Genomic DNA, 57671 nt, shown 5'->3' with positions numbered 1-57671 from the left:
CCTGATCAATTAGCTCAATTTAAACAAGATTTTAAAGCGCATTTAGATGCTGAAAATATCAAGTTTTATGGTTACTTGGAACAAGGCTTAAAAGAACAAAGCCAGGCATTTTTATCTTTACGTCAGTTTAGAAAGGAAATGCGTGTCATTGAGCGGACTGTGATTAAGTTTATAGATCACTGGATGGATTTTGGGGTAAACCGTGCATCTGCTGCTGAATTTAAAGAAGAATATGAAGCGATTGGTTCTGCATTGGTGCAACGTATTGAGCGTGAAGAAAAAGAGCTCTGTACCATGTATAGCCGTGTTTAAGTAAATATAAAAAAGGCTATCCTAGGGTAGTCTTTTTATATCTTTTCTTTTTTCATTTCCCAAGTAGAAAATAAAAAAACTGCCATTGTTCCCGCTAAATTTACTGCAAACTCAGCATGTCTAGGAGAAGGCTTCACATTATTTTTGCCTTGACCATGAGCATCACTGATTTTATTTCTTAATGAGCCTAAACCTTCAACTATCGCACTACAGCCACCTAAGATTTGCTTAAATACCTGCTCTGTATGCTGTGATGGAGACAAGTTTAAATTACTACTGACTAATCTATACAACTGGTTTATATCTGGAGCATTACCGTATTCTACACTTAGCTCATCTAGGATATGTTTGCATGTTGACTCTAAAAGAGTTCTAGACAGAGTAATTGCACCATCTGGATCAGTCGTTCTTCTTTCTAAGGCTTTGTTCCAGATTGTATGGATATAATCTGAATCTATATTTTGAACGACATTCTTTATAATTTGATCAGAAGGGACTTCACTACTAAATTCTAGTTTTTCTAATATGGGTTGAAAGGACTTCCAAATGAAATCCCGTCTTTCAGCATATGTTGCATATTCAAATTTAATAAATTGCCAAAATTGCTGTAGATTCCTACACGTTAGAATGTATTTTGGTAATAAATTTTTAATATCAGCTTCTTTTAATAAATAGAATCTTAAAGTTTCATATTCGCTAGTATTTTCATTACTACCTGTAGCATGAGCTATAAGTAAATTCTGAATAGTTTCTATTTTTATTAATTTTTCCTGATTATCCATCTTATATTTTTCACCCATTTTCAACAAATATATAATTTTAAAAATGAAAAAGCCACCTCTCGGTGGCTTTTTTAAATCTGTTGATCAAGAACCCTGTAGCAAATAACTACCTACCAAGAACAGTACCTGTAGGCCAACAACAAAACCAAATAACCACCAACCTTTCTGACGTAATTCTGTTCTATCCATTATTCTGAGCGTCTTAGCCATGTCATCACCTCATCTTTGAGAATTGATACTGAACCGATCTATTCCATCTTTCTTTTATAGTGCAATAAAGTTGTGCATAAAACATACCATAGCACTTTATATACAATATGAAAGCAAAATCTAAACCAAGTCCGTAGGGAGAAAGAAAATTAAAAAAATTAAAAAACAAAAAGCCACCTAAAGGTGGCAATTGATGAAGCTAGTTTAAACAAAAGCTGAAAGATTTTCCAGTTTTGCCGCTATTCCGGTAATTTTTGCAATAAAAAAGGGCTGCTTGCGCAACCCTTTTTCAAGCTAAAGTGAATTAACCAATAAATTTACGTGCATTACGGAACATACGTAACCAAGCACCGTCTTGATCCCAGTCTTCTGGTTTCCATGAATGCTGGATCGCGCGGAAGTTACGTTCAGGGTGTGGCATCATAATCGTTGCACGGCCATCCTGAGACGTTACACCGGTAATACCTTCTGGTGAACCGTTCGGGTTCAATGGATATTGTTCAGTTGCATTGCCATGGCTATCTACATAACGTAGAACAACCTGATTCGATGCATTCAATGCAGCAAAGTTTTCCGCCGTTGCAACTGCACGACCTTCACCATGCGCCACAGCGATTGGCAGAATCGAACCTTGCATGTCTTGTAACAATACTGAATTCGATTTTTCTACACGAACGTTCACTGCGCGCGCTTCAAATACTTCAGACGTATTGCGATGGAAACGTGGCCAAGCATCCGCACCCGGAATTAATGGGGCCAATTGAGACAACATTTGACAGCCGTTACAGATACCCAGCGAGAAGGTTTCTTGACGGTTAAAGAATTTCTCAAACTGGTCACGTAATTTAGCATTGAACAATACGGATTTCGCCCAGCCGCCGCCAGCGCCCATCACGTCACCATACGAGAAACCACCACACGTCACCAGGCCTTCAAAATCATCTAGGCTGATACGACCTGCCAGCAAGTCACTCATGTGGACGTCAACGGTATTGAAGCCCACTTTATCGAAAGCTGCCGCCATTTCGATATGACCATTCACACCCTGCTCACGCAGAATTGCCATATTTGGACGACGCAAGTTAATGAAAGGTGCTTCAATCACTTCATTCAAGTCGAATGTTGGTTGGGCGATAATACCTTTGTGTGCTTTATCGGTAATTAAGGCAAATTCCTGATCTGCAGTTTGTACGTTGTCACGTAGGCGCTGGATTTGATGAGAAACTTCAGTCCATGCCACTTGCAGATCAGCACGTTCAAGTACCAAACCATTTACAGATAACTGATCAGAATTATTTACAGTACCCACCACTGCAATTGCATCTTTAAGCGTAGATGCTGCAACTTCAGCTTGTAGTGCTTCCCAATCTGCTTTCGAGATTTGCAGCACTGCACCAATTTCTTCAGCGAATAAGCTTGCAGTTGATTGATCTTCTAAAGCCACACCTAGACGTGATGCGAACATCATTTCTGCAACAGTCGCCAATAAACCACCATCACCGATGTCATGATACGCTTTGATTAAGCCACGGTTGTTCCAGTCTTGAACCAATGCGAAAAATGCTTTGAAGTCATCGAAACTGTCGACATCAGGCGTCACTGAACCGATTGCTTTATACACCTGCGCCAGAATCGAACCACCTAGACGGAACTGACCTTTAGACAGATCAATACGAACCAATATAGATTCAATATCTTTCAGTTCAGGAGTCAATGTTTGACGCACATCAGTCACTGGCGCAAATGCAGTGATCACGCCCGACATTGGAGAAGTCACAGACTTGTCTTCACCTTCATCATTCCAGGTGGTACGCATAGACAATGAGTCTTTACCGACAGGAATGGCAATGCCTAAAGCAGGACACATTTCCATACCGATGGCTTTTACGCCTTCGAATAATGCCTGGTCTTCGCCCGGTTGACCGGCAGCCGCCATCCAGTTTGCAGACAATTTGATGTCGCTGATTTTTTCAATCTTCGCAGACATGATGTTCGAGATCGATTCAGCCACAGATAAACGTGCAGAAGCAGCAGGATTCAACAAGGCTACTGGAGGACGTTCACCCATTGCCATTGCTTCACCAGTGTAACCAACAAGGCTTGTTGTAGTCACAGCAGCATCCGCGACAGGAACCTGCCAGCGACCTACCATCTGGTCACGCGCGACCATACCGGTAATCGAACGGTCACCAATACTGATCAGGAATGATTTAGAAGCAACAGTCGGATTTTTAAGAACGCGATAAATCGCATCTTTTAAATCAGTGACTTTAGCTGCATCAAAGTCATCGCCTTTGCGTTCAATCGTTTCGTAGGTACGGCTCATACGTGGTGTACCACCAAGCATCACTTGCATTGGCATATCCACTGGCTTGTTGCCGAACAATGGATCTTCAACGGTTAAATGACGTGCTTCAGTCGCCTCACCCAGTACTGCAAACGGACAACGTTCACGCGCACAGATTGACTCAAATAATTCTAAAGAAGATGGACGAATCGCCAATACATAACGCTCTTGCGCTTCGTTTGACCAGATCTCCATCGGCGACATGCCAGGTTCTAAAGATGGAATCTTACGAAGATCTAGCACTGCACCTAACTCATGATCATTCACCAGTTCAGGCATAGCATTTGATACACCACCCGCGCCTACATCATGCACCGACACAATTGGGTTATGGTCTTCCATGCGCCAGCAAGTATCGATCACTTCTTGACAACGGCGTTCCATTTCCGGGTTTTCACGTTGTACCGAAGCAAAATCTAGGTTTTCGCCCAATTTACCGCTATCTACAGAAGATGCAGCACCACCGCCAAGACCGATCAGCATGGCTGGACCACCGAGTACGATTAACAAATCACCCGGTAAAATCGGATCTTTTTCAACGTGATCTGGACGGATATTTCCGTAACCACCCGCGATCATGATTGGCTTATGGAAACCTTTAACATCGCCATTGACGTTTTGTTCAAAAGTACGGAAGTAACCGTTTAAAGCTGGACGACCAAATTCGTTATTGAATGCAGCACCACCCAATGGGCCTTCAATCATGATTTGTAACGGCGATGCCATACGTGATGGTTTGCCGTAGTTTTCTTCCCAAGGCTGTTCAAAGCCTGGAATATTCAGGTTAGATACCGTAAAGCCGGTTAAACCTGCTTTCGGTTTACCACCACGACCGGTCGCGCCTTCATCACGGATTTCACCGCCTGAACCTGTCGCTGCACCGGCAAATGGCGCAATCGCAGTTGGATGGTTGTGGGTTTCCACTTTCATCAGGATGTGAGCAGCTTGGCTCTTGTATTTATAAACCTGATGGCCGTTGTCTTCTTGAGTTGGATAAAAACGCTGGGTATCTGAACCAACAATCACCGAAGCGTTATCCTTATAAGCCGACAATACATCTGTTGGTGATTCTTTATAGGTGTTCTTGATCATCTGGAACAATGATAATGGCTGAACTTCACCATCAATCGTCCATTCCGAACCGAAAATTTTATGACGGCAATGCTCAGAGTTGGCTTGCGCAAACATCATCAGTTCGATGTCATTCGGATTACGACCCAGCGTGATGAAAGCTTCAGTCAGGTAATCAATTTCATCCATTGATAATGCAAAACCAAACTCGTTGTTGGCTTTTACAAGTGCTTCTTTACCTTCACCCAGAATATCAATCGAGTTCAGTGGTTTTGGCGCAGTTTCCACAAATAATACCGCAGCATCTTCAATCGCATTGAATACGCTTTCGGTCATACGGTCGTGAAGTACTTGCAATGCTTCTTTAGAAAGCTCTTTTACGCCCTTCAAAGTAAATAAAACGCCGCGTTCAAGTCGATGAACCGGCGTATTACAGTTTTTGAAAATGTCTGTCGCTTTAGAGGACCAAGGAGAGATGGTTCCGACGCGCGGTGTGACTAAAATCTGGATTTCATCACTTGCAGCCTGGTGCAATTCAAAAGATTGACCATCGTTGAGAAGCTGTAAAGCTGATTGCTGTTGTTGCTCGCTGAGCGCTTGGTCAAAGAGGTAGACCCATTGACTTTCAATTGATTGAACAGAACTAATTGACGTCAAACGCGATAATAGTTGAGTTTTCTTAAAAGAAGAATGTGCGGGTGCACCGGCAACGATAAACATGCTGATTTTGGCTCCACGGGATGGTCTGAACAACCATGCCACAATGTGACTTGAGAGAGCGCATATTCTACTGTGAAATAAGGAAATCGGCTAGATGCCAAATCAGAAAACTACGTCTGAAATATCCTGGACTTTTAAAATATTTCGTTTATTTTCAGTCAGGAAAATTGAATGTAGTCGCACAGGTTATCACATTTTTTTAAAGAAAAATCAAAACCGCTTCAGAATAATTTTATATGTAAAAATTGTATTATTTTTCAACAACAATCAGTGCAAACTCAAATTCAGGTTTTATTGTCATGACCTGCCAAAACTCCGATTTAGGCCAAAATGAAATACTTGATTACAAGATTTCATGAAGTCGTATTTTTTGAGACTGTTTTTAATTCTTTTGAGTGACTCCTAACTTTGACTTCTAAGATTAGAAAACTGGTTAAAAGTCTTCTGCCGTTCTGCAATACAAGGAACAGTTCTCCGCTCATCTCCTCCATTACAGCACCAGAGGCAAATTACTCTGCCATATAAATGAGTAATTAATAATGAGTGGCATTTTAATTTGACATAATCTTCAGAATAAAAACCGGACATCTATTCTCATCTTCCAAAAGAATAAAAATAAAATTCCTTATTTTGATCCTTTTATTTTTTCATATTTGATGTTTATCTTCTCAGATCATAATTAAGCGGAATTTACTCATCTAAAAGACCAAAAATCATATCCATAAAATTACTCCACCATATCTAATATTTTGAAATTTCATCACTTATTCATTAGTTCTATTATGCGTAAAAAGCACAATATAAATAGCAAAACACCACTCGTATTTATAAGAAAATTCACCAGGAATTATGAGGCTCATATAAAAAAATAATGAAGAAATGATTAATAATAAAATCTTGTTACTTTTTTATTTAATCCTTATTACCATGTTTTATTTAACTTGAAAATTTAAAATAAATATTTGTAATTAATAGAAAAATATCAAAAATTTTCTTTTTTATTCAACTAACAGAGCTACAGACTCACATGTCTATATCAGCTAAGAATCTTACCAAATAGACACTTCATCAGTAAATTTGATGATTTTATGTTAAGCTCTAGCCGAATTGCTGAGGAAATGTCCAAATTCTGGGCCTGGCAATGGTTTTTCCTTTCCGCTGTAGAGATGAATATAAATTCTATATTCGGACACTAACTTTTTGATGTTCTATAGCTTCACTGCTCTGTCTATTTTAGAGCCTTAATCTGTCACCAATGATTTAATTTTCAAAAACAAAAGGTGACCCGCTTAAGGAGTATGTATGTTTCAATTCACTAGTACAGCAACTGTACTATTGATGGTGCTTTTCTATGGCATCACCTTTCTACTATCGTTACGTATTAAACAGAAAAATGAAAATGTCGATGGCTATATGGTCTCGAATGGCTCCATCGGATTTGGAATGTCTGCGGCCAGTATGACCGCCACCTGGATCTGGGCCGCCTCATTTTATGCAGCAGCTTCATCCGGATATACATACGGCGTTTCCGGTGCCCTACACTATGGTTTGTGGGGTGCGCTGATGATTTTATTTATCTATCCCTTTGGCAAGCGCTTTCGTGAACTGGCACCTAATGCACATACTTTGGCAGAAATCATGCATGCTCGGCACGGTAACCAAAGCCAGATGATTCTGGCGGGTTCCAATATTGTGGGTAGCGTGATCAGCCTGATGGTGAACTTTACTGCCGCCGGGGCACTGGTTGAGATTTTATCTCCTTTAAGCTTTATCCATGGCGTGCTGATTACCGGCATCGGTGTGCTGTCCTATACCCTCTGGTCGGGGTTCCGTTCTTCGGTGTTTACCGATTTTGGTCAACTGGTGGCGATGATTGTCGCGGCTGTGATCATTATTCCAACCTTGTTCTTTACCTTAGGCGGACCTTCCCTGTTTCAAAGCGGGATTCATAACCTGCAACCGGAACAGCTGGATTTTTTCTCTAAAACAGCCTTTCTGGAACAAGGCGCGCCGTTTTTTGTTGCCGTATTGGCTTACGCGATTGGTAATCAGACCATTGCCCAGCGCCTGTTTGCAGTCCGTGAAGACCTGATCAAACCGAGTCTTATCACTGCAACCATTGGTTATGCTGCAATTGTCATTGGTCTAGGCATGCTTGGATTACTGGCGCTATTTGCAGGTATTCAGCCCATTGATGGCAACCTGAATAACTTGATTCCACAAATGGCAGCGACTTATCTTTCGCCATTTATGGTCGCGCTGTTATTCATCATGGTGATTGGAGCCCTGTCTTCTACCGCTGACTCGGATCTGTCAGCCCTGTCTGCGATTGTCATGACGGACATTTATGGCAAACAGATTGCGAAAAACCGTCCTGATCCAAAGAAAATGCTATTTATTGGCCGTATGACCATGATCGTTGCCACCATGCTGGGGATTGTGATTGCCACCTTGAAGTTTGACATTTTGTCGATGCTGATTTTTGTGGGTGCGCTTTGGGGTTCTATTGTATTCCCGGTGATTGTCAGCCTGTATTGGGACAAGGTGAATGCCCGGGCCTTTAACTGGTCAGTAGGCCTCGCATTTTTAAGCTTTCTGATAGTACGTTTTGAATGGCTTCCGATCCAGGGATTAATCGCACTTGGCTTTGAACTCGTTGCGACCCTGGGGATTGGTGTGGTGCTGGGACTGATGACCTTTGGTTTCTTCGGCAAGAAAGTGGGTTTGGTCGTTGGCATATTGGCCAGTATTGGCTTCATGCCATGGACCATCGGTTTCCTGCGTGAATACGGCACCTTGTTAAGCTCACTAACAGCGTATGGCAGTAGTGCGCTGGTATGTACTGTGTTGACGCTGGTCTACAGTAAAGAACGATTTGATTTTAAACAAATCAACAAGATGGTGATTGAATTTCACCAGCTATCTGAGAAAAGTAAATAAGGAGATTTCAGATGACAAGTCAATTATTGACTCTATATGTACTTTTTTGGCCTTTGGTGGCAAGCCTAGTCTTGTTCACGATTTGTCTGAATGTCTATAAAGACACACAACAGGCTAAAAAAAATGGCGAAGAGCTAATTTGATTCTTCATCCTAAACAAAAAGCAGACCATTGAGTCTGCTTTTTTATTGTTCATTTGATGATTTCGATTTTTAATCTCAGTCTTTTCCAGCTGACTGAAATAACCATATGCAGCATGACAATTCATGTCGCACTGCCCTAGTGCAGGAGCTAGTTTTTTGGCATGATGCAAATAGTGGATCACTGAATAATGATAAATGACTCAAATGCGTTGGTTAGAACTGCTTTCGACAGTTCGGATTGGTAGTAAAAAGCAGAGCACTGAACTGGCACGAAGCCCGTTTCATAAAGATTATGATCGTATTATTTTTTCGCAAAGCTTCCGGCAGTTAAACCGCAAAACCCAGGTCCATCCACTGACCCAGCATGATGGCATTCATACCCGCTTAACCCATTCGCTGGAAGTTTCCTGTATTGGCCGTTCACTCGGTATGTTGGCTGCCGAGAAAATCAAAGATAATTTACCTGCCTGGATTTCTCCGGCTGATGTCGGTGCCATCATTCAGGCCGCCTGTCTGGCACATGATATCGGTAATCCACCTTTTGGGCATGCCGGTGAATACGCCATTCGGGAATGGTTTGACGATGCATCTCATACCGACTTTTTAAAAGATTTGAGTCCTGAACAGGAAGCCGATGTACGCCAGTTTGAAGGCAATGCCCAAGGCCTGCGCCTGCTGACCAAGATCGATTACCATCCTTATGATGGCGGCATGCGCCTGACCTATGCCACGCTCGGTGCCTATCTTAAATATCCGTGGCTCTCTGAGGCGATTGACCCGACTGGCAACACCCCTGCCAGCCGACGTCCTAAATTTGGTTGTTACCAGTCTGAAAAAGAGATTTTGCAGGAAATTGCTGAACAGCTAGGATTAATCCAGCTTGGTGAATATCATTATTGTCGTCATCCGCTGACCTATCTTCTAGAAGCTGCGGATGATATCTGCTATGCCCTGATTGATCTGGAAGATGGTATTAGCCTGAATATGCTCAGTTACACCGAAGTCGAGCCAGTTTTCCTGAACTTGCTGGGAGAATATGGCACACCTGAAGAAATCAATCTGCCTAATACCACCTGGCAACAAAAAATTGCCGCCTTACGTGGTCGGGTCATGAAACGTCTGGTAGATGAAGTCACCACAGCCTTTGCCCGACATCAGCAGGAAATTCTGATGGGCCAATTGCAAGGCTCATTGTTGGGTTATTGTAGTGCCGACATTGAGATTGGCATTAACCGGGCCAAAGAACTGGCGCGAGACAAGATCTTCGAACATCCGCAAAAAGCCGGTCTGGAAATTATCGCGCATCAAAGTCTGCAAACGATTCTGGATGCCTTTATTCCACTGACCACGCCGCACAAAACTTTAAGCTTTAAAGAGCAGCGTTTAATGGCTATTTTAAAACGCTCGGGTGCGCAGTTTAGCACTGATCATTATGACAACATTATGCAGGTGCTAGATATTGTCTCCAAGTTCTCGGATCATCAGGCTTATAATCTGGCGCAGGAACTGCATGGCAATAAAGCCGGGTTACTCTAACACGAACGAGCGCCTGATGATAATCTCAGCAAAATCACTGCTTTTGAATGATAGAGTTTTGCCTTTATCGAAAATGCTGACTACTATGCCTGTATTAAATTTGAGTATGTATAAAAAATGATTGGATGCCTGATTGGGGAAGTGCTGGCGCTGGAAGCACCGACTGTTTTATTAAATGTGAACGGCGTAGGTTATGAGATTGACACCCCTTTAACCACTTTCTGCCAGTTGCAAAAAGGCCAGAAAATTACCCTGTGGACCCATCTGGCTGTTCGCGAAGATGCCCAGTTACTTTATGGCTTTATCAATGCGCAGGAAAAAACCATTTTCCGTACCTTATTAAAGGTGAACGGCGTTGGCCCGAAAATGGCGCTTGGTATTCTTTCCACTTTAAGTGTGGAAATGCTGATCCATACCGTTGAACATGAAGATATCAACACTCTGGTCAAAGTTCCGGGAGTGGGTAAAAAGACTGCTGAACGCCTGATGATTGAATTGCGTGACCGCTTTAAAGCCATGGTTTCAGGTGCTGTGCCAAGTAATTCAACTGCACCACAGATTCAGTTTATGGGCAATTCAGCCGTGGCTGAAGCGGAAGCTGCATTACAGTCCTTGGGCTATAAGCCTGCTGAAGCACAAAAACTGGTGAATGCCGCCAAAGGCGAATTTACAGAAGCCAGCGATATTATCCGCGCGGCATTAAAGTCGATGAATCGCTAATGATTAACGTCAACCACATATGTTAAGCACTTAGTTTTGCTACACGTTGGACGACATGGATGTCGTCCGTTAGATTGGGATATAGGGACATATCCTCAATCTGACAAAGGGTTTTGTTACTTTTGCCCTGTCAAAAGTAAAATACCGCCTACGCAATGGCCGTTAAAAACAAATCATTATTTGAGGCTGTCCCAACAGCATCAAACAGCTTCAATAAAGAGATGAATTAAATCGATATGCAAGACCGTCTTATCAGTGGTTCTGAAAAACCCGAAGATCATTTTGATCGTGCTATCCGCCCCACCTCACTCGACGACTATATTGGTCAACCAGTAGTCCGTGAACAGATGGAAATCTTTATTGGCGCAGCGCGTGGCCGTGAAGAAGCACTAGATCATACATTGATTTTCGGCCCGCCCGGCTTAGGTAAAACGACGCTGGCGAATATTATTGCCCGCGAAATGGGCGGCAACCTGAAGTCGACCTCAGGTCCGGTACTGGAACGCGCCGGTGATTTGGCTGCCATGCTGACCAACCTTGAAGAAGGTGACGTTTTATTTATTGATGAGATCCATCGTCTGTCACCGGTCATTGAAGAAATTCTTTATCCAGCGATGGAAGACTATCAGCTCGATATCATGATTGGTGAAGGCCCGGCTGCCCGTTCGATTAAACTGGATTTACCGCCATTTACCTTGGTAGCTGCAACTACACGAGCTGGTCTACTCACCTCTCCGCTGCGTGACCGTTTCGGAATCGTACAGCGTTTAGAGTTTTATTCGGTTGAAGATTTAACCCACATTGTCAAACGTTCAGCCAATTTGATGGATGTACCTATGACTGGAGATGGTGCAAAAGAAATTGCCCGTCGCTCACGAGGTACACCGCGTATTGCTAACCGTTTATTGCGTCGAGTTCGTGATTACGCTCAGGTCAAAGGTACCGGTGAGATCAATCAGGATATGGCCCAACGTGCTTTGGACATGCTCAAAGTCGATAAAGATGGTTTAGATACACTCGACCGCCGTTATTTATCAATGTTGCTTGAGCGTTTTGATGGTGGTCCTGCTGGCGTAGAAGCCTTGGCAGCAGCCATGGCAGAAGATTCTGGTACGTTGGAGGATGTCATTGAGCCTTACCTGATTCAGCAAGGTTATGTAATGCGAACTGCACGTGGTCGTATTGCCACCAATATGGCGTATTTGCAGTTTGGGATGGCACCGCCTGAACCGAAAGATAAGTGATTTAAAAAAGCAGCTTAGGCTGCTTTTTACTTAATTAAAGGATTCATCGGAATGTATAATTTCGGTCATAAAAATAAGCAAATCATTTATTTTCTTTGCTAGATCTTCTGTTTTTTCTTTGGTTTCCGCTTTACTTTCAAGAGTGGATAAAATAGAAAGCACTAGACGATTAATAAGCTCTATTTTTTCACTAAATTGATAGTGATTTTTGCTCTTATTATTTAAAATCAAAAACAAATGTAACGAAATCGCGCCAAGCTTATTAAAATCTTCATCCAATTGCTCATTGAAAGTGTCAAAGAATTTATCATAACTATTTTCTACTAAATATGCCCACGATTCATCTTCAATATTAGACAACTTTATAAGTAGAAATTTTAAAGTCAGTTTCACTGTACTAATATATTCAAAGGAAAGCTTCCTAAATTCAGCTCTGTCTGCCTCTTTTCTTTGAAATGATAATTCAAATTTTTTTTGGCTCTCTTGGCTTTTTATCAACTCTTGATTAGTAGTCAAAGTAATTTTCTCGGAACTTTTAATTTGTTCAATTAAAGAATCAAAGGATTGTTTAGTTAAATCAAAACTTTTCCGTCCATACCAATAAGCTAGCCAAGTCGCTAAACTTCCTAAAATTAAAGCGATAATTACGGATAAAGCGAAAGATGATATTGCTGTTGTATCTGTCGAATGAGTGAGATTAAGTTCCATTTTCTTATTTGGATTTTCGACCATACTTGTAGTTTGTACTAAAGGTTGTTGTGGCACTGTCCACGGAAGCTGAATCATCACTTCATTATTATTCTGCTCTGCCACACCCACCCCTTTTAACTTAAATGAATTTTTATTATCAACATTCTAAACATTTTCAAAGTATCACAAAAGAAAAAGCCAACTGACCATGCCTGAATCAGTTGGCAAAAGCACAAAATAAAAAACTAAATAAAAAAAATTACTTCTCTTCTTTCTTAAACTCCTTAAAATCCGCTTTACGAATCATGGCATGAATACCTTTGGTTCGATCGACCACTTGTGACACTTCAAAGTCAGTCGCAGCACTTAAGTAGGCATAGGCAATTTCTTCAGAAATGCCATATTCATTGACCAGAAAACGGATCGCTTCACGGGTGGATTTACGCATGGCTTCATCTAAGTCTTCATCCAGACCCGGCGTAATCCAGAATTCAGCATTTTCAGCCAGCGGCTGTTTAATCTCTGCACCTGGAATTTTATCCTTGCCAGATTTAAGTAAAGTGAATTTTAAAGTTGCCCGTGCCGAACCTTCTAACGCAGTTAAAGCCACCTCGCCATCGCCTTGTACAAAGTGACTATCACCTGTATAGAACAAAGCACCTGGCACCTGTACAGGATAATAAGCCGTTGCGCCTGCACCTAATTCATTGATGTCGATATTCCCGCCATAAAATGATGGTGGCACAGAATGCACAGGCTCGCTGGTATTTGGTGCAACGCCCATCGTGCCCATAAACGGATTCAACGGGAAACGAATTGCTTTACCAGATTCAGTTTTTAAAACGCCTTCCCATACATCATCAGCATTTTTCTCAATTGGGGTAAAAATGGACACGTTGCCATAAGCATCAGGATTGGCTGGAGATGCATGCTCATGTTTCTGACGTTTCGGGAATTCGGGTAAGGTGCCTTTGCCATGACGGTTTGAAATCACGCCATAAGGCACACGCGGTTCAACTTTTAAAATCTCCACCTTTAGAATATCGCCCGGCATTGCCCCTTCTACATAGACAGGCCCGGTAATAATGTGTGGTCCATCTTTATGGAAATCATGTTTCAATTTGGAATTCGTGATCAGCTTGGCTTCATCCAATACATGCTCAGGCTTGACGCCTTTTGATGTGAAATATTTCTCTGCATTGCGGCCCTGATCTTCTAGCAGCCCTTCATGTGAAACCGTATCGAAAGTAACTGTGCTACCTGAAGGGACAGTTAAAACAGGTTTTGCATCTTTATTTGGCAGATAACCCCACGTAATGGTATTCAAGGTACTCGGCACATAATAATGACCTTTATATTCACCACTTTTGAGTAATGTCGGTTTATTTTCCAGCTGTTTCAGTATTTTAAAGTCTTCAGCCCATATGCTTGTCGAAATAAAACTTAAGCTTGAAGCCACTGCCAGAGATAAAGCCAAAGGTTTTAACATGCGTTCAATTTCCGTCATAAAAATATTACGGAAGAATGAATGCAATCTAAGTGCCAAAATAAGTTTAAGAGGTTTAAAAAATCTTCACTTCATCCGAGTTGTTGATATAGATGTGATCGTTTTTATCCCTTTTCAGCCTGAAATTTTTATGATTTTCATACCTTATAAATATAAACAATCAATTTAGATACATATTTTTACAATGTAAAAGAACAAATAAAGCTCTTTGAGAACAGATATTAACACCCAGAATACCTTTAAGGTATCAAAAAATACTTAGAGAGTTTTGGTCAAAATTAGATCAGTATGCCATCCTAAAGAATCTCTTTAACCATTTCAAATTCTTAAGGTTCTCCCGAAGTATGAACATGTATAAGCAGATATCCCTTTGTCTCTCTCTTCTTTTATGTAGCCAGCTCAGCCTGGCCGACTGGATTGATGATTCTGTACAAGCTGCTGAAGCACACACTATCAAATTACGCCAGCATATCCACCAACATCCTGAACTGGGCAACATGGAATTCAAAACCTCGGAGCTGGTCCAAAAAGAATTAAAATCCTATGGCATTGAAGTACGTAAAGGCTATGCCAAAACTGGTGTAATCGGTGTATTAAAAGGTGCAAAACCCGGCCCTGTGATGGCCTTACGCGCAGATATGGATGCATTGCCAATTAAAGAAACTGCGCCCGTGCCTTTCGCCAGCAAGCAAAAAGCCCTTTATCAAGGCAAAGAATCTTATGTGATGCATGCCTGTGGACATGACGCACATACCGCCATGTTATTGGGTGCAGCCAAAGTTCTGGCCGCCAATAAAGATAAAATTGCGGGGACAGTGGTATTCGTATTCCAGCCGGCTGAAGAAGGCGGTGCAGATATCGATAACTTCACTCATGGCGATCAGATTGGCTCACGCAAAATGATTGCCGACGGTGCCTTGAACAATCCAAAACCTGAAGTGATTTTCGGGATGCATGTCATGGCAGGCATGCCAAGTGGCAATATCTTCTACAAAGATGGTGCGATTTTGAATAGTGCCGATCATTTACGTATTCAGGTGAATGGCAGTCAGGTACATGGCTCCATGCCTTGGGCAGGTAAAGACCCGATTTATGCCTCTGCCCAGATGGTGACCAATTTACAAAGCCTGATCAGCCGTAAAGCCGACCTGACCAAAGGGATGGGTGTGGTCAGTATTGGCAGTATTCAGGGCGGCACTACCGGTAACGTCATTCCAGATCAGGTCAATATGGTCGGGACTATTCGTTCCAATAGTGAAGATGTACGTCAGGGCATTTTAAAAGACTTGCCGAAAATGCTGGAACACAATGCCGCAGCCAATGACGTTAAGGTGAAAGTCGAAATTGCACCTTATGCACCAGTGACCACCAATGATAAAACCTTGACTGAATTGATGCGCCCAACCTTGGCGAGCGTGCATGATGAAGATAAATTGCATGTTTTAGACAACAATGCCAGCGCCAGTGAAGATTTTGCTTATTATGGCCAGCTCATGCCATCGCTCTTCGTTTTTGTTGGTGCCACACCAGCAGATCAGGATCCGGCAAAAGCCGCACCGAATCACAACCCGAATTTCATTGTCGATGATGCGACCTTGAAAACCGGTGTCGAAAGCCATGTCCGTTTTATTCTGGACTATCCAAAAGTAGCTGAGCAGGTTCAGGCCAACTGGAAACAGAAAAATAAAGGCTAATCTTCTATTACTAAAAATGCGCGGCTCCAAGGACTCGCGCATTTTAGTATCTGCTGCTGTTTTATAAATGAGCTGTTAAGCGCTTAGTACTTCATCTTAGTGACTTCTCTCCAGATTTGACACCTTGTGCCATTGGTCTCAAGACTCACAATGCTAAACTTTGAACCGCTAAATTGCTTGACTGTTGGCAGGAATCCGGCAAACTCTAATCCCTTTCCTGCATCTAAAAACAAGCAAAAATTTCGAAAATCTGCATGGAACAAAACTATGGCGAATCACTTTGAATTCAATATCCGCGTTTATATTGAAGATACTGATGCGGGTGGCATTGTCTATCACGCCAATCATATTCGCTATATGGAACGTACCCGTACCGAATGGTTACGTGCCGCTGGAGTGAGCCATTACTGGCATCAGACAGACTACAATTTTGTGGTGCATAAAATTAATGTCAAATACATGCGTCCGATCCTGATGGATGATTTAATTACTGTTACGGCACGTGTCATTTCATGTAAAGCTTCATCATTTGTATTGCAACAAAATATTTATCGTGGTGAAATCATGCTTGCATCAGGTGAGGTTGAGTTGGCATGTATCAGTGCAGAGATGCGACCACGTCGACTCCCGGATGAAATCCGCGAACTAATTCAAAAAGAATTGGAACAAGACTAAAAAAATTTATTGGCACACGTAACAACTATGGCGACTCAGTTAGAATCATCTCTTCAAGTTTCAGATCTTATTTTACAAGCAAGCCCTGTCGTACAACTGGTGATGCTTTCTCTCCTGTTAGCCTCAATATATAGCTGGTATCTGATTGCCAGGCTCTATATGAGTTATAAAAAAGCCCAGGCCGATGATGAACATTTCCAGAAAATCTTCTGGTCTGGTGCTGAGCTGAATACCCTGTATAACAATGCACAACTCAATTCCAAACGCACTGGCCTTGAAGATATTTTCTATCAGGGTCTGGGCGAGTTCCTGAAACTGAAAAAACGCCATGCGCCAACTGCCCAGTCGATTGAAGGAACAGAGCGTATTCTGCGTGTCGGTTTAAGCCGTGACCAAGGTCATCTGGAACAAGGTCTGGGTGCATTAGCAAGTATTGGCTCGGTTGCGCCTTATGTCGGTCTGTTCGGTACAGTCTGGGGCATCATGAACGCCTTTATTGGCCTGGCAGATGTTGATCAGGTGACACTGGCGACGGTCGCACCCGGTATTGCAGAAGCACTAATTGCAACAGCGATCGGTCTGTTTGCAGCTATTCCAGCAGTATTGGCCTTTAACCACTTCACGGCCAAAGGTGAAACGGTCTACTCTGACCGTGCACTGTTTGCTGAAGAAATGGTGGCGCTATTGCAACGTCAGTCTGTGGGCGTAACTCAGGACAAAGACTAATGGCGATTCAAGGTTCAGGACGCTTTCAGCGTATTAAAAAGCCACTGAAAAGTGACATGAATGTCGTACCATATATCGATGTCATGCTGGTACTTCTGGTGATCTTTATGGTCACCGCTCCGATGATTACCAGTGGCATCAAGGTTGACTTGCCTCAGGCCAACGGATTACCGATCGAATCCAAGGATGCCCCGACCATTGTCACACTGAAAGAAGATGGTTCATATTATCTAGAATATAAAAATCAGGCGACTGGTCCGGTCACACTGGAAGAATTGACGCGTACTCTGGTTGATGCCCAAACCCAGGCACAAAATGAAAACAAGGTGCTCAATGTCGTGATCAATGGCCATAATACCCGTCCATATGGCGATGTCATGGCCTTGATGTCCAGCCTGCAGGATGCTGGCCTTTCTCAAGTCGGTTTACTGACCAAACCCCTAGAATAAAGTATGAAAAATTATCAGAAACCGCCCTTTCAAAAAAAAGCAATTGCGATTGGATTTACGCTCGGCATCCATGCAGTGGCTTTGGTGGGCTTACTTTATCTGGGCATGAGTAAACCCCCTGAACCGCCAAAACAGATCAAAACCGTTCTGATCAAGCCAGAAGACCTTAAACCGGTGACTCGCGAAGAAACCGAATTTGAGGAAACTGCACATGAAAACGTCGCAGAAGAAATTACCCAAACTGCTGAACCCAGTATAGAACCGGCTCCTGTCATTCCAACTGCTGCCCCTGCTGTACCTGTGACTCCACCTCCGCCAAAAGTCGATACACAAAAAGCGCAGCAGGAGCTAAAAGCGGCAGAGGCAGCACAAGCCAAGGCTGCGCAGCAAGCAGCGGAAGCAGCAAAACGTGCCCAAGCCGCTGAACAGGCCAAACAGGCAGCAGCCAAAGCTAAAGCCGATGCAGCGCAAAAATCCAAGGCGGAAGCCGAAGCTGCACGCCAAGCTGAACTGAATGCACAACGCAAAGCCGATGCTGCTCAAAAAGCCAAACTGGAAGCACAGAAAAAAGCTGACTTAGCTGCCAAGCAAAAAGCGGATGCTGCAACAAAAGCCAAAGCAGAGGCTGATGCCAAACTTAAGGCTGAAGCTGCTGCTAAAGCAAAGGCAGATGCGGCAGCAAAAGCCAATAATGATGCAGCGGCGAAACGTAAAGCAGATGCGGATGCGAAAGCTAAAGCCGATGCAGCGGCTAAAGCCAAAGCAGACGCGGCAGCTAAGGCTAAAAATGATGCAGCGGCAAAACGCAAAGCGGACACTGATGCGAAAGCCAAAGCGGATGCGGCTGCTAAAGCAAAAGCCGACGCTGATGCCAAACGCAAGGCAGATGCCGACGCTAAGGTAAAAGCGGATGCAGACGCCAAGCGCAAAGCAGATGCCGAAGCAAAAGCCAGAGCTGATGCAGAGGCCAAAGCTTCAGCCGCTAAACAGGCTGCTGAAGAAGCTGCACAGAAAAAAGTGGAATCAAAACGGATTGCATCCACTGCGAAGCGCGATTTTGAAAATAAGATCAAACGCGCCTGGGATATACCAGTCGGATCATCAGGCCAGCGTGCCACTGCACGTGTAACCCTGAATGATAATGGCGGTGTGGTCTCGGTCATTGTGAATTCAAGTGATTCAGACATGAAAGCCAGTGTAGAAGCTGCAGTCCGTGCTGCCGCACCTTATCCAATGCCATCCGATCCAGATGCACGCAGAGAAGCACGAAGCTTTACTTCAACCTTTACTGCGCAATAAAAAACGGAGCCATCACATAAATAATGTTGTGATGGCTTTTATTTTTTAAGCTAAACTTCACTTTAAATTGATTAAATAATATTCACTTTTCACAGTGTCATAACAGTTTGGTCATAAATTCATGGTTTTATTCTATTAAATCCATGCGATGATGTAGCCCAAGCACCTATACAATAAATCCGTTGATTTGAGTAAATAACGAATGATGGAAAAGACTCGCAAACATCTACTCTGCCTCGCAATCATTAGCGCTTTAAGCCCTGTATTGGCAACCCAGTCCTATGCCCAATTGCATCTGGAAATTACCAAGGCACCTGAGGCAGCACCTAAAATTGCCGTTGTACCTTTCAGTCAGGATCAGAGCATTTATCCTATTGTGGAAAATGACCTGAATCGTTCTGGCCGCTTTACCAGTGCTTCAAAAAACCTGCCTGCAACAGCGACATTGAATAATCCGAATGCAGAAGCTTGGGCATCAGCTGGTGTTCCCTATGTAGTCACCGGCTCATCCAAGACCACAGCCGATGGTTCTTTTGAAATCCAGTATCAGCTCTATGATGTCGAAAAAAAACAATATCTATTAAATGAATTGCTGACTGTTCCAGCCTCACGCACCCGTCAGGCAGCGCATATGATCAGTGATGCCATCTATCAGGCATTGACCGGTATTCCGGGTGACTTTAGCGGACGTATTGCCTATGTGCTGCGTAATCCTGCTACGCCGGAACAACGTTATACCTTGCAAATTGCCGATACCGATGGCGAACAGCCAAAGACCATTTTGACCTCGCGTGATCCAATCCTTTCTCCGGCATGGACACCAGATGCCAAAAAAATCGCTTATGTGTCCTTTGAAACCAAACGCCCGGCGATTTATGTACAGGATCTGGCAACAGGTCAACGTGAAAAACTAGCCAGCTTCCGCGGTTTGAATGGCGCGCCGAGCTTCTCTCCAGATGGCAAGAGCATGCTGTTTACTGCTTCTATGCACGGCAATCCGGAAATCTACCAGATGAATCTGGAAACGCGTCAGCTACAACGTATGACCAATGACAGTGCCATTGATACTGAAGCACGTTATTCACCAGATGGAAAATCTTTTATTTTCACTTCTGACCGTGGGGGTTCTCCACAAATTTACCGCCATGATCTTGAATCAAGTAGCAATAAACGCCTGACCTTCCGTGGTGCATTCAACGCACGCGGCACGCTGAGCACAGATGGTAAAAAACTTGCATTAGTTCATCGCCCAAGCGGCAGTAACTATCGAGTTGCGGTTCAGGACATGACCTCTGGTGTGAACAACATTTTGACACCAACAACGCTGGACGAATCGCCAAGCTTCTCGCCAAATGGCCAGATGGTGGTCTATGCCACCCGTGAAGGTGCACGCGGACTCTTGTCGATCATGTCGCTGGATGGCCGCTTCCGTATGAATTTGCCAAGTGAAACGGGCGAAGTCCGTGAACCGGCTTGGGCACCAAAATAAGATTTTTATATTGATAAACCCTTTACCCCATAATCAAACTTCATGGAGATGAAGATGAACAAAGTAAAATTATTTGCCTTGCCACTTTTAGCAGCAGCTGTTGTCATGACAGGTTGTGCGAGCCGTAAGCCTGCCGCTGAAGTTCAAACGGGCGGTTTAGATACGACCGGTACAACAACTGTGAATACTCAAGGCCTGAGTGAAGATGCAGCACTGAATGCACAAAACATGGCAGGCGCTTCTGCAAAAGGCGTTACTGCAGAAAATAAAGCATTTTTGGCAAAACGCGTAGTGCATTTTGACTATGACAGTACTGAACTCAGCAATGAAGATTTAAATACGCTGCAAGCCCATGCGCAGTTCCTGATGGCCAATGCCAATTCACGTGTAGCCTTAACTGGTCATACAGATGAACGCGGTACACGCGAATACAACATGGCACTTGGCGAACGTCGTGCTAAAGCAGTTGAAAGTTTCCTGACCACATCAGGGGTCAATGCAGGTCAGCTGGAAGCTGTCAGCTATGGTAAAGAAATGCCGATTAACCCGGGCCATGATGAAAACGCGTGGAAAGAAAACCGCCGTGTAGAAATTAATTATGAAGCGGTACCACCATTGTTGAAATAATTTTCATTCATGATGGTTTCATCAAATAAAAAGCACTCAATCATGAGTGCTTTTTATTGGCTTCAATGAAAGAATCGGTCTACTTGGGAAGCTTATCTTGTTCAGCCGGATGCATCGATTCGATCAGGTCATGTTTATTGAATTGTTTGTACTCTGGTTTTGCTTCATAATCCCGCCAGGCTTCTTTCATCTTGTCTTCAGAGATATCATCTAAAGTAATGCCTTCGCTTGGCGTTGGAGTCGCATCAAACTTCAATGTTGTCATATCTGTGCTCCTATTCTCAATTTTCCTTTGTCTTCAACATAGCACTTTCCGCAGGAGTTGCAAGGGCAAAATCGATACAAATAATCCAGTTTAATTTTTCTTTTAGTACGTTCTCATCTAAAATATAGCCGCATATCGTTTTGATCATTTTTTCCCGATTTAAGTTTTGGAGTTTCCCCTATGTCATACCGCACTTTATCCCAGTTTTTACAACAACAAAGCGGGAATCTCACACCTGAACTTGCACAAGTTATTGAAACGATTGCAAACACTTGCAAAGACATTGATCAATTACTGCAAAAAGGTGCTTTAGCGGGTGTATTGGGAAGTGCACAGCATGAAAACGTTCAAGGCGAAGAGCAAAAGAAGCTGGATGTCATTTCTAATGACTATTTGATTGATGCCTTGCAGCAACATCCAAATGTGGGTGGTTTGGCCTCAGAAGAACTGGATGAATTCACCCCTGCACAAGAAAATGGTCAATTTCTGGTATTGTTCGATCCATTAGACGGTTCAAGCAATATCGACATCAATATGTGTGTTGGTACTATTTTCTCGATTCTTCCTGCGAAGAATGCTGTGACTCAGGCAGAAGACTTTATGCAAGCCGGTGTTCATCAGGTAGCTGCAGGTTATGTGCTTTATGGCCCGTCAACCATGTTGGCATTGACGGTCGGCGCAGGCGTGGTGTTCTTTACCTATGACCCTGAGACTCAAGAATTCCTGCTGACTTCTGAAGCAATTCAGGTAGCTGCAGATACTAAAGAATATGCGATCAATGCGTCGAATCAACGTCATTGGGAAGCACCAGTACAGCGTTATATCGATGAATTGTTAGCAGGCAAAACCGGTCCGCGTGAAAAAGACTTCAATATGCGTTGGGTTGCTTGTATGGTGGGCGACATTCACCGTATTCTTTGCCGTAGCGGTATCTTCATGTATCCATATGACCTTAAAGATCCGGCTAAAGCTGGCCGTCTGCGTTTAATGTATGAAGCTAACCCAATGAGCATGCTCATGGAACAGGCTGACGGTGCATCAACTACAGGTCGTGTGCGTATTCTTGAGATCGAACCGACAGATCTACATCAACGTGTGCCAGTGATCATTGGTTCTAAAAACGAAGTTGATCTTGTGACCAGCTACCACAACTAATTTTTATAGCGGTAGTCGATATTGAATCGGCTGCCGTGGATTATATCTCCCATGCCAACTTTTTTTCTTGATTCAAAAGACAATCCAAAGATTAAACACTTACGTGGTTTAATCGAACAAAATACTTATCGTAAAAAACAAGGTCAAACGGTTTTAGAAGGCACGCATCTGTCTCTTGCCTGGCTACATGAAAACCGTAAAATTGATTCTATTTTCACTACTGAACATGCACTTTCACATCCTGATTTCGAGAAAATTCTCGCAAAATACACAGGTATGGTCTTTGTTCTAAGCGAGTCTTTATACAAAGATTTAAGCACCTTAGGAACATCTTTAGCCTGTTTAGCTGTGGTGACTTTACCAACAGCAAATTATGCATTGGATTTTAAAGCAGACACTTTGATTCTGGAAAATGTACAGGATCCGGGTAATGTAGGCACCCTGCTTCGCTCTGCTGCTGCTGCCGGTATTGAACAAATTGTGTGTACCAAAGGTTCTGCATCGCTCTGGTCTCCACGCGTATTACGTGCCGGTATGGGTGCACATTTCACACTGCAAACCTTTGAAAATATTTCGCTTGAACAAATTCTTGAGCAATTTCAAATCCCTGTTTATGTAACCAGCTCACACCGTGCTGAAAGCCTATATTCAAAAGACTTACGTAAATCTTGCGTGTGGATTCTGGGCAATGAAGGCCAAGGCGTGTCTGATTATGCGATGCAACATGCTGAAGCCGTGAGCATTCCGCAACCTGGGGGTCAGGAATCACTGAATGTCGCCATTGCGGGTTCGATCTGTTTTTTTGAAATGGTACGTCAACGTATCTAATTAGGGATTTAGGTTACAGTGTTTTAATACGACCCTGCCCGTGTATAAAATAGATTAAACTACAAAAATAATAAACTTAATTGTCAACCAAACCAGGATTCCCAACGTTATATGATTATGAACTTGGGAATAATGGTGGGTGTCCAATGACAGGATTTTCCATCTCTATGGATTTAGCACCAAAACAGTTGCAAACACACGATGTAAGTATTCTGAAGAGTACGGCTGAAGCACGTCTGAAGAATTTCATGCAGGATGTGACTGGGCGTGCTTTGGTGATGATGGAAAGTGCGACTCAAGGTCATCATGGTATTGCCATGGATCTGGTTCAGGAAGCTTTCATTTCCTTACACAAATCCTATGCAGAAAAAAGCACTGAAGAATGGTATCCCCTGTTTTATACCATTCTCAACAATAAGTTACAGGACTGGCGCCGTAAAGAGTCACGGCGTGGTCAAATGTTTTCATTTTTCAAAAAAGTCAGTCTTGATGACGACGAAATTGAATTTGATGATGTCGTCGATGAATCAACACCAACGCCGCTGGACTTTCTCGATCAGGCAGTCACTGCTGAAGAAATCCAGGAAGCGATTGCAAAATTGCCTGTGCGTCAGCAGCAGGCATTTATGCTCAGAGCTTGGGAAGGATTTGATACGCATACCACCGCACAAATTATGAACTGCACAGAAGGCAGTGTAAAAACCCATTATCACCGTGCTATCCAAGGCTTACGCGCCTCTTTAGCACATTTAAATCCATATCTGGGAGGGTCATCCGAATGAATCAAGATGATTTCTTAAAACAAGTAACTTCCAAACTTGATGGACTGGCACAACAACATAAAGACAAACCTGTTGTCATGCACCATGTTCTTGAAGAAATTCAGGATTCAAAACACTCACGCTTTGCATTTCTAAAAATGTCAGGTTTTGCTTTGGCAGCTGCGATTGCAGGCGTTGTGGTATTACCAAATCTTTCGGACCATAACGAACCACAAACTCAAATGGTGTCAGTCCCAAAACTGTCTCCGCAAATGCTTGAAGATTTAGAAATGTTAATGGTTTTAGGTGAGGACAAAGTTCCACATGGCAGCTAAAAAATTGGCGATTGCTTTTTGTGCATTCAGTTTTCTGCAAACCAGCTTTGCAGGATTTGAACGTTTTTGGCTATTTTCCAAAGATGCGAACACCCAAGTAACTGATACTTGGGATAGTCTTTCTGATTCTGAACAATTGGCACTGATTAAACGTTACCAATCTCTAAAAGAAATCCCCGAACAACAACGTGTCAGCTTGCAGCAGCGCATGGACTGGTTTACCCAACTCCCTGATGCGGAAAAACAGAGAATGCGTGAGACTTGGCAAATGATGAGCAGTCAGGAACGCAAAGAACTGGGCGCACGTATGCAAAAAGCGTCTCCTGAGCAACGCCTTGCCATTCGCGAAGAATACATTCTCAAATATCAGCAAGTGACTCAGCAGCCTAACTTGCATTAAACACTTAATATAAAAAAGCCTCCATATGGAGGCTTTTTTGATGTTTCAATCATATTTTATTTTCTTAAGCGTCGATAACCTGCAAGCCCTAATAATCCTAGTAGCCCCCACATTCCAATTGCCCCACCACCACTTGAGGACGTATTCGTATTTTTAACTGTATTACGTAACAAGATTGTCGCTTTTTCTGACATTTTTTCATCAGCATCAAAAATCGCATAATCCATGCTGTAATTTGCCTGGCTTAAATTATTTTTTACAGTAAATGTCAGCTGTCCACCATAACAGGTCTGATTTTGATAGGTATCAGGACATGCTCCTTGTCGCTCTGCCTTCAGTGAAACTCCCGCAGGCAGCTTAACAATATGAATCGGGATCTCTTTTCCATCTTTATCTTGATAAAAAGCCGACTTTCCTGATGGTAGAGGCCCATCCCCATCATCACTATCATTTTCAAGCGGATTTACCATCACTGTAAGATTATTCTCTGGACTAAGCCGATATTCATCATCTTTTGCAATTGGTGCAATGTTGTTAAAAGCTGCTCTTAAGAGGCCAGCACTGCTTACACCTGTAGCCTGGTCTTTAAGTGTATAACTACAGAACTCCATATCAACCGAACTGGTCTGCTTACCATCAGTGCGATACATCATGATCCGGTTTAAATCAGGTTTCCACTCACATTTAAGATTTGGATCATTGGGATTTCCTTCCACAGTGGTCGAATTACCAGTACCAATTAACTTACCAACACCTAAAGTTTTTACACTGACCTCATAATTTTCTGAATTTAAGGCTTTAATTTGAATCTTATCATTGGTTAGAGTTTCTTGAGGCATAGCCAAGATAAAAGGATTAATATAGATTGCACGATATTTCTGATATTGCTTGGTATATTTAAGCAAATCCTGATAACTTTTCAATTCTTCCTTTAAACCAGGAAGCTCATTTTCTGGAGTATTTTTATCAGCAATGATTTCTTCGAGATCATCTATATTCTCCTGATAAAAGTCATTGAGTTCTACCAAACTCTTATTTTGCAAGTCCGTAATATCGGCTGCAGTCAAACGTCGGATTTCAACTGAGCCGATCTCGCAAGTATTTTTTGCACTTGGATCAAATGTTAATGTGGATCCAATCACACGATCAATACCACGCTGGTCTTGTTCAATACAGCCACTCACTCCGATATCTACCAAATCCGTTGCGGTCTGATTATCACGCGGGTAATACAGCCCTAAATAGCGATTATCAATAGCAGGCTCAATATAATTTGTTAATAAACTGCTGATTATATTGTTAGAGACATCAAGATTATTTGAAGTAGTATCTTCGTCTAATTCTGGCAATACGCAACGTGATGACCCAGTCGTTTGAATTGCATTTCGAATTGTAGAAAATTCAACACGTTGTGCCTTGGTCGGATTTCCCTGATTTAAGGCATATTCACAAGACAGGCCTTGGTTAAAGGCTAAAATATTGAAATTAAAATACCTAAAACCGGTATTGTCATAAAATAAAGTAGATTGGGCTGTATTTTCAACAATAGTATTACTTAATGCAGTTAAACTGGAGAATTTACTGAGCGGACGATTAACTTCATTCGTCATACGCACAATATGTCCTGTGGTACTTGCAGTATTCTTCGCAATAGTAGAGTTAACAATTTCTACTGTGGCATAGCCACAAAAATCAATAATACTGTTAGTAGTGTCTGAACCGTTTTTAACAATACTACTGGAATTAATTTTCACATTGGTTTGAGTTGTCCCTAAATTTCCCTGACAGTCCATTGCCAAAACACTACCATATGAACTCGCCTGATTTTTTTGAATCAAAGAATCCTGAATGACAATATTCCTTTCCGTATTCATTGCTACACTATAAATCGCCCCACCTTCTGCAGCAGCTCGGGAATTTACTATTTCACTGGTATTAATACTTAAAGGCCCGGCTACATAAAAAGTACCGCCATTCCCTTTATCCAAGGTATTTATTGCTGCATAACCATCCTTTAAGATCAGATGATGAATTTCCAGACTGGATTGACTGGCCATGCTATTAAATAATCTGGTTTTCCCCTGACCCGAAATAGTACTTTTTAAAGCCTCCCGGGTTGGATATAACAGCGTAATCGGACTACGACTAGCATAGTTAAGCGGAGTTTTCCCATAAATTTTGAGCGCTGACTCTACGATCAGCTCTTTATCTAATTTGTACTCGCCTGCTTCAAGCTGAATCACATCTGCAGCTGAACCATCCAATCGAAGCGTACGTCCTACATTACATCCGCCATAAGATTTATCCAGTTTTGCAGTTTTAATGGCTTCTCGCAAAGAACAGGCATTATTATTCTCGCCATCTTCATCAGCAAAAGTAGTTACATATATCGTTTTATCTTCGGCTGCCATCAAACTCATGGCAGATAAAATCATGGCCGCAAGCAGTCCTTTTTTATAATTTTTCATGATTTTTCCTTAATCTTTTAATCCACGGCGTAAACCTATTAATCCGAGTAAAATCAGTAGCCCACCACCACCCCATGAGCCGCCTGAAGTTTTGACTGCTTTGTCTTCCATTTCATTTTTTGGCTCCTGAACAATTTGAGTAGTAATAGTCAAATAAGGTTTACTTTTATTAAACCGTGTCGATGAGGTCACCACTTGTAGTTCGAAAATATCTGCTCCATGCCAGGTAGAATCCGGGGTATAAACGACATTGCCATGAATATCGATGATTGTTTTACCCTTGGAAGCTGTTTTGGTTTGTACCACTTTCAAACAGCCATCTTGCCAAGGCTCCCCCGTCGGATTCTGACCAACAATGGCATTACACTGTTCTTTTGGAATTAAATCACTATCTCCCAGATAAGATTCAATTGAAAACTTGGCAATTTCACCCTTTAACAGATCTTGTCCCACCAGACTGCCTGAGATTGGTATCGTGATTTCAACAGCACCACGATCACAAAACAGATTATCCATCAAACGGTTGATCCCGCGCTGATCTGCCGCTTCACATGCTACCGTTGGATTTGCTAAACTCAATCCTGTGCCTCTATTCACAATCGGTGATTCACTCACAAGGATATAGTTCAACAAAATTCGTGGGCGCATATAACCGAGAAATTGTCCTTTAGGAACGCTATATGGACAAAGTATGGCATTATTATTTTCTTGTAGGGTCTGACAAATACCTTCACTTTTATCTGAGGATTCAGCAAAAAGTCGTGTACCATTCCAAAACTGGTTCGGCGCGACGGCATCCCCTACACCACACGAGGCTGTCAGCAGATTATTTTGCGACACAGACTTATCACCAGTGATAATTTGGCAATCCTGTGTACCATTTCTTAAAATAATACTATTCGCTACATAAGCTCTTCCATACGGTGCATGGATATTTAAAGCAGTATTTTCATTGTCAACTATGGTGAGATTATTCAATCCCATCCCGTCCAGGACATTAATAAATACACCCTTATTTTTTAGTATCGTACTACTTAATACCTCCCCACTAATACCTTGATCTTTACTGGAGTCAGCAAACTGTCCCGCGCTATAAATATTGGTCGCGGAATTATCCAGTGTCTGATTATTTTTAAGTACACTTTGATAAATGAGGAAAGCAGGTAGCTCGCTATACAGGATCCCGCCTCGTTGGGCTTTATTATTTTCGATCAGACTATTTTTAATTTGTGCACGGCTTGTTAAGTTCTGACCAAACTTGCCAGCATTATAAATTGCCCCACCCAAGTTGGCAGCAGCATTAAATAGACGGTTATATTCTAGAATTAGCTGACCTTTATTATAAATTAGGCCACCTTGTTCAGCACAACTGGTTTTACCACAGCCTTCAAGATCCAGTTCTTTCAAATTTAACTGAACCAATGTATCTGTACTGTTGATCCGGAAAAGGTTATCAGTACCTTTCATTTGAATATGAGCATTATGCAAGCCTAATGCTTTTTCATCCGTACTGAATTCGCCATCACTTTCTGCGACCGCACGGATGGTAAGAGATTTTTTAATCGCGATATGCTGGTTCAACACATAGGTATTTTTTTCTTTTAAAATAATGGTACTGGATGAGTTCTCCCCACCACACCCCATAAAACCTGATTTAGCTAAGCCACGGTTAACATACTCAACAGCTTCTCGAAGTGAACATTCCTTGTCATCTTTTTCAATATCTTCTGTAGTGGTTACAATAATATCTGCACTATACGACTGCCCCGCTATACATAGCAAAGCTATGCCTATGCTCTTCTTGAGCATAACCTTCTCCTTAATTTTTATTTCTTTCTTTTTCTTCTAAAGTTGCAGAATCCTTGCAACAGCGAATTATTTTGCCTTACTGTGTCATAGACTGAGTAATTACTCAAGAATTTTTATATTTTACCGATATTCGTCAATCAAGGCATATATCTGCCGCAGATTAGCATTGCTGACTTTCAATTTTTCCCCTTTAAGCAATTGAATAATCTGCTCTAATCTTTGAAGCAGCACTGAAGTTTGATGTGGCCCATGGCTTAGTAAATAGTCAAAGATTTGAGGGTCTAAATGGATCCCACGACGATCGAGTACCGAGGAAACCAGCGCATAGCGATCAGCATACAAACTGCCACTCGGAACACGGGTACTGACCGCCTGCGTGAGACGGGATTGTAAATCTGGCAATTCGAGTTTGAGTTCGATAGGTGCAAAACGTGACGAAAACACCAACTGCCCACCACCTTCATTATTATAATTAATCAAGTGAAATACTGCGCGTTGCCAATGGGGTACGCCACTAATCGCTTCGATATCATCAAGTGCTACCAGATCAAAACGATCTAGAGAAGTAATCGCCTCAGTCGGTGCATCTAAAAGTTCAAGCAAAGATACCTGAATTGCAGATTTACCCACTTCCAGATAAGAATCACAGATGGCAGACAACAAATGACTTTTACCTGTACCGGCTCCCCCATAGATATAAAATCGGTTGATCAGGCCTGCATGTAATTGCCGGATAGCATCAATGACATGCCCCCAACCCGGCCCTGAAAAATCACTGATTCGGGCATCGAGCTGAGGTTCTATATCTAACTGCAATTGACGCATACGATTTTTTGGCCTTATGAGTCTTTACGATGAGGATCATAAATTTTACTTGAGTTCTCCTCTGCTTGCAGCGGTTTTTTCTGTGGCTTTTTCATTTCAATATCAACATCCAAGTCTGCTGTTTCAATATTGATTGAACCGGTAGATGCATCTTGCATGACAACTGCCCGATCGCCATAAAATGGCGTATGTTCATAATACTCACGGATATGCCGCAGTAGTACCACAATCACGGCAGCCACCGGCAAGGCAATCAGCATGCCTAGAAATCCGGCCAGTTGTGCACCCGCCAGAACTGCAAACACTACCGCTACAGGAGAAAGACCGATTTTATCACCTAGCAAGAACGGTTGCAGAATATAACCTTCGACTGCCTGCCCCACCATAAAGACAATCCCGACCAATACCAGTTGCCACCAGTCGATTCCAAATTGGAAAAAGGTTGCAATGACTGCGGCAATAATTCCAACCGCAAAACCAAGATACGGAATGATACTGCACAATCCGGCAATCATCCCAATGATCAAGCCAATCTCTAGGCCAATCAGTTGCAGTCCCACTGCATAGACTACGCCCAGCAGAACCATGACTAGGAACTGACCTTTGACAAAGGCACCTAACACACTATGACATTCACTCACAATAGTTAAGGTTGTTTTTTCATAAGGACGGGGAATTAGACGGCGTAAGCTGTCTAACATACGATCCCAATCCAGCAAGAAATAAAAGGCAATAATCGGAATCAGGACAATCGTGCCACCAATCTGGATAAAGTTCAGACCAGATTGTGCCAGTTTCAGCAGCATTGCCTGAATACTGTCAGCACTATAATTGGTCTGGACATAGTCCATTACTACTGAGGAAATCTGGTCAGTATCGATCTCCATCGGAACCAGATTAAAGCTATCGGAAAGCCAAGGTAGGAACGTGTAATTGATCCAGTGAATCCCGGCCGGAATGCTATCACGCGCATACATCAGCTGCTGCCAGACCAGTGGCACCAGATACCACATCACCAATGTAACCACGATCCCAATCCCGATAAATACGATACTGATCGAGAGCCATCGAGCCAGCCCAATGCGGTGCAAAACATTAACCAAGGGGCTAAATAAATAAGCAATTAGAAAAGCTGCAACAAAAGGAACTACAACTGGTTTAAGCAGATATAAAACCCAAAGTATCAATGCTATACCAGCAAGTATAAGAATGCGCCGTAAAGTACGATCGACCATAGAATCTTGCCTTTTCTCTATTAATCATTCTAAAAATTAAAATATTTTAATAAAGATAGCATTTTAGGCCACAAATACCATAAGAGTTTTACATATTCAGGTTATAATCGCACCCGCGAATGCGGAGACTTCATTATGAGCAACTCAACTTCTACCCCAAACACTGGTTTAAGCTACAAAGATGCAGGTGTCGACATTGAGGCGGGCGACGCGTTAGTCGATCGTATCAAATCTGTCGCTAAGCGTACCTCACGTCCCGAAGTTATGGGCGGTCTAGGTGGCTTTGGTGCACTTTGTAAAATTCCTAAAGGTTATGAAGAACCTGTTCTCGTATCTGGCACAGATGGTGTTGGTACAAAATTACGTCTGGCACTGAATTTGAACCGTCATGACACAATTGGTCAAGACCTGGTTGCAATGTGCGTGAATGACCTTCTTGTCTGTGGTGCTGAGCCACTGTTCTTCCTTGATTATTATGCAACTGGTCACTTAAATGTTGATGTTGCTGCAAATGTAGTCACTGGTATTGGCGCTGGTTGTGAACTTGCTGGCTGTGCATTAGTTGGCGGTGAAACTGCTGAAATGCCAGGCATGTATGAAGGCGAAGATTACGATCTTGCAGGTTTCTGTGTCGGTGTTGTTGAGCAAAGTAAAATTATTGATGGCTCTAAAGTCAAAGCGGGTGACGTTTTAATTGGTGTAGCTTCTTCAGGTGCGCACTCAAACGGCTACTCACTGCTTCGTAAAATCCTGGACGTGAAAAACGTTGACCTGAATCAAATCGTCGATGGCCGCCCACTTGCAGATGTTGCAATGGAACCAACACGCATTTATGTAAAACCAATTCTTGAACTGTTAAAACACGTTGATGTCCATGCGATGGCACACATCACCGGTGGTGGTTTACCAGGTAACTTGCCTCGCGTACTTCCAAACGGTGCTCAAGCGCTGGTAAATGAATCTTCTTGGGAATGGCCTGAGCTATTCAAGCTTCTACAACGTGAAGGCGGCGTAGAACAGTTTGAAATGTACCGTACTTTCAACTGTGGCGTCGGCATGGTGCTGGTTGTTGATGCTGCGGATGCAGACAAAAGTGTTGAATTACTCAACCAGCTTGGTGAAAAAGCATGGGCGATGGGTCAGATTCAAGACCATGCTGAATCGGTTGCAGGTGCAGACGAAAAAATTCGTGTGATCTTCGCGTAATTTCGCATGACTAAAATTGCTGTACTTGTTTCAGGAAGTGGATCAAATCTGCAAGCCTTGATGGATACCAATCTTTCGGGGAAAATTGTGGGCGTGATTTCCAACAAACCTGAAGCCTTTGCTTTAACGCGTGCACAACACGCAGGCATACAAACTGCAGTTATTGAACACAAGCAATATCCAAACCGTGAGGCTTTTGATGATGTGATGCATCAACAGCTTTTGGACTGGGATGTGGATCTGGTGGTACTTGCCGGCTTTATGCGAATTTTAAGTGAAAAATTTGTGAAAGCCTGGGAAGGGAAAATGCTGAATATTCACCCTTCCCTGTTGCCTAATTATAAAGGCATGCATACGCATCAGCGTGTACTCAATACCGGTGATGTTCTGCACGGTTGTACGGTGCATTATGTTACGGCTGAACTGGATGCAGGCCAAGCGCTTGCCCAAGGTGTTCTCAAGGTTTCTCATCACGATACGGTAGAAAGTTTGGCAACACGTGTGCATAGCCTCGAGCATGTGATCTATCCACAAGTCGTAGAATGGATTTGTAGCGGAACGATTCAACATACTAAAGATGGTGTGTTATATCGAAATGAGAAAATGCAAGCGCCTGTTCAATTCTGCAAGTTTTAAAAAAGTTTAGATATAAAAAACGCATCCTAGGATGCGTTTTTTATTTTTTAGAAAATACTATAATTTCAAAATCTTTTAGAACTTTTTGATTATCCTCAGACTCTTTTAGTAAATGTTGTCTTATTTTGAATAAAACAGATCTGATAGTAATACTGTCTTCTTCCTGATAATTAAATAATTTACTTAGATCTTGAGCTATATCATCTGGCAGCCATAAAAAGCACTCAAAGGTCAGTCTGTTTAATTCTTCCCTTTCCAGAGGTCTTTCTATCCATAAGGCTAGTAATTTAGCTACTTGCTCAGCTTTACGACGAATTTCTATATTGTATTTGTACTCTTCCAATTTCATTGAATAATCATGTTTAATTGACTCAGTTAACCGAGTTAAAAACCAATTTTTGCACAACCATAAAACAAAAATAACTAGAAAAGCACTAAGACTAGATACACCTAAAAGAGCTATAAATTTTTCCATTCTTACCTTTGAATTAATTGTTTAATTAGTTCAACAGTTTCTTGCGGTCTCTCTAATGGAAACATATGCCCGCCATCGACTACGGTAAAAGGAATACCAAACTTCTTTTGCACTTGCTGCGGGAACTTGCGGGCCAGAAATGGACCTTTCTTAGCCACAACTAAATGCACAGGAATTTTGGGTTTTGCCTGAGGCAACCACCATAGTGACGGATTGGTTCTAAAGACTGCGACCTCATCCATTTTAGGAATAGTGAGTTCTACCCCACCCCGGATGGGATCATCCTGCAAGGCATGGTCAATATAAGCTTGGAAGCAATCTGCATCAAAATCCTGATAAAAACCTTTAGGGCGCAGCAATTCAGCGGCTTGTTCACGTGAATTCCAATGGTCACGACGGCGTTTGGACAGACCGGCCGGAGACATTTTATCCAATGCTTTTAAGCGAAAAGTTTTCGCAATATGCAAGGCAAAGGCTTCTTTGCCCATAATCATCGGCGGGTCCAGCATGATCATTTGTGAAAACAGTTCCGGACGCTGCAAAGCCGCTTGCAGAGTTAACACGGACCCCAAAGAATGCCCCAGACCAATGACAGGTCGCCCATGTGACTGGCGCACAATACTGTCAATCACTTGCTGGGTCAGGCTTTTCCAGTGGTTATCAACCGGATAACGTTTATCCGGCCCCAAAAGGGGCACATAGATAATATCGTAATCATCTTGCAATCCATCAAACAGCTTTTGATAGACTTTGGATGGCACGCCATTGGCGTGCGCGAAATGAATCAATGGTTTCATTGCAGTGTTGTACTATTTTCTGAATGAAGCTTCTGTGCAACCGAAGAAGCAATTCCATCCCCAATCGATGAACCCATACGACCCAACACGGATTCAAATGGACTATATTCAATAGTGTAATTCAACGCTTTTTCAGTTTTCAATTCACGTTTTAAAGTATTTAAACCACCGATACGATCCGCAATCCCTAATTTCACTGCCTGATCACCGGTCCAGAACAAGCCAGAGAAAATGGCAGGATCATTGGATTTCAACTTAGCCCCACGTCCCTGTTTCACTGCATTAATAAAGTGACCATGCACATTATCTAGCACACCCTGTACATGAGCTTTTTGCGCAGGATCAACTGGCTGAGTCATCGACAGCAAAGCTTTATTTTCGCCTGAGGTCATGGTGCGATCTTCGACACCTAATTTTTGCAACAGATTAGTCACGCCATAATTCGGCATGATCACCCCAATTGAACCGACCAGACTCGATGGATTAACAATAATTTCGTCCGCAGCTGAAGCAATATAATAAGCACCTGAAGCACCGGTATCACCGATCACAGCATAAAGCTTTTTACCAGGATGCTGTTTTTTAAGATACTGAATTTCCTGCCAGATTTCATCCGACTGTACCGGTGAACCGCCAGGTGAGTTAATATTCAGCACCACTGCTTTACTTTGTTTATTTTCAAAGGCTTTTTTCAATGATTTGATGGTATTGCTACTGTTCACACTCTGCTTGTCGGCTGCAATCGTACCTACAATATCCACGACTGCAATATGAGAACCCGCAGCAGCGCTAGCATCTGAAGAAACTGAACTACAGCTTTTGCCTAATACCAAAATGACAACAAGCAGATAAGCAAAAGTCAGAAATTTAAAGAAAATCCCCCAACGGCGTGCACGGCGCTGTTCTTCTACCGAAGCTAAAACTGCTTTTTCCAGCAGTTTCCATTCCGGACCAGTCGGTTGAACTGGCTGTTGCGTATTTTGTATTTGATTTTCAGGTTTTGGTGGCCAATCGGACATAAATAATCCAATAAATTGATTTATATTGAATCCATTATATACACTGAATCGGGTAATTCTGTCTAAACAAAACGTTTTCGCCTATAATAAATTTTGTTCTCTTTTTTTGTACTTAGACGAAATCAATGACGAAACAGGGCTCACGGAATTCAGCTTACGGATTACTCAAATACATTAGCCGCCAACCGCTTCCGGTTTCTCGCTGGATGGCCCGTATTCTGGCCTTTATTGTGAACAGTTTTAAAGTCACTAAAACTTCGGAAGTCATTCGTCTCAACCTTGAAATCAGTCTTTCAGAATTGTCCGATCAGGAACGTGAACAGATTAACCGTGCTGCGGTTCGCAATGAATTAATGTCATATTTCGAGTTCTTTACTATTTGGGGTTCAAGCAATCAGAAAAATCTTAAACGCGTTCATCGCGTCATTGGCGAAGATCTACTTCATGATGCCCTTGCACAAAATAAAGGTCTGGTTTTAATTGTGCCGCATTTTGGTACCTGGGAAATTATGAATGCCTATATTGCCCAGTTCACTTCAATGACCATTATGTATAAACCTGTGAAAAATCAGGCTGCAGATCAATTTGTACGGGCTGCCCGTAGCCGGGAACAGGCGCATCTGGTACCGACCGATGAATCTGGTGTCCGTCAGATTTTTAAGGCCTTAAAACAAGGCGGCACTACGGTCATCCTGCCGGATCATACCCCGAATATCGGTGGTGAATATATTCCATATTTCGGTGTGCCTTTAGCTACGAGTAATTTGAGTGCCAAACTGATTCAAAAGACCAAAGCGCGTGCCCTGTTTTTATATGCCTTGCGTAATACTGATGATGGATTCGATATCTTTATCGAAGCAGTTGATGAAAAAATTTATAATGGCAATGCTAATCAAGGCACGCAAGTCATTATCAATAGTATTGAAAATTTAATTCGTCGTCATCCGGAACATTATCACTGGAGTTATAAACGCTTTAATGCGCATCAAGACTTAGGAAATCTCTATAAACTTGAGCATGAACAAGCCCTGGACAAAGTAAATGCGTTGAAAACACAAGAACTACATGAAGTTTCGTCCATACTGGAATCAGTCACTTAAAGGCTGACGATACAACCACTGCCATTCATGTCGTTCGGCAGAAAGTACCAGTTTTAAGCCTTGTTGCTGAAAGTGCACACTCCCCTGTTCTGCCGTGGTCAATAATGGAATATTAAGAGCTTTTAACCGTTGCTGAGTCAATTGGCTTGGATGGCCATAGCGGTTAAATTTTCCAGCCGAGGCAATCGTCAATTTAGGCCGCAAAACTTCTAAAAATTGATAAGCTGAACTGTGCTGACTGCCATGATGGCCGAGTACCAGCACATCGACTTTAAGTTCCGGATAATCTTGAAGCAGCTGATATTCAGTTTCCCAACCCGCATCCCCCATCAGTAAAAAGTTTTGATACGGTCCGGCATTTTTAACTTGCAGATATATCACACAAGAGCGGTCGTTTTTATTGAAGTTTGGCGTATTTAACTGCTGCTGCCGAGGTGCCAGAATTTTAAAGTTAATCGTCTCAGACCATTGCCATTGCTGTCCTGCATAACAAAACTGAAAACTTGAAGAAGCAGCTGTTTCAGGCATCTGATTGGATGACACTTGTCGGATGTTTAGTTGATCTTTAATGCTGTGATATGCACCGCTATGGTCCTGATCCAGATGGGTCAAAATCAGTTGATCCAGTTCTCCAACACCTTGCACAGACAAAAATGGCATAATCACTTGCCGACCAATACTGAATTTTTCTTCATTATAATAACCACCCATGTCGATCATCATGCTCTTTTGCCCTTCCCGAATGAAGATGGCCTGTCCCTGCCCGACATCCAGAACAGACAGCTGAAATGCATGCTGATTAAGTTGAGGAATGTACAGTGGTAAACAGGCAAGTGCTGTCCAGCTTTTGGGCACTAAGCCACGCGGCAAAAAGACAATTAATAAGCCCAAAATACATAGAGCAATCATCCAGACATTCATGGCCACAGGAATCAGTTGCGGTGCAAACAGCCGATCAAGCAGATTCAAAAATGCCAGCAGTATATGAATAAAAATATCATTGAGCTGAAACAGCAGACTCGAAAGTGGTTCAGAAATGAAAAATAATAAAGCCGCCAGAATATCTACGGGAACTATTAGCAGGCCAATCCACGGGATGGCTACTAGGTTGCTTAGCGGGGTAATCCAAGCCACCTGCTTAAAAAACAGCATCATTAAGGGAAACAGGGCCAGAAAAATTTTCCACTGCGACTCCACTAAAACTTTCATTGCAAAATACAGACGTTATAATGCTGTTTGTATTGTTTGATTCGGTTGCTGCTGAATGGTTTGATAGATTCGCAGCAAGACAAAACAAGCCCCATAAGACAACCAGAATGCGGCCGACAAAATACTAAAAGGATCAAAGAGCAACAATAAGGCAGCACTTAAAATCAGCAATTTTAATGGCTGCACACTTTGCCTGAGCAGCAGGGTGAAAGTCACAATCACACAAATCAGTAAAGTGCGTAGCGCCGGAATCTCAAAACCGACAAAGGCACAATACAGCAGTACACATAATAAAAAAGGCAGACTCAAAAAATACTGCCTTGGCCATTTCAGATAAATCTGCGGTGTGTACCTTGAAATCAGATATTGCAACGTACCACAGACAATAAAGGCAAAGATCAGGACATGCGGTCCGGAAATCGCCAGTAAATGACTCATGCCAAAACGCTGGAATTTCTGCTCAGTTGCTTGATCCAAAAAACTTTCATCACCACTTAATAGAGCCAGTAACAAGCCTTTCTGCTGTACTGGTTGTGTGGCCACAAACTCTCTTAAGGTCAGTCGCTGCTGTTCTACCCAAAGCAAAAATCGCTGATTCAAATTTTTCTGCTGACGTAGATATTTAGCATGACCTAGTGCATAGAGTTGTTGCGGTTGCAACTCTTGGATATGTTTAATCCTAAACCCGGCCATAACATTTTGCTGCAAGGCCCATTTTTCTGCATCAAAAGCACCCGGTGTCGCATAACTATGGTTAGGTCGAATCTGGCCTTGTAATAAATAATAGTGTCCCAGTTCAAGAGTCTGCTGTTTGGTTACATCATTTCCTAAACTGGATATGACAGGATCTGAAACTGGCAGAAAACCCATCCACTTAACTGTAGTGCCATCAGGGTTAAGCACATGCAGGGCTTGCTGGATATTCTGATCGCCCAGTTTATTCAGCTCTTTGATATAGACCACGATTTCTTTTTCAGATACCTCGTGTTCTCGCTTGGATAAACGTTCAGCCAGTTGCAGATTGGCATAAGCATGACCTAAAAATAGTCCCAAAAGCAGGCTTGATCCAGTGATCAACAAGCTTCGCAGTGGTGTATTCAAGATGAGCTTTAATTTATGGCAACACAGATACCACAACAGCGCAACGATCAAAACTGCCGTTCCGCTCAGTTGAACAGACAGGAAACTTTTCCCCATACACGCAAGGCCTAAAATCCAGCCAATACATAGCCACTGCAACATTGAATCTTATTCTGTCTTGTTATTATTTTGCCCAATAATAAAGCCCACCGGAGTGAGCTTCAATCAAATGCGAATATTCTCGTTATTTATGGTTCAATCCAGAGACCATCCTGCATATGTAAAATCCGATCTGCTGCATGGGCTAGCTGTTCATCATGCGTCACAATCAGCATCGCCATATTGAACTCACGTTGCAATTCGGTCAGCAGTTCAAAAATCTTTGCTGCAGTCTTACGATCTAGGTTGCCGGTCGGTTCATCGGCCATCATCAGTTTAGGTTTACCGACCACTGCACGCGCCAAAGCTACACGCTGACGCTCACCTCCGGATAATTCACCCGGCTTGTGAGTCAGACGATGCGAAAGACCAACACGTTCCAGCAAATATTCGGCCTGCTGTTTGGCTTCCTTAAACTTCATGTTGTCGCGTAACATCAGCGGCATGGCCACATTTTCCAGTGCCGTAAATTCTGGCAACAGGTGATGAAACTGATAAACAAAGCCCAAATGCTCATTCCGCACATAACCGCGTTCTGCTTCAGACAAGGTATCAAAACGGCGGCCATTCACCATGACCTGACCTGACGTCGGGCGATCCAATCCACCCAAAACATGTAATAAGGTACTTTTGCCTGAACCACTTGAACCTACAATCGAAACAAACTCACCTGCTTTTACCTGTAGCGACAAGCCGCGAATCACATCGACAGTGGCCTTGCCATCGGTAAAGGATTTGTGAATATTCTGGGCATCTAAAATCAGATTACTCATAACGCAAAGCCTCTGCCGGTTGAATTTTTGCTGCACGTAAAGCCGGATAAATTGTCGCGACAAAACTGAGTGCCAGTGACAAGCCTACAATCACCAAGACATCCTGCCAGCGCAGATACGAAGGTAAGTAGTTAATAAAATAGGCATCAAACATATTCAGGCCTAAAGTATTGTTGAGCCAGCCAATAAAGCTACTGATACTGGTTGCCGCAATAATCCCGAGGATGGCCCCTGCACAAGTTCCAATCACCCCAATCACGGTACCTTGCACCATAAAGATTTTGGTAATGGTGGCAGGTGAAGCCCCCAAAGTCCTTAAAATGGCAATGTCTGATTTTTTATCCGTCACCACCATTACCAGTGAAGACACAATATTAAATGCCGCGACTAGAACAATCAGGAATAAAAGCAGGCTGACCATGGCCTTTTCCATCTGAATCGCACTGAACAGGTTACCATGCGTATAAGTCCAGTCCGAAGCATAGAAATTCCCCGGCAAATCACGCACGATTTCCTGAGACACTTGTGGTGCCAGGAAAATATCATCCAGCTTCATACGCACACCCTGCGCACCATCCGGAAGACGCAGTAAAGTCGACGCATCATTTAAAGCGATATAACCCATCATAGAATCAACTTCAGCACCAATACTGAAAATTCCCACGACTTTAAAACGCTTAAAACGTGGGACGACACCGGCTGGTGATGGGGTGGCTTCTGGCAAAACCAGAGTAATATTGTCATTTAAACCCACACCCATGGCATCGGTCATTTGCTTGCCCAAAACAATACCAAATTCACCTTTTTTCAGGCTGTCGATACTGCCCTCAACCATATGGTTTTGTATAATTGAAACTTTTTTCTCATACTCGGGTTCAATCCCGCTGACCATAATGCCGGCGACCTGACCCTGTGCGGTCAGCATGCCTTGTAATTGAGTAAAAGGTGCGACTCCCTGAACATGCTCATGCCCTTCAATTTGCTTTGCAAGCTCTGGCCAATTTGTTAAAATTTGTGTTGAGGAAACAGTCGCTTGAGGTATCATTCCTAAGACACGATTCTTTAACTCTCGGTCAAAACCATTCATCACAGACAACACTGTAATGAGGACTGCCACACCGAGTGTGAGGCCGATCATTGAGACCAACGCGATAAAAGAAATGAAGTGGTTACTACGCCGTGCGCGAGTATATTTCAACCCTATATACAGCGAGATTGGTTTGAACATAACCATCTAGTCCGAGGTAATAAATTATGGAAAATGTACAGCATCCAAACGGATTTACGGAAAGACGCGTCATGTCTCGAATCGATGCTGCCTTACGAATTAATTATCAGATTATTTCCGATGATGTTGCCTTGAATGATCCTTACGATCCTAACTTCGTCTTGCCCCGCTATTTTCTACTACTTGCAGAACTAGATCAATTTGATCATGCGGTTAACTACGAATTAGAACAATTATCTGAAAAAGATCAACAAATTGCTCGAATCTTATCCTTATTTAATCAAAAGTTAAACCTTATTACCGGTTCTTTGTATGACGCAATTGTACAAAGCATGTTACCTGTACCAGAGCAAGTGAACTTTTCAGAAACCGGTTTTAGTTTCTTTAATGAGCGCCCTATCGCTGAAGGCACCTATCTGCACGTGACTTTGAGTCATCCGGAAAATTTCTTCCATATTGCAGCAACCGCTCAGGTGGCCTACAGTCGCGAAGAAGAAAATGGCAAATATCGGACTGGTGCATATTTTATTACCATGCATCCCCAAGACCGTGTCAAACTGGGTGAATGCGTCAAGGCTCGCTTTGCCTAAATTACTGCTTTAGTCAGTGCTGCTGGGTGATGAAAGGCGAGCGTTATAGCTCGCTTTAATTTCTCTGGAAAAATATAACAACAAACCAGCCAGTAAGATAACGACGCCAAAGACTGCTCCACCCGATAATTTTTCATCATTCAGAATCACCCCGACAAATAAGGCCAGCATCGGCGTCAATACGGTGGTCAATGACAAAGTGTTCGCCTTGATTTTCTGCACCAGTTTAAAATAACAGAACATTGCAATCAGGGACGCCATGATCACTGCATAGCTGAGTCCGATCAGCGATTTAGCCTGCGGAATTTGGGTCGGTGCAAATTGCCAGATAAACGGTAACATGGCACAGGCCATCACCGCTGAAACTGCAATAGAACCGGCAGCTTGCGCCATAGGTTCTAAAGGTGCATTGACTTTTTTCACCCAGAACATCGAAACACAGTAAATAAAAACACTGAGCAACATCAGGCCTATGCCAATCGGCTGTATATGCTGATCTTTGCCACCCACACAGATAATGCCCAGACCCAGCAAGGCAATCGCCATACCACCCCACTGCGAAGGATAGAGCTTAAGCTGAAATACAAAACGGCCAATTAAACCGGTAATAATCGGCGCCAGTCCGAACATCAGGGCAATAATGCCTGAACTCAGATAATCCGTGGCCAGATAGGTGAAAATCTGTGAGCCGATAAAACTGCATGCGCCAGCCAGATAACTGTGCATGGATAATTTATCTAAGGGAAAATGGGTTTTAAACAGCCACAACAAGGCAAATGCAAAAGGCAAAGCCAGAAAGAAGCGCAATGCCAAAGCCCAGAGCGGATGTAAATCCGTCACACTCCAGACAATCGCCAGCGGTGTCGTCGCCCAGATAAAAACCAATAAAAGATAGGTGGCAATCATATTGGTTTGTGTGGGCATGCGAGTCACTCTGAATAAGGCTTAAAGCGCGGAAGTTTTACGTTTTTGTTTTTGGATGGTCTGATCGAGTGCACTGGAAAATTCGCGTTTATCCCGCTCTGAAATCGGTGGCGGACCGCCCGTTTGCACGCCAGCTCCGCGTAGGCTGTCCATAAAATCGCGCAGGTGTAAGCGCGCTTTCACATTGGCCGTAGTATAAATTTCACCACGGGGATGAATCGCAATACCGCCTTTTTCAATCACTTCCGCAGCCAAGGGAATATCTTGGGTCATGACAATATCATGCTCTTTCATGCGCAGAATAATTTCTTTATCTGCCGCATCCGCCCCACTCATCACCTGAATTGAATTAATTCTGACCGAAGGTGTGATTCCGACTGGCTGATTGGCAACAAAAGTGACTTCCAGCTGATAGCGATCCGAAGCACGAATAATCACATCTCGCAGCATACGGGGCAATGCATCGGCATCGACCCAAAGTTTGAATGGCAACACAGGGCTTCCCATTAAGGTATAAATCATGGTTATTCTAGCAAATTGCAGTGATCAGGTTGATGATTAAATCGCTCCATTTTCATTGCATCTGTCATCAATATTTTAAAAAGTATGTGCCCGGTAAAACTGGCATGATTCACGCGAGAAAAAAAATTGACTTCATTTGACTGGCATTTTAATTTTAAAATTCATTCGATTGACTTGAAAAATCGCAATGACCCTCGATTAACTATAAATACATCATCCAAGATCAATTGTGCATATGAAAAATCAGAATAGCCCAGAGATCATCACCATTGATGATCAAAATTTCGGTAGTCATGTCGAACATTGGACCTTGCTCACCGACAACCCTGGCACAGATGTTCCACAGTGGTTAGGCAAAGCTCTTGATGAACCAATCATGCCGATGGGCCTTTGTACACAAGAATGTGATATGGATGCAGAGACTTGGCTGATTCAGGGACCGAGTAAAGCTGCGGTACAGTTGAGTCAGGTGATTGCCGTCGAAAACAACAAACCTCAAGCAGTAAAAACTGCATTTCCGTGCTTTGACAGTCCTTATCAGGTGAAAGCCACGATTGACCGGATTATTAGCTGTAAATCCAACACTCAGGCTGTATTGCGCCTAAATTTAGGTGCTAACAATATTATTTACGCTTTCGATAGCCTGTATAGCGTCAATCACCCGCATTATGAAAAAGACCAGTCCTATGTGGTAAATCTGAATGGCTGGGCCTATGAACTTGAAGCGGTTGCAGATCATGAGCATCTGGTGGTTGATGATCCGGCTTCGATCAAGCACCACCGTGCCTTGAACGATATTCTGGCTGCCAATAATGGTGTAGCGCCGGATAATTTGCAGGAACAGATTGATGCCTGGCAGCCGCAGTCCGAAGAAGATAAAGAACCTGTCACCGTAGATTTTTCTAAAATGGTGGCTTATCTATACGGCGAAACCATGGGTCAGGAAGATGAAGCCTGGTTCCAGGGCAATATTGTCGGTAAAACCACCATGCAATTTATGGGTCAGGACTATACCCTGTATGATGTCACCCTGATTCATGATGAAGACCAGCCTGCGACCTTGATCCGGATTGCAACGCGGAATGACCAGTACAAAAACTTCCAGATTGGTCAGTATATTCGTGGCAACTTGTGGATTCAGGCCAATATTTATAGAAAAGTGGCCTAAGTTCAAACATATACAGAAGATATTCATTTTGATGGGTATCTTCTTTTAATCCATCTATATCCTTATTTGTCATTTTAATTTTTGATTATTTTTTATACATATTTTCTGGCTTAATAATCTATTTAAAGTCATGAAAAACCAAGTTATCCACATTTTTAAATTCAAATGAATTCATTTTAAATATTTAAAATAACCTTAAAAACCTTGTAAAAATAAGCATTTGATTTCTCATATAAATAATCTGATGTCGTGCAAATCTGATATTTAAATAAAATGAAAATTTATGCTCTTTAATCAAAAATGTACTTTATTTAATCAATTTTTTATGATAAAAATACTCACAACAAATTAGTATTAACGATAAATAGATCGGACAATAAATATCTATGAAAATCGTGCAAGAAGAAACATTACAACAGGTCGAGCATCATCTTAGCTCCCGCTATAATATTGATATGATGTCCTGCCTTTTTTTCATGTTGGGGATGCTGATCTGCGGATTCATCCTGCATACTTTTATTTTCTAAAATTATTGTATTCATAAAAAACCCAGCCTGTGCTGGGTTTTTTCGTTTCAGGAATTAACCATTGCGTTTGGCAAAGTCATCCATAAAGTTCACCAATGCCTGCACGCCCTCTAAAGGCACGGCATTATAAATACTTGCGCGCATACCGCCAACCGAACGGTGACCAGCAAGATTCAATAAATGCTGCGCTTCAGCTTCTTTCAGGAACTGTTTCTCAAGATCTGCATTGGCCAAAGTAAATGGTACGTTCATGATCGAACGGTTTGCTTTTGCAATCGGATTCGCATAAAAATCGCTTTGATCGATATAACCATAAAGCAAGTTAGCTTTCTCAAGGTTCACTTTGTGCATGGCATCTACACCGCCATTTTCTAGCAACCACTCAAACACCAGACCAGACAAGTACCATGCATAAGTTGATGGTGTGTTAACCATTGAGCCATTTTTCGCTTGATCTGAATATTTCAAGATGCTTGGAATTTCAGGTTTAGCTTGATCAAGTAAATCTTCACGAATGATCACCAGCGTTAAACCAGCAGGCCCGATATTCTTTTGCGCACCCGCATAGATCAAACCAAATTTAGAGACATCTACTGGCGCAGATAAAATACTAGATGAATAATCGCACACTAATGGCTTATCTGTTTCAGGAATTGAAGCAAATTGCAGACCGCCAATGGTTTCATTATCGGCATAATGCACATAAGCTGCATCATCAGAAAGATTCCATTCGCTTTGTGCACTGATCGCATATTTGCCATCAATTTGGACACCTGCTTTTACAACATTGATATCGCCATAACGTTGCGCTTCTTTCAAAGCTTTTTCTGACCAGATGCCGGTATCGATATAGTCTGCTTTGTTGTTTTTGCCAAGCAAGTTCAATGGAATTGCCGAGAACTGTAGTGATGCCCCACCCTGCAAGAACAATACTTTGTAATTCTCAGGAATATTCATGAGTTTGCGCAGGTCTGCTTCCGCTTTTTCAGCCATGGCAACATAGTCGGAACTACGGTGGCTCATTTCCATGATCGAAAGACCTTTGCCATGCCAGTCAAGCATTTCAGCTTGAGCTTTTTCAAGTACGGCAGTCGGTAATGCAGCAGGACCAGCACAGAAGTTGTACGCGCGCATGATTTTTCCTTTCAGAGTGAAACACAATAAAATGATGGCATTTAACCATATCTGGCAGGGTCTTGCACAAAATTATTTCAATCTATGAGTCAAGATAGAGTCAAAAAATCAATGTAGATTCACAAGATAAATTGACCAGTATTTTAGCCTGCTGTTTTTATCATCTTTGCACTAACAATTGAAAATATTCAAAATTAAGCTATTTTTTAATTTTAGATATTCCATCAAAAATAGCCGATAAGTATTTGAAATACAGATGTACAAGAAACAATACTATAACTTTACACTAGTTCTATCTGCATACCTTTGATTTATACTAGCCGGATAACATTACCGGCTTTAAATCAGTTTAGCGACCTTATGAACTTAAAGAAAAATAAAAGACAGCTTGTCTGGGGGTTAAATCTGCTTGTATCGATGATGTATGGCAGCTTTGCTCATGCGCAGAGCATCAGCTTTCAGGATGCTGAACGTCAGTTGTTGCAAAATTCTTATAGCAGCCAAGCCTATCAAAGTCTGGAACAGGCTTCAAAACTTGAAGCTGAAGCAGTAAAAGGCGTAGGTCTGCCACGTGTCGACCTGAATGTTCGTGCCTATGCCTTTCACAGTGAAGTCGATATTCCATTAAAGCAATTTAAAAATAATCTGGAGAATTCACTCTCTCAAGGCGTGAATGGCCGGCTTAATGAGTGGGAGGCCAGTAATGGCGTGGATCTACCTGCAGGTATTACCGATCCACTGCGTGATGGACTTAACAATACTATTCATAGCGGAGTTGGTCTGATTCCGGATACGTCTAATGTCATCCTTGAAGATCAGGTGATTCGCCCCACTGTTTCCGTGATTATGCCAATATATACTGGAGGCCTCACCCGTAGTGCCAAAGAAATTGCCAATATTCAGGTCGGTCGTAGTCAGCTCAGCAACAAACAGCAGCAAGATACGCAGCGTTTTGAACTGATTCAAAGTTATTTTAATGTACAGCTCCAAAAGCAACTGCATGCAGCTGCGCTGTTTAATCTGAATGCCATGCAGCAGCATTATCGCAATGCCTTAAAGATGGAACAGCAAGGTTTTATCAGTAAAGGCCAACGCATGCAATTTGAAGTGGCACGCAATAATGCCGAGCGCAGCCAGCAAAATACGCAAGCCAATTTGAATGCAGCCCTGTTCCAGCTGAATAATCTGCTTCAGGAAAGCGGCATCACCGAACTTTCGACGCCTTTATTTGTCAATAAAACCGAGCCACAGGCCTTAAATCATCTGCTGAAAACCTTTAGTCAGAACTCTGCGCTAATTCAAAAAATGCAGCTGGATACCCAATTGGCTCAAGCCAATGTCAAAGCCCAGCAAGCAGCGAAAAAACCAAATGTTTTTGCTTTTGGCGAATATAGTCTGGATCAAAATGAAAACTGGATTGTCGGGGTTGCCGCACGCTATAACCTGTTTTCCGGGATCGATAAAAACAAAAATATTCAGGCTGCCGAACTCAAACGCTCTGCCACAGAACTGCTCACTGCACGCACCCAGCAGGAAATTGAAAATCTGATTTATAAATCTTATAGCGAAGCACTCAGTGCACAGCAAAGTGATGCGCTTCTGGCACAAAACTTGAAAGCCGCACAGGAAAATTTACGCATACAAGAATTGTCCTTTAAAGAAGATATGGGCACCGCCATACAGGTCATCGATGCACAAAATGTGCTGAGTGGACTACGAGCCGAAACTGCCTTGAATGCCTACAAATATGTGATGTCACTGGCCACACTATTACAAAGCCATGGCTCGATTACAGAATTTCCGACCTACATTCAACATACCAACACTCACTATATTCGCTAATGGAGCCGAACATGAACGAAGATCAAAAACCCAATGATCCTGTGAATGAAGCGGCTTCATCCAGCGATACAGAAAAATCGCCTGCGCAACAGGTAGAAACAAAAACTGAAATAGAAAACAACGCGACGACTTCGACCGAGCAACAACAAGCTCCTGAAATCGCTAAAAAGAAAAAATATTTATTGCTCGCCCTGATTCCAGTTCTGCTGGCAGTCATCGCATTTGGATTATGGAAAAGCTACCAACCGGCTCCGCTGGAATTGCAGGGTCGTGTAGAAGCTGAAACGGTTCAGGTGGCGACCAAAGTGCCAAGCCGTATTGAAGAAATCTATGTAGAAGAAGGTCAGCGGGTCAAAAAAGGCGATGTGCTGGTGCGCTTAAACAGCCCGGAAATTCAGGCCAAAAAACAGCAAGCCGCAGCGGCTTTACAATCTGCGCTGGCCTTACAATCGACTGCTGAACGTGGCTCGCAAGAAGAAAATATCGCGAGCCTGTATGCCAACTGGCAATCGCTGAAAGCACAGCAAAATTTAGCCAAAGTTTCTTATGAGCGTGGTGCAAATTTATTTAAGGAAGGTGTGATTTCACGCCAGCGCCGTGATGAATTGTATGCAGCCAGTCAATCAGCGGCACAAATGACAGAAGCAGCGTATCAGCAATACGCACGTGCCAAACGTGGCAGCACCTCGCAGCAAAAGAGTTCTGCCGATGCACAAGTAGATATTGCCCAGGCTGCGCTGAATGAAGCCAATGCATTAGAGGCAGAAACCCAATTAGTAGCACCTGTAAACGGAACGGTGTCTAAAACCTATGGCAAAGTCTCGGAGCTGGTAGCCACCGCAGTCCCTGTGGTCAGCCTGATTGAAGATCAAATGTGGGTGAGTCTGAATATTCGTGAAGACCAATATGCCCCGTTTCAGAAAATGAGCAGTATTGAAGGTTATATTCCCGCCCTAGATAAAACCGCCACTTTTAAAATCAAGCAGATCAGTGCTGAAGGTGAATTTGCCACCATTAAGACCACACGCCAAACCGGCGGTTATGATGTGCGAAGTTTTAAGCTGCATCTTGTACCCGCACCAGCGATTCCTGAACTGAAAGTCGGGATGAGCGTATTATTTAAACTGAAAGAGACCCCATAATGTGGACGGGTATATGGCGCGAACTGCGCTATCTGCTCCGAGAAAAATGGGATCTGTGTCTGGTCACGCTGGCACCTGCAGTGGTGATTATTTTATTCAGCAGCATGTTTGCTCAAGGGAAACCGGATCATTTACCGATTGCGATTATTGATCAAGATCAGAGTGCGCTGAGTCAAAGCATTTATCAGCATATGGCGCTGAATCATACTCTTAAAATTGCTACGGTGTCGGAACAAACAGCTGAGATTGAGCGCCTGCTAAATCAAAATAAAATTTGGGGTTATATCCATATTCCCAGCGGCGCCGAGCAACGTCTGGTTCGTGCCCAGGATGCTGACATCAGTATTGCCTTTAACCAGAGTTATTTCAGTATCGGAAATACCATTTCGTCTGCCATGCTGGTTAGTACCCTGCAAGCACTCGCTGAATTTAGCGGACAGCAATATCTGGGCAACCGGCTGCCCTCTCTCGAAGCACCGTCACCGCATATCAAAATATCGCCACTGTATAATCCGCAGCTGAATTATGAATTCTATCTGGAACCCTATGTCATTCCGGCAATTCTGCATTTACTACTGTGTTGTTGTATGGCATTTTCCGTCGGTCAGGAACTGAAGCGGCAGACCTTAACAAGCTGGATTAGCAACTCATCCATCTGGATGGCATTACTGTCTAAGAACCTGGTCTATGTGGCTATTTTTAGTCTATGGACCTGGATCTGGATGTTCTGGCTGATTGAAATTCGCGGCTGGTTTGTTGCCGGCTCGCTCGCTCTGATTCTATCGGCACAATTTCTGCTATATAGCGCTTATGCATTTTTAAGCAGTGCAGTGGTTCTGGCAACCAAAGATTTAAGTAAATCTTTTGGCATCATTGCGGTCTATGGCGGTTCATCTTTAAGTTTTGCCGGTGTGACTTTACCTTTAAATAATGCGCCCCTATTCACCCAGTTTTGGTCCAATATTATTCCGTTCACGCCCTATGCCAAATTACAAACTGAACAATGGGTGATTGGTAGTCCATTGCATATTTCACTGCAAGCTGGATTCATGCTGCTGATCTATGCCCTAGTCTACGCTCTGCTGGCTTATCTGTTTCTTAAAAAAATCGCCAAAGGAGCAACACCATGAAATCCCTTTGGTTTTACTATCTACAAAGCTTTAAAGATATTGTCAGTCACGGCACAATCTTTACCACGCTGATTCTATCTGTCTTGTTTTACAGTTTTTTTTATCCAACCGCTTATCAGGCACAGCAGGCTGAAGCCTTACCGATTATTATTGTCGATGAAGAACAAAGTAACTTAAGCACCCGTATTATTGGTCAGGTGGCACAAAGCCCCAATGTGGAAATTGAGGCGATTACCGGCAATTTTGCCGAAGCCAAACAATGGGTTGAATCTCAAAAAGCCGATGGTATCTTGTTACTACCGGACAATTTATCGCAAAGCTTAAGGCATGGTGAAACAGGCGGAATTGGACTGTATTTAAGCACTGCCAACTTTTTAGTGACCAAACAAATTGGTCTGGGCTTAGCCACATCCGTTGAGCAAACTTTGGCAGACTATACTGAACGCTTTAGCAAGGTCTCGGATTTTTCACCTGCTCTTTCTGTGCATCAAATTCCTTTATTTAATCCGCTGTCCGGCTATGGCAGCTATGTCTTTCCTGCGGTTGCACCTTTAATTATCCACCAAACCATTCTTTTGGGTTTGAGTATGCTGATTTTGGTATATCGGGAAAGAAAAATAGAATTAAACACAAATGCATTGATTGGGATGTGTTTAGCGGTCTTCACCATTGGTTGTCTGGGATGTTTCTATTTATTCGGCTTTAGCTTCTGGCTATTTGATTATCCGCGCGGTGGCAACCTGCTCGGGATGCTACTGGCTGTTCCAGTTTTTATCTACACGATAATTGGCATGACCTGCCTATTCGCCAGTTTTCTGGATCTGCCGGAACGTGCGGGTCATGTCATTGTATTCACTTCCATTCCACTGTTCTTTTTATCTGGTGCGGCCTGGCCGCATGCTGCCATGCCCATCTGGATGCAAGTCGTTGGCGAAATCCTGCCTTCCACCCAAATTGTGCAGATGTTTATTCAACTCAATCAAATGGGTGTGCCTACAACACTGATCTTGCCTAAGCTGCTCTATCTTGGAATGATCGGTAGCTTGTGCTTTTTCTTGGCTTATCGACGTTTAATTCCTAGTCATCAAAGCAGATAGAGCATTATAGCAATGCCCCTATTCCACTTATTTACTCGATTCGCCAAAGACCTGAATATTGAAATTACGAATCTTGTTGCTGCCATTCGGCTTATCAAAACTCACATCATACTGAACTAGATTCTCCGGATAGGCAATTTCATAGCTGACCTTATATTGCCCAGGCTGATTAGTTGCTTCTTCAATCTCTTTGGTCATTAAAGTCTTAGACTTGTATTCACCTTGAGGAATTGAACGTGAAAAGCGTTTCATCAGCTTTTCATTGTCCTTAAACTGGGTTTGCAACTGCGGCTCTAACTGATCCAGAAATTCCTCATATTTCCCGTCACGCAAATCCTCATAAGCCAGCTGTGCCGCCTTTTCCTGTTCAGGACTCGGATTCGGAATATTGTCCATTGAATTACAGCCACTCAATGCGACCGCTGCTGCCAACAACATTAATTTGGTTTTCATCGTTTACCCTTATGCAGTCAAGGTTTATAAAAAAGGACGCCGAAGCGCCCTTTTTATCAGTAAAAAATTTATTCTTCTACTGAATTTTCACCATCTTTTGCAACTTGCTCAGTTTCAGCAACTGCATCCATTTCAGCCACTAAAGATTCTGCACCTTCAATCGCTTCAACAAACTCGTCTTCTTCAACAGCTTCGATTGAAACCACACCGACCAGCAATTCCTCATTACCTAAGCGGATCAGACGAACACCCTGTGCGTTACGACCAGTTTGCGCCACTTCAGATGCACGGGTACGAACCAGCGTACCACCATCAGAGATTAGCATCAGTTCTTTAGAAGCATCGATGGCAACAGCGCCCACCAATTGACCATTACGTTCAGAGGTCTTGATCGCAATCACGCCCTTACCGCCACGTTTCTTGGTCGGGAAGTCGTCTACTGGAGTACGTTTACCATAACCATTTTCAGATGCACACAGTACTTCGCCAGTTTCAGGTACAACAACCAGTGATACGATTCGGCTAATCAATGCTGAATCTGAGCCATCTTCGTCATCAGACTCGATCTCAGTTTCATCATTTTCTTCTAGCTGTGCAGCTGCACCAATAGTCACGCGCATACCACGTACACCTTTGGCAGAACGGCCCATTGAACGTACATCAGTCTCTGCGAAGCGAATGGCTTTACCTTCGTTCGAGAACAACATGATTTGCTGTTCGCCATCAGTAATCGCTACACCGATGAGGGTATCATCGCCATTCAGCTCAATCGCACGTAAACCGTTTGAACGAACATTTGAGAACTGTTCAAGCTCTACACGTTTAATCGTACCGTATTCAGTCGCCATAAACACATAGAAGTTTTTACGTACCGCTTCAGCCTGCTGAGCAAAGTCATTGATAATGTCATCATCAAGGTCTGTTGCAGAAAGCTCCAAGCCCAACTGTTTCAATTGAATACGCAATGCATCAGAAATATCATCCGCACCATCTTCAGATTCAGTCAGGGCAGCTTCAAGCTCGGCAAAATGAGCATTGATCACTTCATTGGCTTGCAACTGCGCTGCATTGGCTTTTACAAATGCCTTGAAGTCAGCCAGACGTTCTTTAAATTTCTTCGGCGCGTCAATGACAGGCAAGATCGCGGTAATAGTCTCGTTTTCATCCAGTGGCAGCAAGTTCACCATTGGGCGACCTTTGGCACCACGTGATGCTTGCGGCACTTCATAGACTTTCAGACGATAGACCTTACCAACGTTGGTAAAGCAAAGTACTGTCGCATGACTTGACGTCACAATCAGATGTTGAATGTAATCATCTTCTTTCATGCTGGTCGCAGACTTACCACGGCCACCACGACGCTGTGCAGCGTAATCAGACAATGGTTGAGTTTTCGCATAACCTGATTTCGATACCGTCAGAACCATTTGCTCTTCAGGAATCAGATCTTCACGAGAGAAATCGATACGTGACTCGACAATCGACGTTTTACGCGCATCGCCATACTGCTGAAGAATCAAGGCCAGCTCTTCACGAATGACATTCATCAACAGATTAAAGTCATTCAAAATTGCAGTCAGTTCAGCAATTTGTGACAGGATTTCACTATATTCAGCATGTAACTTGTCTTGTTCCAGACCAGTTAAACGATGCAAGCGAAGTTCCATAATTGCATTCACCTGGGTTGGAGACAGACGATAAATCTCGCCATCCAAACCAAACGGGCGACTTGGGTCTTCACCTTCAATCTCATCCGGACGAACAGAAACTGAACCGGCTTTTTCTAGCAATGCCAAAACACCGCCACCTGCCCATTCACCTGCCTGCAAACGCTCCCGCGCTTCAGCCGGATTCGCAGAACTCTTAATGGTTTCGATGATGGCATCAATATTCGCCAGGGCAACGGTTAAACCTTCCAAGATATGCCCACGTTCACGCGCTTTGCGTAATTCGAACATGGTACGACGCGTGACCACTTCCTGACGGTGACGGATAAATGCCGCAATGATGTCTTTCAGGTTCATCAATTTTGGTTGGCCATTGTCCAGACAAACCATGTTGATGCTGAAAGAGTTTTCAAGTTGCGTGTTCTGGAACAGGTTGTTCACGATCACTTCAGCGTTTTCACCGCGCTTCAGGTCAATCGCGATACGCATACCGTCTTTGTCAGACTCGTCACGAAGCTCTGAAATGCCTTCCAGTTTTTTCTCTTTGACCAGTTCAGCAATACGCTCAATGGTTTTTGCTTTATTGACCTGATATGGAATTTCAGTGAAGACAATCGTGGTACGGCCATTTTTCGGATCTTCTTCGAAATGGTATTTACCACGGATATGCAAACGGCCCTTACCGGTACGGTATGCATCGACGATACCTGATTTACCGTAAATGATGCCGCCTGTCGGGAAATCCGGACCAGAAATATGTTCCATCAATCCTTCAATGCTGATTTGAGGATCATTGGCATAGGCCAGACACGCATTCACAACTTCAGTCATGTTATGCGGCGCCATATTGGTCGCCATACCGACTGCAATACCAGTGACACCATTAATTAATAAGTTCGGAACACGGGTTGGCATGACTTGAGGAATACGCTCAGAGCCATCGTAGTTGTCTTCCCACTCGACGGTATCTTTTTCAAGATCCGCTAACAGTTCGTGGGTCAGTTTACGCATACGTACTTCGGTATAACGCATGGCTGCTGCGCTATCGCCATCGACCGAACCGAAGTTACCTTGACCATCAACCAATTGGTAACGCAAGCTGAAATCTTGCGCCATACGTACAATCGTTTCATATACGGCAGAATCACCATGCGGGTGATATTTACCGATCACGTCACCGACTACACGTGCAGACTTTTTATAAGCTTTGTTATAGTCATTGCCTAATTCGTGCATTGCGAAAAGCACACGACGATGAACAGGTTTTAAACCATCTCGTACATCGGGCAATGCACGTGACACAATCACGCTCATCGCATAATCGAGATATGAGCTTTTAAGTTCATCCTCAATGGCAATCGGTCTAATTTCCGATACGCTCATGCATACTCCTTATTCTACAAGCCAATTTTGGCTTGTATTTATATGTCGTAAAACTAGCAAAATCATTAACTCAAACGACTGAGTTAAAAACTAAAATACAGCCCTAAATTATAGCATAAACACTTGTATTTTTGTGTCGAAATAATCAGCTTAACCTTGTTAATTATCTTCATTTTAGTGATCATTTTCTTGTTATTTGAAAACCGAAAATTAGCGCATCCAGACAGGATTTTTCAATACCTCAAATTTTGAGAAATACAGTACTACAAAAACAAAATGCGCCAATCAACTGGCGCATCTTCATCGTTTTTTCTATATTTTTATTGTGCCTGGTTCAGTACTTTACGATAGCTCAGCACAGCCACAATCAATAAAACTGGCAATAACATTTCTACCCCTTCCTCAATGGTCATAATCATGATTTGAGTATGCGGCACCAACTGGATGCCGAATTCATCTTTCAGGGTTGAGGTCGTGCGATCCAGCACCTTGCTTAGTCCGCCACAGGCAATGGTGAGGAAGATAAAAAAATGTGCAATATTCAAAGAATCTTTCATGCTTCGTATAGTTTGAACCAATTTTTTCGCCAATACCAGAAAGACAAAAATAATGCCGAGCAATAAAATAAATCCGAGCAGCTTATCCATGAGCGGAATTTCAGCACTGCGATAGAAATTAGTTTTGATAAAACTCATTTCAAACACCTGCTTATGAAAATCCATTTCCCGTAATCCCAACAATGTCGCTGCTATAGCCGTAAAGACTCGGGTATTGAGTTTGATTTCAACATTAAGCAAACACAGCACTGCCAGCAAGTACCATAACCATGGGCTCATGACTTCAAAAGCGCCTGATTCACTAAATAAATACTGAGTTACCGAAGCTGGTGCATTCAGGGCAGTATGAATACAAATACCCAGATAAAGCGCAATCAGCAGAAAACTAATGAACAGGATATGGGCGGCTTTGGAAAAGGACATGATTAAAAACAGGAGAAAAAGCAAACCGGGATTTTATCACTTTTCATGCAAATGAAATACTCTAGTTTCGACTGTCGAGTATTTTTAAAATTTTTGCATAAAAAAACGCCCTTGGACAAAACAGTAAAGCATTGCTTTCACTGCCTGCGCAAGAGCGTCTTTTAAACTGTGTTCAGGAATTAGATTTTAGAAACCAATTCAGGAATAACAGTGTTCAGGTCACCGACTAACCAGTAGTCAGCGACTGCATTGATTGGCGCTTCTTCGTCTTTGTTGATCGCAACGATCACTTTAGATTCTTTCATACCTGCCAAATGCTGAATCGCACCAGAGATACCTACAGCGATATACAGATCAGGTGCAACGATTTTACCCGTTTGACCAACTTGCATATCGTTTGGTACGAAGCCGGCATCTACCGCAGCACGTGATGCACCTTGAGCAGCACCAAGCTTGTCAGCCAATGGATCAAGGATTTTGTGATAGTTCTCACCAGAACCAACACCACGACCACCAGAAACCACAATACGCGCAGCTGTCAGTTCAGGACGTTCAGATTTTACGATTTCTTCATTGATAAACTTAGAAATACCCGCATCACCCGTAGACGCAGCAGCTTCAACAGCAGCAGAACCGCCCTCAGCAGCTACAGCATCAAATGCCGTACCACGAACAGTCGCCAATACGATGTTTTCGCCTGATTCTACAGTCGCAATTGCATTACCTGCATAGATCGGACGTTTGAAAGTCTTAGGACCATCTACCGCGATGATGTCAGTAATCATGCTTACGTCAAGAAGCGCAGCTGCACGTGGTAAAATGTTTTTACCAGTTGTTGTAGAAGCAGCAAGGATATGTGTATAGCCTTTACCTAATTCAGCAACAAGTTTAGCCACGTTTTCAGCCAATTGGTTTGCATAGGCAGCGTCATCAGCAAGTAATACTTTGCTTACGCCCGCAACTTTAGCCGCCTGGTCAGCAACTGCCTGAGCGCCAGAACCAGCAACCAATACAGTGATATCACCACCGATTTTTTGCGCCGCAGCAACAACGTTTAAAGTAGCAGCGTTTAATGCTTTGTTGTCGTGCTCAGCGATAACTAAAATACTCATGATTTTTATCCTTCTGTATTAGATCACTTTCGCTTCGTTTTTCAATTTTTCTACAAGCTCGTCTACAGACTTCACTTGTACGCCAGCTTTACGCTCTGCAGGTGATTCAACTTTCACTGTCTTCAGTTTAGTTGCAGGGTTTACACCGAAATCTGCAGGTGACTTGGTATCCAGCGGTTTTTTACGCGCTTTCATGATGTTTGGAAGTGCCGCATAACGTGGCTCGTTCAAACGCAAGTCAGTAGTAATGATTGCTGGAAGTGTCAACTCAACAGTTTGTAAACCGCCGTCTACTTCACGTGTTACTTGTACTTTGTCGCCATCTACTTTCACTTCAGAAGCGAATGTACCTTGACCTGCACCCATTAGAGCACCAAGCATCTGACCAACCTGATTCGAGTCATCATCAATTGCTTGCTTACCCAGAAGGATCAATTGTGGTTGTTCAGCGTCAACAACGCCTTTCAGAATTTTAGCGATTTCCAGCGCACCCAGTTGGCTGTCATCAGCTTCAACCAGAATACCGCGGTCAGCACCAAGCGCCATTGCAGAACGGATCTGTTCTTGGGCTTCTTTAGGACCAATAGAAACAACAATGATTTCTGAAACAGTTCCTTTTTCTTTTAAACGAACCGCTTCTTCCACTGCGATTTCACAGAATGGATTAATTGACATTTTAACGTTAGTTAAGTCAACACCACTGTTGTCCGGTTTAACACGAACTTTAACGTTGGCATCAACCACACGTTTTACAGCAACAAGAGCCTTCATGTAATCCTCGGCTGTTTTAGCAAATGTAAATGTTGAGAAAAGTTAGTGTAACTCTTCACTTAAATTTTTTTAGGTGCCCTATCTTGCAATGTGTACGGCATTTCGGTCAAGTCACAATTCAACAAAGAGCTGTAAAAATGCGTAATTTTCCCTGAACGATGCGTTCACAATTAATTGTTATCGTTTTATTACAATGAAATGTATCAATATTTACTTAAAATTTAACCATTGATTTATATTATTTTTTTATCTGATTAATCACATCAGAAGTTTTGATTGATGACA

At 42.8% G+C, this 57671-nt stretch carries 51 protein-coding genes and 1 pseudogene (1 of these 52 only partly in view); 27 read left to right on the top strand and 25 right to left on the bottom strand.

Annotated elements, in window-relative coordinates; translation table 11 throughout:
- On the top strand, window positions 1-312 hold the 3' portion of the coding sequence (locus H0S56_RS04645; protein ID WP_227554927.1) for a hemerythrin domain-containing protein. The gene continues 258 nt to the left of window position 1, outside the view; only the last 312 of its 570 coding nucleotides appear in the window; its start codon lies beyond the left edge, outside the window; the stop codon is at window positions 310-312.
- A 35-nt stretch (window positions 313-347) separates the two neighbouring features.
- Here H0S56_RS04645 and H0S56_RS04640 read toward each other — a convergent pair whose 3' ends face one another.
- The 3 genes from H0S56_RS04640 to purL all read right to left on the bottom strand — a co-directional run bounded on the left by H0S56_RS04640 (window position 348) and on the right by purL (window position 5442).
- A complete protein-coding gene (locus H0S56_RS04640) occupies window positions 348-1094 on the bottom strand; it encodes an abortive infection family protein (RefSeq protein ID WP_195725773.1) in 747 nt (248 codons plus the stop codon).
- Window positions 1095-1178: 84 nt separating this feature from the next.
- Entirely contained in the window at window positions 1179-1304 is a 126-nt protein-coding gene (locus H0S56_RS14415; protein WP_253144109.1) for a KGW motif small protein, read from the bottom strand.
- A gap of 304 nt (window positions 1305-1608) precedes the next feature.
- A complete protein-coding gene (gene purL, locus H0S56_RS04635) occupies window positions 1609-5442 on the bottom strand; it encodes a phosphoribosylformylglycinamidine synthase (protein WP_195725772.1) in 3834 nt (1277 codons plus the stop codon).
- Window positions 5443-6744: 1302 nt separating this feature from the next.
- On the opposite strand from purL, the gene H0S56_RS04630 reads away from it, so the two are divergent.
- The 5 genes from H0S56_RS04630 (at window position 6745) to ruvB (ending at window position 12025) form a co-directional block, all read left to right on the top strand.
- Window positions 6745-8382 (top strand): sodium:solute symporter family transporter, encoded by a 1638-nt coding sequence (locus H0S56_RS04630; protein ID WP_195725771.1) that lies wholly within the window; start codon window positions 6745-6747, stop codon window positions 8380-8382.
- Between the two features lie 11 nt (window positions 8383-8393).
- Window positions 8394-8525 carry a putative transporter small subunit gene (locus H0S56_RS14285; RefSeq protein ID WP_004645659.1) on the top strand — a complete coding sequence of 44 codons (132 nt, stop codon included), beginning with the start codon at window positions 8394-8396 and terminating at the stop codon, window positions 8523-8525.
- A gap of 195 nt (window positions 8526-8720) precedes the next feature.
- Window positions 8721-10061: a deoxyguanosinetriphosphate triphosphohydrolase gene (locus H0S56_RS04625; RefSeq protein WP_195725770.1), complete on the top strand. Its 1341-nt coding sequence runs from the start codon at window positions 8721-8723 to the stop codon at window positions 10059-10061.
- 117 nt (window positions 10062-10178) lie between these two features.
- A complete protein-coding gene (gene ruvA, locus H0S56_RS04620; protein WP_195725769.1) occupies window positions 10179-10781 on the top strand; it encodes a Holliday junction branch migration protein RuvA in 603 nt (200 codons plus the stop codon).
- A gap of 236 nt (window positions 10782-11017) precedes the next feature.
- On the top strand, window positions 11018-12025 hold the full coding sequence (gene ruvB, locus H0S56_RS04615; protein ID WP_005247592.1) for a Holliday junction branch migration DNA helicase RuvB: 1008 nt from the start codon (window positions 11018-11020) through the stop codon (window positions 12023-12025).
- A 30-nt stretch (window positions 12026-12055) separates the two neighbouring features.
- On the opposite strand, the gene H0S56_RS04610 is transcribed toward ruvB, so the two are convergent.
- Both H0S56_RS04610 and H0S56_RS04605 read right to left on the bottom strand, forming a co-directional pair.
- Window positions 12056-12838, bottom strand: a complete 783-nt coding sequence (locus H0S56_RS04610; protein ID WP_005247594.1) for a BAR domain-containing protein — start codon at window positions 12836-12838, stop codon at window positions 12056-12058.
- Between the two features lie 136 nt (window positions 12839-12974).
- On the bottom strand, window positions 12975-14204 hold the full coding sequence (locus tag H0S56_RS04605; protein WP_195726053.1) for an acetamidase/formamidase family protein: 1230 nt from the start codon (window positions 14202-14204) through the stop codon (window positions 12975-12977).
- 368 nt (window positions 14205-14572) lie between these two features.
- Between H0S56_RS04605 and H0S56_RS04600 the strand changes: the two genes are divergently transcribed.
- From H0S56_RS04600 to pal, 7 genes are all read left to right on the top strand, one after another.
- Window positions 14573-15916: an amidohydrolase gene (locus tag H0S56_RS04600; RefSeq protein WP_195726052.1), complete on the top strand. Its 1344-nt coding sequence runs from the start codon at window positions 14573-14575 to the stop codon at window positions 15914-15916.
- Window positions 15917-16183: 267 nt separating this feature from the next.
- Window positions 16184-16591, top strand: a complete 408-nt coding sequence (gene ybgC / locus H0S56_RS04595; protein WP_004645668.1) for a tol-pal system-associated acyl-CoA thioesterase — start codon at window positions 16184-16186, stop codon at window positions 16589-16591.
- Between the two features lie 27 nt (window positions 16592-16618).
- The gene (gene tolQ / locus H0S56_RS04590) at window positions 16619-17317 is read left to right on the top strand and encodes a protein TolQ (RefSeq protein ID WP_004645669.1); all 699 of its coding nucleotides are present in this window, start codon (window positions 16619-16621) and stop codon (window positions 17315-17317) included.
- The gene (gene tolR, locus H0S56_RS04585) at window positions 17317-17766 is read left to right on the top strand and encodes a protein TolR (protein ID WP_004731735.1); all 450 of its coding nucleotides are present in this window, start codon (window positions 17317-17319) and stop codon (window positions 17764-17766) included. The genes tolQ and tolR overlap by 1 nt, the downstream gene beginning before the upstream one ends.
- A 3-nt stretch (window positions 17767-17769) precedes the next feature.
- Entirely contained in the window at window positions 17770-19065 is a 1296-nt protein-coding gene (gene tolA / locus H0S56_RS04580) for a cell envelope integrity protein TolA (protein WP_195725768.1), read from the top strand.
- A gap of 205 nt (window positions 19066-19270) precedes the next feature.
- Window positions 19271-20554 carry a Tol-Pal system beta propeller repeat protein TolB gene (gene tolB / locus H0S56_RS04575; RefSeq protein ID WP_195726051.1) on the top strand — a complete coding sequence of 428 codons (1284 nt, stop codon included), beginning with the start codon at window positions 19271-19273 and terminating at the stop codon, window positions 20552-20554.
- A 54-nt stretch (window positions 20555-20608) separates the two neighbouring features.
- Window positions 20609-21181, top strand: a complete 573-nt coding sequence (gene pal / locus H0S56_RS04570; RefSeq protein ID WP_195725767.1) for a peptidoglycan-associated lipoprotein Pal — start codon at window positions 20609-20611, stop codon at window positions 21179-21181.
- Window positions 21182-21260: 79 nt separating this feature from the next.
- On the opposite strand, the gene H0S56_RS04565 is transcribed toward pal, so the two are convergent.
- Window positions 21261-21446: an NF038105 family protein gene (locus tag H0S56_RS04565; RefSeq protein WP_195725766.1), complete on the bottom strand. Its 186-nt coding sequence runs from the start codon at window positions 21444-21446 to the stop codon at window positions 21261-21263.
- Between the two features lie 180 nt (window positions 21447-21626).
- On the opposite strand from H0S56_RS04565, the gene H0S56_RS04560 reads away from it, so the two are divergent.
- From H0S56_RS04560 to H0S56_RS04540, 5 genes are all read left to right on the top strand, one after another.
- On the top strand, window positions 21627-22601 hold the full coding sequence (locus tag H0S56_RS04560) for a class 1 fructose-bisphosphatase (RefSeq protein ID WP_004731742.1): 975 nt from the start codon (window positions 21627-21629) through the stop codon (window positions 22599-22601).
- 51 nt (window positions 22602-22652) lie between these two features.
- On the top strand, window positions 22653-23429 hold the full coding sequence (locus tag H0S56_RS04555) for a TrmH family RNA methyltransferase (RefSeq protein WP_195725765.1): 777 nt from the start codon (window positions 22653-22655) through the stop codon (window positions 23427-23429).
- 167 nt (window positions 23430-23596) lie between these two features.
- Window positions 23597-24211: an RNA polymerase sigma factor gene (locus tag H0S56_RS04550; RefSeq protein WP_004645678.1), complete on the top strand. Its 615-nt coding sequence runs from the start codon at window positions 23597-23599 to the stop codon at window positions 24209-24211.
- Window positions 24208-24525: a hypothetical protein gene (locus tag H0S56_RS04545; RefSeq protein WP_004645680.1), complete on the top strand. Its 318-nt coding sequence runs from the start codon at window positions 24208-24210 to the stop codon at window positions 24523-24525. Before H0S56_RS04550 ends, H0S56_RS04545 begins: the two co-directional genes overlap by 4 nt.
- Window positions 24515-24925, top strand: coding sequence for a DUF3106 domain-containing protein (locus tag H0S56_RS04540; protein ID WP_195725764.1), 411 nt, complete (start codon window positions 24515-24517; stop codon window positions 24923-24925). Before H0S56_RS04545 ends, H0S56_RS04540 begins: the two co-directional genes overlap by 11 nt.
- 56 nt (window positions 24926-24981) lie before the next feature.
- On the opposite strand, the gene H0S56_RS04535 is transcribed toward H0S56_RS04540, so the two are convergent.
- From H0S56_RS04535 to cxpE, 4 genes are all read right to left on the bottom strand, one after another.
- Window positions 24982-27393 (bottom strand): CSLREA domain-containing protein, encoded by a 2412-nt coding sequence (locus H0S56_RS04535; RefSeq protein ID WP_195725763.1) that lies wholly within the window; start codon window positions 27391-27393, stop codon window positions 24982-24984.
- A 9-nt stretch (window positions 27394-27402) separates the two neighbouring features.
- Complete coding sequence (gene rbtA, locus H0S56_RS04530; RefSeq protein ID WP_005247619.1) at window positions 27403-29202, bottom strand: rhombotarget A; 1800 nt, start codon at window positions 29200-29202, stop codon at window positions 27403-27405.
- Window positions 29203-29322: 120 nt separating this feature from the next.
- On the bottom strand, window positions 29323-30027 hold the full coding sequence (gene hda / locus H0S56_RS04525; protein WP_004279125.1) for a DnaA regulatory inactivator Hda: 705 nt from the start codon (window positions 30025-30027) through the stop codon (window positions 29323-29325).
- A 14-nt stretch (window positions 30028-30041) separates the two neighbouring features.
- A complete protein-coding gene (gene cxpE / locus H0S56_RS04520; RefSeq protein WP_195725762.1) occupies window positions 30042-31262 on the bottom strand; it encodes a chloramphenicol efflux transporter CxpE in 1221 nt (406 codons plus the stop codon).
- 135 nt (window positions 31263-31397) lie between these two features.
- On the opposite strand from cxpE, the gene purM reads away from it, so the two are divergent.
- Complete coding sequence (gene purM, locus H0S56_RS04515; protein ID WP_195725761.1) at window positions 31398-32468, top strand: phosphoribosylformylglycinamidine cyclo-ligase; 1071 nt, start codon at window positions 31398-31400, stop codon at window positions 32466-32468.
- A gap of 6 nt (window positions 32469-32474) precedes the next feature.
- A complete protein-coding gene (gene purN, locus H0S56_RS04510; RefSeq protein ID WP_195725760.1) occupies window positions 32475-33104 on the top strand; it encodes a phosphoribosylglycinamide formyltransferase in 630 nt (209 codons plus the stop codon).
- 40 nt (window positions 33105-33144) lie between these two features.
- On the opposite strand, the gene H0S56_RS04505 is transcribed toward purN, so the two are convergent.
- The 3 genes from H0S56_RS04505 to sppA are packed head-to-tail and all read right to left on the bottom strand — an operon-like array spanning window position 33145 to window position 35395.
- Window positions 33145-33579 carry a hypothetical protein gene (locus tag H0S56_RS04505; RefSeq protein ID WP_195725759.1) on the bottom strand — a complete coding sequence of 145 codons (435 nt, stop codon included), beginning with the start codon at window positions 33577-33579 and terminating at the stop codon, window positions 33145-33147.
- Window positions 33580-33581: 2 nt separating this feature from the next.
- Window positions 33582-34376, bottom strand: coding sequence for an alpha/beta fold hydrolase (locus H0S56_RS04500; RefSeq protein ID WP_195725758.1), 795 nt, complete (start codon window positions 34374-34376; stop codon window positions 33582-33584).
- The gene (gene sppA / locus H0S56_RS04495; protein ID WP_195725757.1) at window positions 34373-35395 is read right to left on the bottom strand and encodes a signal peptide peptidase SppA; all 1023 of its coding nucleotides are present in this window, start codon (window positions 35393-35395) and stop codon (window positions 34373-34375) included. The genes H0S56_RS04500 and sppA overlap by 4 nt, the downstream gene beginning before the upstream one ends.
- A gap of 125 nt (window positions 35396-35520) precedes the next feature.
- On the opposite strand from sppA, the gene H0S56_RS04490 reads away from it, so the two are divergent.
- Window positions 35521-36495, top strand: a complete 975-nt coding sequence (locus H0S56_RS04490) for a lysophospholipid acyltransferase family protein (RefSeq protein ID WP_195725756.1) — start codon at window positions 35521-35523, stop codon at window positions 36493-36495.
- Here the strand turns inward: H0S56_RS04490 and H0S56_RS04485 are convergent.
- The 3 genes and pseudogenes from H0S56_RS04485 to H0S56_RS04475 form a co-directional block, all read right to left on the bottom strand.
- Window positions 36484-38946: pseudogene (locus H0S56_RS04485) on the bottom strand (DNA internalization-related competence protein ComEC/Rec2). The gene H0S56_RS04490 and the pseudogene H0S56_RS04485 overlap by 12 nt on opposite strands.
- Window positions 38947-39032: 86 nt before the next feature.
- A complete protein-coding gene (gene lolD / locus H0S56_RS04480) occupies window positions 39033-39716 on the bottom strand; it encodes a lipoprotein-releasing ABC transporter ATP-binding protein LolD (protein WP_004645694.1) in 684 nt (227 codons plus the stop codon).
- The gene (locus tag H0S56_RS04475; RefSeq protein WP_004645695.1) at window positions 39709-40944 is read right to left on the bottom strand and encodes a lipoprotein-releasing ABC transporter permease subunit; all 1236 of its coding nucleotides are present in this window, start codon (window positions 40942-40944) and stop codon (window positions 39709-39711) included. The genes lolD and H0S56_RS04475 overlap by 8 nt, the downstream gene beginning before the upstream one ends.
- A gap of 26 nt (window positions 40945-40970) precedes the next feature.
- Here H0S56_RS04475 and H0S56_RS04470 point away from each other — a divergent pair, with 26 nt between their 5' ends.
- Window positions 40971-41534 (top strand): PilZ domain-containing protein, encoded by a 564-nt coding sequence (locus H0S56_RS04470; RefSeq protein WP_195725755.1) that lies wholly within the window; start codon window positions 40971-40973, stop codon window positions 41532-41534.
- 9 nt (window positions 41535-41543) lie between these two features.
- On the opposite strand, the gene H0S56_RS04465 is transcribed toward H0S56_RS04470, so the two are convergent.
- Both H0S56_RS04465 and H0S56_RS04460 read right to left on the bottom strand, forming a co-directional pair.
- Window positions 41544-42458: a DMT family transporter gene (locus tag H0S56_RS04465; protein WP_195725754.1), complete on the bottom strand. Its 915-nt coding sequence runs from the start codon at window positions 42456-42458 to the stop codon at window positions 41544-41546.
- Window positions 42459-42479: 21 nt separating this feature from the next.
- Window positions 42480-42965: a YaiI/YqxD family protein gene (locus tag H0S56_RS04460; RefSeq protein ID WP_171054293.1), complete on the bottom strand. Its 486-nt coding sequence runs from the start codon at window positions 42963-42965 to the stop codon at window positions 42480-42482.
- Window positions 42966-43215: 250 nt separating this feature from the next.
- Between H0S56_RS04460 and H0S56_RS04455 the strand changes: the two genes are divergently transcribed.
- Window positions 43216-44148, top strand: a complete 933-nt coding sequence (locus tag H0S56_RS04455; RefSeq protein WP_195725753.1) for a hypothetical protein — start codon at window positions 43216-43218, stop codon at window positions 44146-44148.
- Between the two features lie 410 nt (window positions 44149-44558).
- On the opposite strand, the gene H0S56_RS14410 is transcribed toward H0S56_RS04455, so the two are convergent.
- Window positions 44559-44690, bottom strand: coding sequence for a hypothetical protein (locus H0S56_RS14410; RefSeq protein ID WP_005103875.1), 132 nt, complete (start codon window positions 44688-44690; stop codon window positions 44559-44561).
- A 39-nt stretch (window positions 44691-44729) separates the two neighbouring features.
- Window positions 44730-45809 (bottom strand): 3-phosphoserine/phosphohydroxythreonine transaminase, encoded by a 1080-nt coding sequence (gene serC / locus H0S56_RS04450; RefSeq protein WP_195725752.1) that lies wholly within the window; start codon window positions 45807-45809, stop codon window positions 44730-44732.
- A gap of 360 nt (window positions 45810-46169) precedes the next feature.
- Between serC and H0S56_RS04445 the strand changes: the two genes are divergently transcribed.
- The 4 genes from H0S56_RS04445 to H0S56_RS04430 are packed head-to-tail and all read left to right on the top strand — an operon-like array spanning window position 46170 to window position 51020.
- On the top strand, window positions 46170-47651 hold the full coding sequence (locus H0S56_RS04445) for a TolC family protein (protein WP_195725751.1): 1482 nt from the start codon (window positions 46170-46172) through the stop codon (window positions 47649-47651).
- 11 nt (window positions 47652-47662) lie between these two features.
- Window positions 47663-48793, top strand: coding sequence for an HlyD family secretion protein (locus H0S56_RS04440; RefSeq protein ID WP_195725750.1), 1131 nt, complete (start codon window positions 47663-47665; stop codon window positions 48791-48793).
- The gene (locus tag H0S56_RS04435) at window positions 48793-49923 is read left to right on the top strand and encodes an ABC transporter permease (RefSeq protein WP_195725749.1); all 1131 of its coding nucleotides are present in this window, start codon (window positions 48793-48795) and stop codon (window positions 49921-49923) included. Before H0S56_RS04440 ends, H0S56_RS04435 begins: the two co-directional genes overlap by 1 nt.
- Window positions 49920-51020 (top strand): ABC transporter permease, encoded by a 1101-nt coding sequence (locus H0S56_RS04430; protein ID WP_195725748.1) that lies wholly within the window; start codon window positions 49920-49922, stop codon window positions 51018-51020. The genes H0S56_RS04435 and H0S56_RS04430 overlap by 4 nt, the downstream gene beginning before the upstream one ends.
- A 27-nt stretch (window positions 51021-51047) precedes the next feature.
- Here H0S56_RS04430 and H0S56_RS04425 read toward each other — a convergent pair whose 3' ends face one another.
- From H0S56_RS04425 to H0S56_RS04405, 5 genes are all read right to left on the bottom strand, one after another.
- Window positions 51048-51473 carry a DUF3887 domain-containing protein gene (locus tag H0S56_RS04425; RefSeq protein WP_195725747.1) on the bottom strand — a complete coding sequence of 142 codons (426 nt, stop codon included), beginning with the start codon at window positions 51471-51473 and terminating at the stop codon, window positions 51048-51050.
- A gap of 68 nt (window positions 51474-51541) precedes the next feature.
- Complete coding sequence (gene gyrA / locus H0S56_RS04420) at window positions 51542-54523, bottom strand: DNA gyrase subunit A (protein ID WP_195725746.1); 2982 nt, start codon at window positions 54521-54523, stop codon at window positions 51542-51544.
- A 320-nt stretch (window positions 54524-54843) separates the two neighbouring features.
- The gene (locus tag H0S56_RS04415; RefSeq protein WP_195725745.1) at window positions 54844-55503 is read right to left on the bottom strand and encodes a hypothetical protein; all 660 of its coding nucleotides are present in this window, start codon (window positions 55501-55503) and stop codon (window positions 54844-54846) included.
- 179 nt (window positions 55504-55682) lie between these two features.
- Window positions 55683-56615: an FAD-binding protein gene (locus tag H0S56_RS04410; protein WP_004280494.1), complete on the bottom strand. Its 933-nt coding sequence runs from the start codon at window positions 56613-56615 to the stop codon at window positions 55683-55685.
- A gap of 18 nt (window positions 56616-56633) precedes the next feature.
- Complete coding sequence (locus H0S56_RS04405) at window positions 56634-57386, bottom strand: electron transfer flavoprotein subunit beta/FixA family protein (protein ID WP_004731799.1); 753 nt, start codon at window positions 57384-57386, stop codon at window positions 56634-56636.
- Between the last annotated feature and the right edge of the window lie 285 nt (window positions 57387-57671).

Source organism: Acinetobacter lwoffii, assembly GCF_015602705.1.
GTDB lineage: Bacteria > Pseudomonadota > Gammaproteobacteria > Pseudomonadales > Moraxellaceae > Acinetobacter > Acinetobacter lwoffii_E.
The sequence above is the reverse complement of the archived record's forward strand: the minus strand, read 5'-3'. Positions and strand labels throughout refer to the sequence as shown.

Bases quoted from the DNA above. Each gene is read 5' to 3' on its own strand.
- H0S56_RS04640 (WP_195725773.1), bottom strand. From the start codon at position 1,094: ATGGATAATCAGGAAAAATTAATAAAAATAGAAACTATTCAGAATTTA.
- H0S56_RS14415 (WP_253144109.1), bottom strand. From the start codon at position 1,304: ATGGCTAAGACGCTCAGAATAATGGATAGAACAGAATTACGTCAGAAA.
- purL (WP_195725772.1), bottom strand. From the start codon at position 5,442: ATGTTTATCGTTGCCGGTGCACCCGCACATTCTTCTTTTAAGAAAACT.
- H0S56_RS04630 (WP_195725771.1), top strand. From the start codon at position 6,745: ATGTTTCAATTCACTAGTACAGCAACTGTACTATTGATGGTGCTTTTC.
- H0S56_RS14285 (WP_004645659.1), top strand. From the start codon at position 8,394: ATGACAAGTCAATTATTGACTCTATATGTACTTTTTTGGCCTTTGGTG.
- H0S56_RS04625 (WP_195725770.1), top strand. From the start codon at position 8,721: ATGACTCAAATGCGTTGGTTAGAACTGCTTTCGACAGTTCGGATTGGT.
- ruvA (WP_195725769.1), top strand. From the start codon at position 10,179: ATGATTGGATGCCTGATTGGGGAAGTGCTGGCGCTGGAAGCACCGACT.
- ruvB (WP_005247592.1), top strand. From the start codon at position 11,018: ATGCAAGACCGTCTTATCAGTGGTTCTGAAAAACCCGAAGATCATTTT.
- H0S56_RS04605 (WP_195726053.1), bottom strand. From the start codon at position 14,204: ATGTTAAAACCTTTGGCTTTATCTCTGGCAGTGGCTTCAAGCTTAAGT.
- H0S56_RS04600 (WP_195726052.1), top strand. From the start codon at position 14,573: ATGTATAAGCAGATATCCCTTTGTCTCTCTCTTCTTTTATGTAGCCAG.
- ybgC (WP_004645668.1), top strand. From the start codon at position 16,184: ATGGCGAATCACTTTGAATTCAATATCCGCGTTTATATTGAAGATACT.
- tolQ (WP_004645669.1), top strand. From the start codon at position 16,619: ATGGCGACTCAGTTAGAATCATCTCTTCAAGTTTCAGATCTTATTTTA.
- tolR (WP_004731735.1), top strand. From the start codon at position 17,317: ATGGCGATTCAAGGTTCAGGACGCTTTCAGCGTATTAAAAAGCCACTG.
- tolA (WP_195725768.1), top strand. From the start codon at position 17,770: ATGAAAAATTATCAGAAACCGCCCTTTCAAAAAAAAGCAATTGCGATT.
- tolB (WP_195726051.1), top strand. From the start codon at position 19,271: ATGGAAAAGACTCGCAAACATCTACTCTGCCTCGCAATCATTAGCGCT.
- pal (WP_195725767.1), top strand. From the start codon at position 20,609: ATGAACAAAGTAAAATTATTTGCCTTGCCACTTTTAGCAGCAGCTGTT.
- H0S56_RS04565 (WP_195725766.1), bottom strand. From the start codon at position 21,446: ATGACAACATTGAAGTTTGATGCGACTCCAACGCCAAGCGAAGGCATT.
- H0S56_RS04560 (WP_004731742.1), top strand. From the start codon at position 21,627: ATGTCATACCGCACTTTATCCCAGTTTTTACAACAACAAAGCGGGAAT.
- H0S56_RS04555 (WP_195725765.1), top strand. From the start codon at position 22,653: ATGCCAACTTTTTTTCTTGATTCAAAAGACAATCCAAAGATTAAACAC.
- H0S56_RS04550 (WP_004645678.1), top strand. From the start codon at position 23,597: ATGGATTTAGCACCAAAACAGTTGCAAACACACGATGTAAGTATTCTG.
- H0S56_RS04545 (WP_004645680.1), top strand. From the start codon at position 24,208: ATGAATCAAGATGATTTCTTAAAACAAGTAACTTCCAAACTTGATGGA.
- H0S56_RS04540 (WP_195725764.1), top strand. From the start codon at position 24,515: ATGGCAGCTAAAAAATTGGCGATTGCTTTTTGTGCATTCAGTTTTCTG.
- H0S56_RS04535 (WP_195725763.1), bottom strand. From the start codon at position 27,393: ATGAAAAATTATAAAAAAGGACTGCTTGCGGCCATGATTTTATCTGCC.
- rbtA (WP_005247619.1), bottom strand. From the start codon at position 29,202: ATGCTCAAGAAGAGCATAGGCATAGCTTTGCTATGTATAGCGGGGCAG.
- hda (WP_004279125.1), bottom strand. From the start codon at position 30,027: ATGCGTCAATTGCAGTTAGATATAGAACCTCAGCTCGATGCCCGAATC.
- cxpE (WP_195725762.1), bottom strand. From the start codon at position 31,262: ATGGTCGATCGTACTTTACGGCGCATTCTTATACTTGCTGGTATAGCA.
- purM (WP_195725761.1), top strand. From the start codon at position 31,398: ATGAGCAACTCAACTTCTACCCCAAACACTGGTTTAAGCTACAAAGAT.
- purN (WP_195725760.1), top strand. From the start codon at position 32,475: ATGACTAAAATTGCTGTACTTGTTTCAGGAAGTGGATCAAATCTGCAA.
- H0S56_RS04505 (WP_195725759.1), bottom strand. From the start codon at position 33,579: ATGGAAAAATTTATAGCTCTTTTAGGTGTATCTAGTCTTAGTGCTTTT.
- H0S56_RS04500 (WP_195725758.1), bottom strand. From the start codon at position 34,376: ATGAAACCATTGATTCATTTCGCGCACGCCAATGGCGTGCCATCCAAA.
- sppA (WP_195725757.1), bottom strand. From the start codon at position 35,395: ATGTCCGATTGGCCACCAAAACCTGAAAATCAAATACAAAATACGCAA.
- H0S56_RS04490 (WP_195725756.1), top strand. From the start codon at position 35,521: ATGACGAAACAGGGCTCACGGAATTCAGCTTACGGATTACTCAAATAC.
- lolD (WP_004645694.1), bottom strand. From the start codon at position 39,716: ATGAGTAATCTGATTTTAGATGCCCAGAATATTCACAAATCCTTTACC.
- H0S56_RS04475 (WP_004645695.1), bottom strand. From the start codon at position 40,944: ATGTTCAAACCAATCTCGCTGTATATAGGGTTGAAATATACTCGCGCA.
- H0S56_RS04470 (WP_195725755.1), top strand. From the start codon at position 40,971: ATGGAAAATGTACAGCATCCAAACGGATTTACGGAAAGACGCGTCATG.
- H0S56_RS04465 (WP_195725754.1), bottom strand. From the start codon at position 42,458: ATGCCCACACAAACCAATATGATTGCCACCTATCTTTTATTGGTTTTT.
- H0S56_RS04460 (WP_171054293.1), bottom strand. From the start codon at position 42,965: ATGGGAAGCCCTGTGTTGCCATTCAAACTTTGGGTCGATGCCGATGCA.
- H0S56_RS04455 (WP_195725753.1), top strand. From the start codon at position 43,216: ATGAAAAATCAGAATAGCCCAGAGATCATCACCATTGATGATCAAAAT.
- H0S56_RS14410 (WP_005103875.1), bottom strand. From the start codon at position 44,690: ATGAATACAATAATTTTAGAAAATAAAAGTATGCAGGATGAATCCGCA.
- serC (WP_195725752.1), bottom strand. From the start codon at position 45,809: ATGCGCGCGTACAACTTCTGTGCTGGTCCTGCTGCATTACCGACTGCC.
- H0S56_RS04445 (WP_195725751.1), top strand. From the start codon at position 46,170: ATGAACTTAAAGAAAAATAAAAGACAGCTTGTCTGGGGGTTAAATCTG.
- H0S56_RS04440 (WP_195725750.1), top strand. From the start codon at position 47,663: ATGAACGAAGATCAAAAACCCAATGATCCTGTGAATGAAGCGGCTTCA.
- H0S56_RS04435 (WP_195725749.1), top strand. From the start codon at position 48,793: ATGTGGACGGGTATATGGCGCGAACTGCGCTATCTGCTCCGAGAAAAA.
- H0S56_RS04430 (WP_195725748.1), top strand. From the start codon at position 49,920: ATGAAATCCCTTTGGTTTTACTATCTACAAAGCTTTAAAGATATTGTC.
- H0S56_RS04425 (WP_195725747.1), bottom strand. From the start codon at position 51,473: ATGAAAACCAAATTAATGTTGTTGGCAGCAGCGGTCGCATTGAGTGGC.
- gyrA (WP_195725746.1), bottom strand. From the start codon at position 54,523: ATGAGCGTATCGGAAATTAGACCGATTGCCATTGAGGATGAACTTAAA.
- H0S56_RS04415 (WP_195725745.1), bottom strand. From the start codon at position 55,503: ATGTCCTTTTCCAAAGCCGCCCATATCCTGTTCATTAGTTTTCTGCTG.
- H0S56_RS04410 (WP_004280494.1), bottom strand. From the start codon at position 56,615: ATGAGTATTTTAGTTATCGCTGAGCACGACAACAAAGCATTAAACGCT.
- H0S56_RS04405 (WP_004731799.1), bottom strand. From the start codon at position 57,386: ATGAAGGCTCTTGTTGCTGTAAAACGTGTGGTTGATGCCAACGTTAAA.